This is a genomic window from Curtobacterium sp. MCBD17_030, assembly GCF_003224255.1.
Classification (GTDB): domain Bacteria; phylum Actinomycetota; class Actinomycetes; order Actinomycetales; family Microbacteriaceae; genus Curtobacterium.
Genome location: NZ_QKLI01000002.1, coordinates 110,397 through 167,501, shown reverse-complemented (window position 1 = coordinate 167,501; position 57,105 = coordinate 110,397). Strand labels below are relative to the sequence as shown.

Genomic DNA, 57,105 nt, shown 5'->3' with positions numbered 1-57,105 from the left:
AGGTCACGCGCATCGTCGACGCCGTTGTGGCTGGCGGCGTCGATCTCGATCACGTCGAGGGACCCGCTGCCGCCGCGGGCGAGTTCGACACAGCTGGGGCAGACGCCGCACGGGGTGTCGGTCGGGCCCTCGGCACAGTTCAGGCAGCGCGCGAGGATGCGTGCCGAGGTCGTCTTGCCGCAGCCGCGGGGGCCGCTGAACAGGTACGCGTGGTTGACGCGGTTGGTCCGGAGTGCGGTGCGGAGCGGGTCCGTCACCTGCGACTGCCCGATCAGCTCGGCGAAGTTCTCGGGCCGGTAACGGCGATACAGGGCGGTGACCACGCGACCAGGGTAGTCGGGACCGCCGACACCTCGACACCGCTCTCCACAGGGCATGAAGTCCGGGCCGGAAACGAAGAAGACCCCGCACGCACGCAACCAACACAGCCCCGGTTGCCCTGCGCTCATCTCACCCGAAAACGAAAGAAGACCCCGTACGCACGCAACCAACACAGCCCCGGTTGCCCTGCGCTCATCTCACCCGAAAACGAAAGAAGACCCCTCACGCACGCAACCAACACAGCCCCGGTTGCCCTGCGCTCATCTCACCCGAAAACGAAAGAAGACCCCTCACGCACGCAACCAACACAGCCCCGGTTGCCCTGCGCTCATCTCACCCGAAAACGAAAGAAGACCCCTCACGCACCCGCCAGAGCCCGGTTACCCTTGCTGCGTTTCCGCCCTGGGGGAGTTGGCCTGGATGGCGTCACGTGAGGAGCCGCTGAACACTCTACCGGACGGAAGGAGCAGCATCGAACCCATGAAGATCGCCATCGCAGGGGGACACGGCCAGATCGCCCTGATCCTCGAACGCCTGATCACCGACGCCGGTCACGACGCCATCGGCATCGTCCGGAACCCCGCGCACGTCTCCGACGTCGAGCAGACGGGTGCGCGAGCTCTCGTCGCCGACCTGGAGCAGCTCAGTGAGGAGGAACTGGCGCTCCGGCTCCGCGGGGTGGACGCGGTGGTGTTCGCCGCGGGCGCCGGGCCGAACAGCGGTGCCGAGCGGAAGCTCTCGGTGGATCGGGACGCCGCCGTGCTGCTCGCCGAGGCCGCGGTGCGTCTGGACATCGAGCGGTTCGTGATGATCTCGGCGATGGGTGCCGACGCCTACGATCCCGAACGTGCGAAGCTGCCCGCGCAGAACGAGGACGACGTGTTCCAGGTCTACCTCCGCGCGAAGGCCGAGGCGGACGCGAACGTCCGGATGCGCCGGTTCCAGTGGACGATCGTCCGCCCCGGCGCCCTCCTCGACACGCCACCGCAGGGCACGGTGACGGTCGGCAGCACGGTCCCCCGTGGGTCGATCCCCCGCGCGGACGTGGCGGCCGTGGTCCTGCACGCGCTGCTGGACGACTCGGCCGTGGGTCGGCAGTTCGAGGTCACCAGCGGCGACACGCCGATCCCGGCAGCGCTGCACGCGCTCGGCTGACGGACGGGCCCCGCTGTCGGGACTGGCCGGTGACGGACGGGAGGCCCACCACCGGACCGGTGGCGGGCCTCCCGTCCGTCAGGGCGTCACCCTGGACGCGACGCTGGTCAGAGCGCGGCGGCAGCCGACTGCCGTGCGATCTCGAGCTCCTCGTCGGTCGGGATCACGAGGACCGCGACGCGGGAGGCGTCCGTCGAGATGCGACGGGCTTCCTTCGAGTGCAGCTCGTTGCGGTCCGGGTCGATCTCGATGCCCAGGTGCTCGAGCCCGGCGAGCACGCGACGGCGGAGCAGCGCGTTGTTCTCCCCCACGCCCGCCGTGAACACGACGGCGTCGAGCCCGCCGAGCTGCGCGGTGTACGCGCCCACGTAGCGGCGGATCCGGTGGCGGTACACGGCGAGCGCCGCCTCTGCCGTCTCGTCGCCCTTCGTCGCGGCGTCCTGCACGTCCCGCATGTCGCCGCTGCCGGTGAGGCCGAGCAGGCCGGACTGCTTGTTGAGCATGGTGTCGAGGTCCTCGAAGGACAGGCCGGCCTCGCGGTGCAGGTGGATGAGGACGGCCGGGTCGAGGTCGCCGGAGCGGGTGCCCATCACGAGCCCCTCGAGCGGCGTGAGCCCCATCGACGTCTCGATCGACCTCCCGCCGTCGACGGCTGCGGCGGACGCGCCGTTGCCGAGGTGCAGGACGATCGTCTTCAGCTCGGACAGCGGCCGGTCGAGGAAGACCGCGGCCTGCTCGGACACGTACTTGTGGCTCGTGCCGTGCATGCCGTACCGGCGGATCTGGTACCGCTCGGCCAGGTCGGCGGGGATCGCGTAGGTGTACGCGTGCGGCGGCATCGTCTGGTGGAACGCGGTGTCGAAGACGGCGACGTTCGGGACGTCCGAGAACACCTGCTTCGCGGCCCGGATGCCCTCGAGGTTGGCCGGGTTGTGCAGCGGGGCCAGGCTGGACAGGTCGTCGATCTGCTGCTCGACCTCGTCGGTGACGACCGTGGCGGCGTCGAAGCGGGTGCCGCCGTGCACGACGCGGTGTCCGACGACCGCCGGGGGGTGCTCGTCGAAGGACGGCCCGACCTTGCCGAACGCGTCGATCATCGCCTGGAAACCCGCGGCGTGGTCCGGGACCTCGGCGCTGTCGTTCGACGACGTCTCCCCCGTCAGCACGTTCGTGTGCTTCCAGGACCCCTTGGACTCGCCGATCCGTTCGACGAGCCCGGACGCGAGGGTGCTCTCGTCGTCGAGTTCGATGAGCTGGTACTTGAACGAGCTCGAGCCGGAGTTGACGACGAGTGCTGCACTCACGAGGGGTCGCTTTCTGTTCGGGCGGTCGGGACGGCAGCGGTCGACGCTGCGGCGGTCGGCGCTGCGGCGGTCGGCGCTGCGGTGCCCGCCTGGATCGCGGTGATGGCGACGGTGTTCACGATGTCGCTGACCAGGGCACCGCGGGACAGGTCGTTGATCGGCTTGCGCAGCCCCTGCAGGACCGGCCCGATCGCGACCGCACCGGCCGAGCGCTGCACGGCCTTGTAGGTGTTGTTGCCGGTGTTGAGGTCGGGGAAGATGAACACGGTCGCCTGCCCCGCCACCGGGGACCCCGGCATCTTCGTGCTCGCGACCGTCGGGTCGGCGGCGGCGTCGTACTGGATCGGCCCCTCGACGGGTAGGTCGGGCCGGCGCTCGCGGACGAACGCGGTGCCGGCGCGGACCTTCTCGACGTCCGCCCCCGAACCGCTGTCGCCGGTCGAGTAGCTGAGCATCGCGACCCGCGGTTCGATGCCGAACTGGGTCGCGGTCTCGGCGGACGAGATCGCGATGTCGGCGAGCTGCTCGCTGGTGGGGTCCGGGATCACGGCGCAGTCGCCGTAGACCAGGACCCGGTCGGCCAGTGCCATCAGGAACACGCTCGACACGATGGAGGTGTCCGGCCGCGTCTTGATGATCTCGAACGACGGCCGGATGGTGTGCGCGGTGGTGTGCTTCGCGCCGGACACCATGCCGTCGGCCAAGCCGAGTTGCACCATGAGCGTGCCGAAGTACGACACGTCGGTGACGGTGTCGCGGGCGAGCTCGACGCTCATGCCCTTGTGGGCACGGAGGGCCGTGTACTCCTGCGCGAAGCGCTCCCGCAGGTCGGGGTCGAACGGGGAGAGCAGCTGCGCAGCGTCGAGGTCGAGCCCGAGCTCGGTCGCCCGTGCCCGGATGGCGGCCGGGTCGCCGAGGATCGTCAGGTCGCACACCTGCCGCTGCAGCAGTGTGGACGCTGCCCGGAGGATGCGGTCGTCGTCACCTTCGGGCAGGACGATGTGCTTCCGGTGCTCGCGCGCCCGGTCGATCAGGCCGTGCTCGAACATCAGCGGCGTCACCACTCCGGACGGCGTCAGCTGGAGTCGGGCGAGCAGCGCCTCGGCGTCCACGTGCCGTTCGAACAGTGCCAGCGCCAGCTCGGCCTTCCGGGGCGAGTCCGCGGCGAGGCGGCCGCGCGTCTGGGTGATGCGGAGCGCCGTGTCGTACGTGCCGAGGTCGCTCTGCGCGATCGGCAGGGAACTCGACAGCCCCTCGAGCAGGCGGGAGATCTGCGGCGCCGTCTCGAAGCCGCCGTTGAGGATGACACCAGCGATGCTCGGGAACGTCTCCGACTCGTTGGCGAGCAGCGTGGCGATGAGGACGTCGTTGCGGTCGCCGGGGACGACGACGATGCCGCCCTCGATGAGGCGCGGCAGGACGTTCTCCATGCTCATGCCGGCGACCACGGTGCCCAGGGCCTCCCGGTCCAACAGGGCGTCGTCACCGCGGACCAGGGTGGCCCCAGTCGCCGCCAGGAGCGCCCGGACGGTCGGGGCGACGAGGACAGCGTCCTCCGGGATCGCCCAGACCGGGGCGTCGGGGTGGTGGTCGTGCACCGCTGCGGTGACGCTCGCGACGATCGGGCCGAGGGCATCCGGGTCGGCACGGTTCACCACGACACCGAGGAGCTGGGCGTGCTCTGCGCGGAGTTCGCTCGTGGTGACGTCGGCGACCTGGGCCATGTCGTCCGCGGTGCGGGGCGCGCGCTCGGCCGAGTCACGACCGCCGAGCACCAGGAGCACCGGGGCCCCGAGGTTCGCGGCGACCTTCGCGTTGAAGGACAACTCGGTCGGGCTGCCGACGTCGGTGTAGTCCGAGCCGAGGACGACGACCGCGTCGCAGCGTCGCTCGACCTGGCCGAAGCGCGTGATGATGGTCGCCAGGGCCGCGTCCGGGTCGGCGTGCACGTCGTCGTAGGTCACCCCGACGGCGTCGTCGTACGGGATCTCGACGGCGGTGTGCTGGAGCAGGAGCTCGAGGACGTAGTCGGGTTCGGCGACGGACCGCGCGACCGGTCGGAAGACGCCGACGCGTCCGACGGTGCGGGCGAGCGTCTCGAGCACCCCGAGGGCGACGGTGCTCTTCCCGGTGTGTCCTTCTGCTGACGTGATGTAGATGCGGGTCGACACCCTCCCCAGGATAGACCTCGCGTCGACACGGACCTCCGGGGCACCCGTGAGCGGCGGCGGTCGCGGCCGGTGGTCGGACGGGTGGTCGGGCGCGTGGTCTCGACGGGCGGTCGGACGGGTGGTCGTGAGCACCCCTTCGGACCTGTACCATGGGGTGTCGTCACCGCGAGGTGGTGGCTCGGAGGATTCGCCTAGTGGCCTATGGCGCACGCTTGGAAAGCGTGTTGGGTGCAAGCCCTCGGGGGTTCGAATCCCCCATCCTCCGCAGAGCGAGACCGGAACCCCCGCAGCATCAGCTGCGGGGGTTCCGTCGTCTCGGCAGTGCCGTCGTCCGGTCAGTGCCGTGGTCCGGGCAGTGCCGTCGTCCAGGCCGCGGCACCGCTCCGCTCGCGCCGCTGATCCGGTCGCTTCCGTCCGGCCGGGAGGCCCGCCCACCGCTGGTCCCCCAGCCGACGGACCGCCACGCCCCCCGTCCGCTGGGCACCGTCCGCAAAGCGGCATCCGGCCTGTTCCGAGGGCCGTCTCTCCCCTATGCTGACCGGACCGAGCACGCCGGAGGGACCCGGTCGGCTCACCAGCATCGGACGGCACAGGCGCCGTCACGGGAACGGCGACGAGTCGTGCCCGGCGCGATCGTCGCTCGCGCAGTCGAGCCCCGGCATGCGGGGCCGGCTGTCGGGCGATCCGGCGCAGTTCGGGGACGAGGAGGCCTGCCGTGGGGGCAACGACGGCGCGAGCGACACCGCTCGACACCAGCACCGCAGACGTGGTCATCCGACCGCGCGCCGCCCTCGTGCGTTCGACGGCACTGAGCATGGGGTTCTCGGCCGTCCCGATCGCCGTCGCCGTCGTCTGGGTGGCCGTGCCGAACGGCCCCTGGCTCGTCGTCAGCGCGGTGGTCGGGATCTTCACCGTCGCCGTCCTCACCGTGTTCCTGCGCCTCCGGTCGTCGTTCGTGGCCGTCGACCCGGAGCGGGTCGCGATCCGAGGCGTCCTCAGCCCGCGGCGCTCCTGGTTCCGCTCGCAGGTGCACGAGGTGGTGCTGGCCGCCACCCACGGACCCGCGGTCGACCGCACCAGCCGGGAACTCGTGGCCTTCGACGCGAACGGCGACACCCTCTTCCGGATGCGCGGTGAGGTCTGGGGCGACGACGGCATCGACCGCCTGGTCGACACGCTCGACGTCCGCACCACCCAGCTCCCCCGACCGATGTCGACGCGGGAGTTCACCCGACGCTGGCCCGGCATCCGTGCCTGGTACGAGCAGCCCCGCGCGTACGTGTTCGTCGGGGGTGTGACCGCGCTCGCGGTCGCCGGTCTGCTGGTGGCCGAAGCCGTGGGCCTCGCGCGCCGCTGAACAGCACGGCGCCAGACGAACCGGTGTCGGACGAACCGGTGTCAGACGAACCGGTGTCAGACGAACCGGTGTCAGACGAACCGGTGTCAGACGAACCGGTGTCGGACGAACCGGTGTCGGATGAACCGGTGTCGGACGAACCGGTGTCAGATGAACCAGTCTCGGAGACCGCACGCGGCGTCGGAGGCAGGCGGAGCCTCCCGTCCAGGCGAAGCGCTGCCGCGAGCGCCCGCGCCGCCGTGCCACCCACCGTCGGACCCGGCGGACGCCCGGGTCAGTGCGTCAGCGCCGGCACGGTCCTCGGCCGCACCACGAACCACAGCACCAGGACCGCGACGGCCGCGGTGCACCCCATCACCAGCGCCATCGGCGTGGCGGTCGAGATGCCGAGCAGCCCCACGACCGGGGAGATGATCCCGGCCACGCCGAAGTTCAGGGCGCCGAGCAGCGAGGCGGCGGTCCCGGCTTCCTTGCCGTGGGACGCGAGTCCGATCACCTGCACGAGCGGGAACGAGAACCCGCAGGCGGCGATGTAGAACCACAGCGGGATGAGGACGCCGATGAGCCCGGCCCCGAGCTGGTCGAGGACGACGATGGCCACGGCCGCCAGGAACAGCGTCGCCGTAGAACAGGCCAGGATCCACTGCGGGCCGACCCGCTGCGCCAGCCGCGACGAGACCTGCACGCCCAGGACGACGCCGACCGAGTTCACCGCGAACAGCAGCCCGTACTGCTGCGGATCGAGCCCGAACACGCCCTGGAACAGGAACGGGGACGCGCTGAGGTACGAGAACAACCCGCTGAACACCATCGCACCGATCAGGGCGACGCCGACGAAGATCCGGTCCGAGAAGAGCGCCCGGTACCGCTGCCCGATGGTGGAGTGCCCGGCCTCCTGGCGACGCTCCTTCGGCAGGGTCTCGACGATGAGCAGGATCGACGCGATCACGACGGCGGTGCCGTAGCAGGCGAGGAACACGAAGATGCCGCGCCACGAGACGAACCGCAGCATCTGCGATCCGATGAGCGGCGCCAGGATCGGGGCCAGGCCGTTCACCATCGCCAGGCGCGAGAGCATCCGGACGAGCGGCTTGCCGCCGAACAGGTCGCGAACGGTCGCCATCGCGACGACACCGCCGGCCGCGGCCCCCATGCCCTGCAGCACGCGGAACACGGCGAGGACCTCGACGTTCGGCGCGAGGGCGGCGCAGATCGAGGCGGCGACGTGCACGCTGGTCGCGATGATGAGCGGCAGTCGACGGCCGACCTTGTCACTCCAGGGCCCGACGAGCAGCTGGCCGATCGCGAAGCCGATGGTCGTGGCCGTCAGGGTGAGCTGGACGGCTCCCTCGGAGATGCCGAGGTCACGCTCGAGCGACGGGAACGCCGGCAGGTACAGGTCGATGGTGAACGGCCCGAGCGCGGTGAGCGCGCCGAGCACGAAGACGTAGACCAGGCGCTGGGCACGGGTCAGGGAATCGCCGGGGTGCAGGATGGTCTTCTGGGAACCGGTGGTCGCGGGCGCGGACACGAGGGGATCCTCCGAGGGGGACGAGAGAGTGGGATCGGCCGCTCGAATCGATTCGGTCCGTTCCACCATGGTACGGGTTCGTCCGGACGGCGGACAAGCGTCGATCCGATGCTCCGCGCTCCTCGTACCGGCCCCGCGTGGTCCCACCGCGACGCCGCCGGGAGGCCCGCCCTCCGTCCTCGACGCCGGTGCGGCGGACGCGTGCTCGGGCCGGACGGTGCGGTACCGTCGGACTCCCGACCGCGCAACGTCGCGGGACAGATCGAGATGGGAGGAGCGTCATGGTCGACGCTCGGATCCTGCACACCACGGCCGCGCTCCGCGAAGCCGTCCTGCGCCTCGCCGCCGACCGTCCGGTCTCGCAGATCACGGTCGCCGACGTCACCCGTGCCGCCGGGATCAACCGCGCGACGTTCTACTCGCACGCCGTCTCCCCCGGCTCGTTGCTCGCCGACGTCCTGACCCCGGAACTCGACCGGATCCGCGAGGACGACGCCGTCGCCCGTCGGGTCGCCGTCGAGCACGGTGCCGGACCGGACGACCTCGCCGCCATCACCCGTCGCGGCATCGACGCCGTCGTCGACCACGTGACGGCACATCGCGCGATCTACGCGCTCGCGCTCCCCGACCCGGCGGACGCCTCGCTGCACCGCCTGCTCGTCGACCACTTCACGGTGTCGAGCACGATGCACATCCGAGAGCTCGACCCGCGTGCGAAGCCGGAGATCATCGACGAGGTCGCCGCGGGCTTCGTGGCGCAGGGCTTCGTCGGCGCCATCGAGGCGTGGCTCGGCGGCCCGCGGCGGTCGCGGAAGGCGCTGGTCGAGACGATCACCCGGTCGTTCCCGGCCTGGTGGAGCTGACGACCCCTACTCCGTCGACGGTTCCTCGCCACGCTGCAGCGACGTCACCATGTCCACAGCCCGGCTGACCAGCTGCGCGTCCGAGTCGCCGCCATCGACGCGGTAGTCCGAGGACACTCCGTCGTTGCCGCCGCCGGAGGACGGCAGCGCCCCGTCCAGCGCGACCACGACCACGCCCGCGTCGTGTGCGGTGCGGAGTTCGGTCCGGAGCGAGGACGGGTCCGCGGCGCGGACGAGCAGCGCCTTCGCCCCGGTCCGCACCAGGTCACGGACGGCCGAACGTTGGCGCGCGGCCTGATCGGCTCCCGCGACGCGGACGTCCGGCCGGAACCCGGCCTCGGTCAGTTCCTCGTGGAATCGGGTCGCGAGCGAGCGACCGTCCTCGGAGTCACCGGGTGTCGCCGCGTCGCCGGTCAGCACCACACCGATCACCGCGTTCTTCGCGAAACCGCCGTCGGAACTCGTCAGGTCGGTGCTCCGGACCGGGGTCGGTGCGGCCGTGGTCGTGCCCGTGCACCCGGCGAGCGCGACCGTCGTCGCCGTGAGTGCGACGGTCAGGACGGCAGCGGCGGTGCGGCGCACGGTTCCTCCTCGTTCCGGGTCTGCCACGCTACCCGCCCGGCCGCGGCGGCGGCGGGACCGCGCCGAGTCGTCGGACGGCGACGAGCCCCACGAGGGCGATCAGGGTCATCGCCACGAACACCAGTGTGAACGCGAGGGGCTCGTCCCGACCACCGGCGCCCGTGAACAGCAGCCCGGCCACCGCGAGCCCGACGACGCTCCCCGACGCATCCGCGATCGTCAGCGCTGAGCTCGCGAACCCGTCGTCGCCCTCGCGCGAGAACCGGAGCGTGAGCATCGAGGTCCGCGGGTAGGCGACTCCCATCCCCGCGCCGCCGACGAACCACCCGGCAACGAGCACCCAGGCGGGCAGGTCGAACAGCGCCACCGCGAGCGCCGACAGCAGGCTGACCAGGACCAGCCCGAGACCCGCGCCGAACGCACGGGCGGCGGGCAGCCGGCTCTCGCCGAGACGTCCGTGCGCCCAACTCGCCGACGCCCAGCTCAGTGCCGCCACGGTCAGGGCGAGTCCGGCAGCCGAGGCGCTCAGTCCGTGCTGCGCTTGGAGCAGGAACGGGACGTAGGCCTCGCTGCCGAAGAACCCGGCAGCCAGGACCCCGCGGAGCAGGACCACCGACGGCAGGCCGGGCCCGCCGGTGAAGGTGCCCCTGGGCAGCAGTGGGCGCAGCGCAGACCAGGCGCCGACGAGCCCGACCAGCACCGCGGCGACCCGGACCGGGACGGGCAGGTCCGGGGCCAGGTTGAGCAGCAGCACCGCGGCAGCGGCGGCGACCGACCACCCGATGCGCCCGCGGTGCCATGGCGGGCGGGCCTCCAGGACGGGTGGGTGCAGGCGGCGGAGCGTCGGAACCAGGCACGCGAACGCGACCACCGCGATGCCGAGGGCACCCGCGAAGACCCAGTGCCAACCGAACGCGTCGGTCACGATGCCCGCCAGCGCCGGACCGATCAGTGCCGGCACGACCCACGCGGCCGCGAACCCGGCGAACACCGCCCCGTGCAGTTCCGCGGGGAAGACCCGCGCGACCAGCACGTAGAGGACCACGTCGATCGCGCCCGCGCCGAAGCCCTCGACCAGACGCCCGGCGAGGAACACCGGCATCGTCGGGGCGAGCATCACGATGGCGGTGCCGAGCGCGAACAGCGCGGCGGACACCCATGCGACCACCCGGCCGCCCGCCCGGTCGGTCCAGTTGCCCGCCAGGACCATGCCCGGCACGCCGGCCGCGAGCGGTGCCGCGAAGCTCAGGGAGTACAGCGCCTCGCCGTCCAGGTCGGCGGCGATCACCGGCATGATCGTCGTCATCGCAAGGTTCTGGAACGCCGAGACCGCCACGATCGCGACCATGCCCACGGTGGCGACGAGGTGCCGGCGCTCGAAGAGGCTCGGCCGCGGCGCCGTCGTGGAGGTCACCCGTTCATCGTAGGACGGGGTCAGCGCTCGAGTGCCTGCTGCACGTCCGCGACGAGGTCACCGGCGTCCTCGATGCCGACCGACAGGCGGACGACGTTCTCCGGGACGGCGAGCTCGGTGCCCTTGACCGAGGCGTGCGTCATCTCGCTCGGGTACCCGATGAGCGACTCCACGCCGCCGAGCGACTCCGCCAGCGCGAACAACTCGGTCGACTCGGCGAACCGCTTCGCCGCCTCGGGGCCACCGGCGAGTGCCACCGACAGCATGCCGCCGAAGCCGCGCATCTGCTTGGCCGCGACGTCGTGTCCCGGGTGCTCCGGCAGGCCCGGGTAGTAGACGTGCTCGACGGCCGGGTGGGCGAGCAGCGCCTCGGCGACGGTCTGGGCGTTCGCGGAGTGCCGTTCCATGCGGACGCTGAGGGTCTTGATGCCCCGGATCGTCAGCCAGGCGTCGAACGGGGACGAGATCGCGCCGCCGCCGAACTGCACGAACTGCACCTTGTCCGCGAGCTCCTGGTCACGCAGCACGACAGCGCCGCCGACGACGTCCGAGTGCCCGCCGAGGTACTTCGTCGTCGAGTACACGACGACGTCGGCACCGAGCGACAGCGGCTGCTGCAGGGCCGGCGACGCGAAGGTGTTGTCGACGACGACGAGTGCACCGGCCTCGTGTCCGATGGCGGCGAGGGTCTCGATGTCCGCGATCTTCATGAGCGGGTTCGTCGGGGTCTCCACCCACAGCACGGTCTTCGCCGGGCTGTCGGCGAGCGCGGCACGGACACGGTCCGGCTCGCTCATCTCCACCGTGACGAGGTCGATGCCCCACGGCACGTGCAGGCGGTTCGCCAGGCGGTGGGTGCCGCCGTAGACGTCGTTGCCCATCACGATCCTGGCGCCCGGCTCCAGGTAGGCGCGGAGCAGGGCGTCCTCCCCCGCCAGGCCGGACGAGAACGAGTACGCCGCGACGCCGCCGTCCAGGTCGGCCAGCAGGGTCTGCAGCGAGTCCCGCGTCGGGTTGCCGGAGCGGGAGTACTCGTAGCCGCCCCGCAGCCCGCCGATGCCGTCCTGCACGTAGGTCGACGTCAGGTACAGGGGCGGGATGACGGCGCCGGTGGGGCCGTCGGGCTCCTGGCCGGCGTGGATGGCGCGGGTGCTGAACTCGGTCATGTCGTGGGTGCCCCTTCCTGGAGGCTCGGTGCGGTCTGGGTGGGGCGGTGCGGGTGGGCAGCGTGGTGCGGTGCTGCGGCCCTGCGGGCGGCTGTCGTGCGGGCTGCGGTCGTGCTTGCTGCTGTCGTGCGGGCTGCCGTCGTGCTTGCTGCCGTCATGCCGTCGCCGTCTGGGCGGCGTTCGCGGCGGCGGCCGTCACTCGGACAGGTAGGTGAGGAGGTCGTGGCGGGTGAGGACCGTGACCGGCTTGCCGTCGCCGACGACGAGCAGGGCGTCGGCCCCTTCGAGGGCGCGACGGGCTGCGGACACGGACTCGCCGATGCCGATCAGGGGCAGCGGGTCGCCGACGAACGGGGACAGAGCGTCGGCCATGGCCGCGGCTCCGGTGAAGACCTGCTCGAGCAGGGCCTTCTCCTCGATCGCGCCGACGACCTCGCCCATCACGACGGGAGGTTCGGCGCTGAGGACGGGCATCTGCGAGACGCCGTACTTCGTCATGATGTCGATCACGTCGCGGATGGTGTCTGACGGGTGCGCGTGCACGAGATCGGGCAGGCGGCCGTCCTTGCCGGCGATCAGGTCCCCCACGGAGCGCTCGTCGTCGGTCTCCGCGAAACCGTAGGACCGCATCCACCGGTCGTTGAAGATCTTGCCGAGGTAGCCGCGTCCCCCGTCGGGCAGCAGGACCACGACGACGTCGTCCTCGGACAGCGACTCGGCGGCACGGAGCGCGGCGACCACGGCCATGCCACTCGACCCGCCGACGAGCAGTCCCTCTTCACGGGCGAGGCGCCGCGTCATGGCGAACGAGTCGGCGTCCGAGACGGCGATGATCTCGTCCGGCACGCCGGCGTCGTACGCGGGCGGCCAGAAGTCCTCGCCGACGCCCTCGACGAGGTACGGACGGCCGGTGCCGCCGGAGTAGACGGAGCCCTCGGGGTCGGCGCCGACGATCCGGACGCGTCCGTCGGAGGCTTCCTTGAGGAACCGACCGGTGCCGGAGATCGTGCCACCGGTACCGACACCCGCGACGAAGTGGGTGAGCTGCCCTTCGGTGTCGCGCCAGATCTCGGGACCCGTGGTCTCGTAGTGGCTGCGGGGGCCGTTCGGGTTGGCGTACTGGTTCGGCTTGTAGGCGCCGGGGATCTCGCGCACCAGGCGATCGGACACGGAGTAGTAGGACTCCGGGTCCTCGGGAGCGACGGCGGTCGGGGTGACGACGATCTCGGCGCCGTAGGCGGTCAGGACGTTCCGCTTGTCCTCGCCGACCTTGTCGGGGAGCACGAACACGCAGCGGTACCCGCGCTGCTGGGCGACCAGGGCGAGGCCGACACCGGTGTTGCCCGAGGTCGGTTCGACGATCGTGCCGCCGGGGCGCAGGTCACCGGACGCTTCGGCAGCGTCGATGATCCGCGTCGCGATGCGGTCCTTCGCGGAGCCGCCCGGGTTGAAGTACTCGACCTTGACCAGGACGGTCGCCCGGAGCCCGGCGGTGACCCGGTTCAGCTTGACCAGCGGGGTGTCGCCGACGAGGTCGACGACGGAGTTCGCGTAACGCACCCGACGAGTCTAGGCGGGCGGTTCCGCTGTGCGTCCTCCGGCGACGGATGCTCAGCCAGGGCACACCTGGCGCCGCTCCGATCGGGCACCGGTGGTCGGCCGCGGTCTGCCGCCGGTCTGCACGCCAGGTGGGCCGCCGGTCAGCCGCCGCGTCAGCTCCGGGCGGTCACGACCGGGTCGCTCTGCTGCTCGTGCAGCGTCGAGTACGTGCCACCGAGCGCGAGGAGTTCGTCGTGCGTCCCCTGCTCGATGATCTGGCCGTGGTCGAGGACGAAGACGACGTCGGCATCACGGATGGTCGACAGCCGGTGCGCGATCGAGATGGTCGTCCGCCCGCGGGCCGCGGTGTCCAGCGCCGCCTGTACGACACGCTCCGAGATCGAGTCGAGCGCACTCGTCGCCTCGTCGAGCACGAGGACCGGCGGGTCCTTGAGCAGCACCCGGGCGATCGCGATCCGCTGCTTCTCGCCGCCGGAGAGCCGGTACCCCCGCTCCCCGACGATCGTGTCGTAGCCGTCCGGGAACGACGCGATCGTCTCGTGGATGTTCGCCGCCCGCGCCGCACGCTCCAGCTCGGCGTCCGTCGCGTCGGGCTTGGCGTACCGCAGGTTGTCGCCGATCGACGAGTGGAACAGGTAGGTCTCCTGGCTGACGATGCCGATGTGCGCCATGAGGTCCTCGTGCACGATGTCGCGGACGTCCTGCCCGGCGAACCGGACGGAGCCCGCCGTCGCCTCGTACAGCCGCGGGACCAGGTACGAGATCGTGGTCTTGCCCGCGCCCGAGGGTCCGACGAAGGCCGCGAACTGCCCCGGCTGCAACTCGAACGAGACGCCGCGCAGGGTCGGCTTGTCCGGCTCGCCGTCCGGGTAGGCGAACGAGACGTCGTCGAAGGCCACGTGCCCGACCCGACGCTCGTCGACGGGCTTCGCCGTGGGGGCGTCCGTGATCGCGGGCTCGAGGTCGAAGTACTCGAAGATGCGGGCGAACAGCGCGCCGGAGGTCTGCAGGTCGAGGACGACCCGGAGCAGGCCGACCGTCGGGAACAGCAGCCGGGACTGCACGGTCGTGAACGCCACGATCGTGCCGGCGGTGATCGGGATGCCGCCTTCGATGAGGTACGCGGCCACCAGGTAGATCACCGCGGGGATGATGGACAGGAAGATCTGCACGATCGCGAAGAACCACTGACCGGACATCTGCTGGCGGACCTGCAGCCCGATCTGGTTGCGGTTCTCGTCGCCGTAGCGGTGGATCTCGCTGCGCTGCTGGTTGAAGCTCTTCGCGAGCAGGATCCCCGACACGCTCAGGGTCTCCTGCGTGATCGTCGTCATGTCCGACAGCGACTCCTGGGTCTGCGCGGCGATGCGTGCGCGGACCTTGCCCACCTTGCGCTGCGCGATCACGAGCAGCGGGAGGAGCACAACGGCCACGAGGGTCATCTGCCAACTCAGCAGCAACATCGCGACGACGGCCGCGATGACCGTGACGGTGTTGCCGAGCACCGACGAGATCGTGTTGTTCAGCACGCTCGCGACGCCGCCGACGTCGTTCTGCAACCGGCTCTGGATCACGCCGGTCTTGGTCCGGGTGAAGAACGCCAGCTCCATGCGCTGCAGGTGCCCGAACAGCCGCATCCGCATGGCGCCCATGACCCTGTTGCCGACCGTCGCGGTCAGGTAGGTCTGCCAGACGCCGATGCCGGCGCTGAGGATCCACAGCCCGATCATGCCGCCGACCAGTTCGGCGAGGACCGGCACGTCCGGACGTCCGCCGGGCGGGAACAACCCGCGGTCGAAGGCCTGCTGGGTCAGGAGGGGCGGGATCACCGAGACCGCGGCCCCGACGAGGACGAGGACGACGGTCAGGCTGATCGAGCGACGGTGCGGGACGAAGAGCGCCGCGATGCGCCGGAGCAGGTGCGGGATCCGGGGCGCTTCCGCGTTCGCGGCACGCTGCGCGTCCGGGTCCCCACTGGAGATCCGGCTGCGGCCGTGCCCGCCGCCCGGCCCACCACCACGCATCCCGCCGCCACCGGCGACGGCGCCCATCTGACTCATCGACACCCTCTCCACGCCTCGCGGCGTCGTCCTCGCATGAATGTACGCCCGCCCACCGACCCGGCCCGACGCGTTCGCCGACGGCTGTGGACGGAGGTGATCCGGGCCTCCCGCGTGGAGGACCGGACGCGTCCGGTTTGGACCCCGTCCGGGGGCCGTGGGACGATGACCCGTCCCCCGCCAGCGCTCCCGTGAGGTCCCATGTCGTCCGCGCCGTCACTCGCCCGTCAGCTCCTCCGGCGGAAGCCCGTGGAGCAGCTCCGCGCAGAGGCGGCGGAGGGGGTCGACGGACAGCCGCTCCGCCGGACCCTGGGGGTGTGGCACCTGACCATGATCAGCGTCGGCGCGACCCTCGGCACCGGCATCCTGGTCGTCCTCGGCACCGCCGTGCCACTCGCCGGGCCCGCCGTCTGGATCTCCTTCGTCCTCGCCGGCGTCGCTGCGCTGCTCTCGGCACTGTCCTACGCGGAGATGGCCGGTGCCGTCCCCACCTCCGGGTCGAGCTACTCCTACACGTACGCGACGATGGGCGAGGGCATCGCCTGGGTCTGCGGGTGGTGCCTGGTCCTCGAGTACGCGGTGTCCGTCGCCGCCGTCGCCGTCGGTGCCAGCGAGTACGTCGACGAGACCCTGCGCGTCTTCGGACTGCACCTGCCGACCGCGCTGTCCGCGCCTCCGGGTGACGGCGGGGTGGTCAACCTGCCGGCGGCCGCGCTCGTCCTCGTCGCGATGCTGATCCTGCTGCCCGGGGCGAAGGAGAGCGCCTGGGTGAACACGCTGATGGTGCTCGTGAAGATCGCGCTGCTGGTGTTCTTCGTCATCGTGGCGTTCTCGGCGTTCCGGGTCGGGAACTTCGAACCGCTCGCCCCGATGGGCGCGGCGGGCGTCAGCGCGGCGGCCTCTCGGCTGTTCTTCTCGTACATCGGGTTCGACGCCGCATCAACCGCCGGCGAAGAGGCGAAGGACCCCCGCCGCGACCTGCCGCGCGCCATCATCGGGTCGATCGCGCTCATCACCGCGCTGTACATCCTGGTGGCCGTCGCGGCGATCGGCGCGCGGTCGTGGACGTCGTTCTCGGCCGACGAGGCCTCACTCGTCCGCATCGTCGTCGACGTCACCGGGCTGCCCGTCGTCGCGCTCGTGTTCTCGGTCGGTGCCGTCATCGCGATCGCCAGTGTCGTCCTCACCGTGCTCTACGGCCAGACCCGCATCCTGCTCACCATGGCGCGTGACGGTCTCGTGCCGAAGGTGTTCGGCCGGGTGTCCCCGCGCACCGGGACCCCGATCGCGAACACGCTCATCGTCGGCATCGTGGTCACGATCGTGTCGGCGCTCCTCCCCCTCGGGGAGCTCGCCGACGCGACCAGCATCGGCACCCTCATCGCGTTCGCCCTCGTGAACGTCTCGGTGATCGTGCTCCGTCGGACCCAGCCGGACCTGGAACGGTCGTACCGCGTGCCGTTCTTCCCCGTGGTGCCGGTGCTCGGAGTCCTGTTCTGCCTGTTCCTGGCGGTGACACTGGGCTCGGGGACGTGGATCGCGTTCGGCATCTGGATGGTCGCCGGCGCCGTGCTCTACGTGGCCTACGGCCGCCGCCACAGCACGCTCGCGTAGCGGCCCTGGCCCGCGGCCGCCCTGGCCCGAGTTTCGCGCCCAGCGACACCACTCGCGCTCAGGAGCCCGAACGGTGTCGCTGGGCGCGAAACGTACTCGTCCTCCACAGTGGCGCCACCACGGGCCGCCGTCCACAGCGCGAGCATGGCGAGACCGACGGAGCGATCCGGAACCACACGATGGGCCATGGAGCACCACCGGAAGCGACCGCACCTCCTCCGAACCGACATGGCCGATCGCAGTGCCGCGAGAGCAACGCAGCGAGCGCACCGGTCTGGCGACGTCGTCCTGATCCGGCAGGGCGTGTACATGCCCCGCGGAGAGTGGGAGGCGCTCGAGGAGACCGGACGGCACCTCGCCCGGGCTCGTGCGGTGGCTCCCGAGCTGGAGGAGGGAACGGGTTTCTCGCACGTCACGGCTGCCCTCGCTCTTGGCTGGCCGTTGATCGGGCCAGCGCCAGAACGCGTGCACGTCATCGATGACCGCCGCACCACGACCGTGCACCGAGCCGGCCTGGTGCGGCACGCGGGTCCGCTCCCCGCAGTGGACCCCGTGCGACTCGACGGCGTACCGGTGACGGCTCCGGTCCCCACGGCTGTCGCGCTCATCGTCAGTGCGCCGGTGCACGTCGCAGCAGTCGCCGTCGACGCCGCGGTCCGAGCACGGGTCATCGAGCCATCCCGTCTCGCCGAGGAGCTCCCCCTCGGTCCGGCCCGCGGCTCAGCCCGTGCTCAGCTCGTCCTGTCCGCGCTCGACGAGCGACACGAGTCACCCGGGGAGTCGTTCACGGCGATCCGTCTGGTCGAGATCGGAGCGCCGGCGACGATCCCGCAGCACGAGTTCGTCCTGCCTGACGGGCGACGTGATCGCCTCGACTTCTGGCTCCCGAGCCGGGGACTCGTGGTCGAGTTCGACGGGAAGCAGAAGTACCGCGATCCGACGATGATCGGCACGTCGGACCCGGCGGAGGTGCTCTGGCGCGAGAAAGTCCGGGAAGACCGGATCCGGTCTCGGCCGAAGGTCCGAGCGGTCATCCGCGTGACCTGGTGGCATCTCGTCGAGCCAGACCGCCTGCGAGCACTCTTCCGGGCGCACGGTGTCCGGCTGTGAGCGGTGGGACTTTTCGCGCTCAGCGACACGGTTCGCGGGTCCGGCCGCGAACCGTGTCGCTCAGCGCGAAAAGTCGCCGCCCCCGGCCCGCCCGCGGCCCGCACACGACGAAGGCCGCCGCCCCGAGGGGCAGCGGCCTTCGTGACCAGAAGGTCGGACTCAGACGAGCTCGACGGTGGCGCCGACGGCCTCGAGGGCAGCCTTCGCCTTGTCGGCAGCTTCCTTGTTCGCACCTTCGAGGATCTTCGCGTCAGCGGTCTCGACGAGCGCCTTGGCCTCGCCCAGGCCGAGCGACGTGAGGCCACGGACCTCCTTGATGACCTGGATCTTCTTGTCACCGGCCGACTTGAGCACGACGTCGAATTCGGTCTTCTCCTCGACCTCCTCGGCGGGGGCAGCAGCGCCACCGGCCGCGGCGACCGCGACGGGGGCAGCAGCGGTGACCTCGAAGACCTCTTCGAACTTCTTCACGAAGTCCGAGAGCTCGATGAGCGTGAGCTCCTTGAAGGCCTCGATGAGCTCGTCCTGCGAAAGCTTCGCCATGATTTTCTCCTACTACTCAGTACGTGATGTGGTTGTGGAACGCGTGCCTGGTCAGGCCGCGGACTCCTGCTTCTCGCGGAGGGCGTCCACCGTGCGGACGGCCTGCGAGAGGGGTGCGTTGAACAGGTACGCAGCACCGAACAGCGAGGCCTTGAAGGCGCCGGCGAGCTTGCCGAGCAGCACTTCGCGGGACTCGAGGTCGGCGAGCTTGTCCACCTCGGTCGCGGAGAGCGGGTTACCGTCGAAGTAACCACCCTTCACCACGAGCTCGGGGTTCGCCTTGGCGAATGCACGCAGCGACTTCGCGACGGCGACGGTGTCACCGTGGACGAAGGCGAGAGCGGACGGACCGGCGAGCTCGTCGTCGAACGACGTGATGCCTGCCTCGTTGGCCGCGATCTTGGTCAGCGTGTTCTTCACCACGGCGTACGTGGCGTGCTCACGGATCGAGTTGCGGAGCTCCTTGAGCTGCGCGACCGTGAGACCGCGGTACTCGGTGAGCAGAACGGCGTTCGAGCTACGGAAGGACTCCGTGAGCTCGGCGACCGCAGCTTCCTTGTTCGCCATGGTTCTCCTTGGGGTTCTTGCTGGCAGCCCCGGGTCCCATGGCTGTGGTGAACACAACCCGCACACGAAAAAAGCTCCGGCGCAGAGGCTCGGAGCTGCTCCCGCACGATGTGTGGGAGTGGTTCTGAACACCTGCGCGGGCTGCCTCGTGACGAGGACCTTCGGTCACTGTCCATGCGTGAGCACGGCAGCGACGACCAGCGGTCTTTGGCTGAACAGAACGGTACCACAGCCCGGGCGCGTTCCGGAACCTCGGGTCCAGCCTGGAGGCCCGCCCCACCTCCGCCCCGCCGGTCCGGTCAGGAACGCCCCGGCACCTCGGCCCACGCGTCCGACGCGCCCGATGCCGCGGAGTCCGACGCGTCCGATGCCGCGGAGTCCGACGCGTCCGATGCCGCGGAGCCGACCGCTGCACCGGCCGTACCCGCATCGGTCACACCTGCGCCAGCAGCAGCACCACCAGCACCAGCCGTCTCCGCGCCGCGCTCCGGCAGGTGCACCGTGAACACCGTGTCCCCCGGCTCGCTCGCCACGCTGACCCGCCCGCCGTGCGCCTGCACGACGGCGTCGACGATCGCGAGTCCGAGTCCCGTCGACCCCGCGGTCCGCGACCGCGAGCTGTCGGCGCGGGCGAACCGCTCGAAGAGCTTCGGCAGGAACTCGGGGTCGATCCCCTGCCCGTCGTCGCGGACGGTGAGGTCGACACCGCCGTCCGACGCCGGCGCGATGCCGACCGTGATCCGCGTGCCGTCGGGCGTGTGGGTCCGGGCGTTGGTGACGAGGTTGACGATCACCTGGTGCAGGCGTGCGGCGTCGCCGACGACCTCGACGGGTTCGGACGGCAGGTCGACCTCGATCGGGTGGTCCGGCGAGGCAGCGTGGGCGTCGTTCACGGCGTCGAGCACGAGACCGGTCAGGTCGACGTCGGCGAACTGGATCTCGCGGCCCTCGTCGAGGCGGGCGAGCAGCAGCAGGTCCTCGACCATCGAGGTCATCCGGACGGACTCCGACTCGACCCGGCTCATCGCGTAGACGACGTCCGGCGGCAGGTCGGCACCCATCCGTCGGGTGAGTTCGGCGTACCCGCGGATCGATGCCAGGGGCGTCCGGAGCTCGTGGGAGGCATCCGCGACGAACTGCCGGACCTTCTGCTCGGACCGCTCCCGGGCCTGCATGGCGTTGCCGATGTGCCCGAGCATCCGGTTGAACGCGGTGCCGACCCGGCCGACCTCGGTCGCGGGGTCGGCGTCGGGGACACGGACGCCGTCGAGGGCGTTGCTGCGGTCGAGCGGCATCCGGGCGACGGTGGAAGCGGTCTCGGCGACGCGGTCGAGTGGCCGGAGCGCTCGTCGGACCGCGGCGGCCGCGACCAGGGAAGCGGCGAGGAGGGCGAGCCCGGTGACCACGAGCACCACCCCGAACAGCTTCCACACACTCTCGTACACCGGGGCGAGGGGCAGGCCGACGACGAGGACCGCGGGCCCGACAGCGGCCGCCGTGACCCGGTAGCGCCCGACGTCGGAACCGAGGGCGATCGTGTGCGGGCGCCCGTCGACACGGAGCCCGCTCAGTGGCCGGACGACCGCGCTCGACAGCTGGTCGACCTTGCCGGAGTTGTCGAGCAGGCTCCCCGCGACCACGTTGCCGTCGACGACGTAGACCGTGAGCGTCCCGGCCGCCTGGCCCGACGGACGACCGAACTCCGACCCCGGCCCGTTCGGCCCCTGCTGCTCGACCGACCGCTGCGCTCGGTTCGTCGCGTACTGCAACTGCTCGTCGATCGCCGAGCGTTGGATGGAGAACAGCGCGACGATGCTGCCGCCCCCGATCACCGCGCTGACGGCGACGACGAGGGCGACGATGCTCAGGACGAGCCGGCGACGGAGGGTCATGAGGGCGCCCGGCGTCAGGCGGTGGGCTTGATGACGTAGCCGACGCCACGCACGGTGTGGATCATCGGCTCCTCGCCGACGTCGATCTTCTTGCGCAGGTACGAGATGTAGATCTCGACGACGGAGGACTTGCCACCGAAGTCGTACGACCACACCCGGTCGAGGATCTGCGCCTTCGACAGGACGCGGCGCGGGTTGCGCATGAGGAAGCGGAGCAGCTCGAACTCGGTGGCGGTCAACTCGACGGCGCGGCCGGCGCGGGTCACCTCGTACGACTCCTCGTCGAGCACCAGGTCCCCGACGACGATGCGGGAGTCCCCGGCCTCGCTGACGGAGATCTGCGAGCGACGGATGAGCCCTCGGAGGCGCGCGACGACCTCTTCGAGGGAGAACGGCTTGGTGACGTAGTCGTCGCCGCCGGCGGTGAGCCCGGTGACGCGGTCCTCGACGGAGTCCTTGGCGGTGAGGAACAGCACCGGGGTGTCGTCGTTGTTCTGCCGCAGTCGGCTGAGGACCTGCAGTCCGTCGAGGTCCGGCATCATCACGTCGAGCACCATCGCGTCGGGGCGGAACTCGCGGGCCTTGGTGAGGGCGTCCTGGCCGCCGTTCGCGCTGCGGACGTCCCAGCCCTCGTAGCGGAGCGCCATCGAGAGCAGGTCGGTGAGGCTGGCTTCGTCGTCGACGACCAGGATGCGCAACGGGGAACCGTCGGCACGTGTGAGACGCGGGGGTGCGGAGGGCTGGGAGATGGTCACGTCTTCGAGTATCGAGAGATTCCTATGAGCCGTCTGTGGCCCGTCCCAGTGCGCCCTGTGCATCGAACTCGCAGTGAGAGGGGTCGTGATCAGCCAGGCGCACGGCGCGAGCACGAGCGGCCGGTTCCACGGCCGGACGCCCGGCGGGTACGCGGAGCACCTCCGGCGGACCCACGGCGACGCGTCCTGACCTCCATGGCGTCCTCATAGCGGACCGAAGGGGTGCCCTTGGCGGCGCTTCCTAGGTTCTCCTCGTCGGCCCCCGCCGCGCGATCCGCGCGACCGGTGCTCCCCGAGCCGGCCCCCACCGAGGAGAACCATGTTCCTGACCTACCTCAGGCGCGAACTGACGAACCGCAAGAAGCAGACGGTGATCATCGCCGTCGGGATGGCACTGGCCATCGCGCTCGTCGTCATCGTGTCGTCGATCGCGAGCGGCGTGCAGTCCGCCCAGTCCAGCGTCCTGCAGTCCGTGTACGGCGTCGGCACCGACATCACGGTCACGAAGACCGAGACCCCGTCGTCGAGCAGCACCGGGCGTCCGTCGTTCGACTTCGGCGACCAGGGCTCGTCGGACAGCAGCAGCGGGTCGACGGACCTGTCCCAGTCCCGCCTCGCGGTGTCCCGCGGGTCGAGCACCCTGAGCGCGGCGAACGTGGCGACGGTCACCGGCACGGACGGGGTCGAGGCCGCGACCGGGGTCCTGACGCTCGAGAACAGCACGTTCTCGGGGCAGGTCGAGCAGAGCGACGGCAGCAGCAGCAGCAGTGACAGCGCAGCACAGGGCGGGCCGCCGAGCGGCACCGACCAGGGCGGCGGCGGCTTCGGCGGCGGCTCGTTCAGCGTCGACTCGTTCACCGTGACCGGCATCCCGGTGTCCGGCGACACGGTCGGCCCGCTCACCAGCACCGAGACCACGAAGGGCCGGACCTTCACCACGGCGGACGCCGGCAAGGACGTCGCCGTGCTCGACTCCGCGTACGCGAAGAGCGAGTCGAAGGCCGTCGGCGACACCGTCTCGATCGGCGGGAAGACGTTCGACGTCATCGGGATCGTCGCCTCGACCGGGTCCGCGTCCACCACCGGATCGAACACGTACATCCCGCTCGACACCGCGCAGACGCTCGCCGACCTGACCGGGAAGGTGACCTCGATCTACGTGTCCGCGGAGTCGTCCTCGGACGTCGCGACGATCAAGACCACGCTGCAGAAGGCGTTGGCGAGCGCGACCGTCTCCACCGAGTCCGACCTCGCCTCGAGCGTGTCCGGCTCCCTCGCGACGGCCTCGACGCTCGTGTCGAACCTCGGCCGGTGGCTGTCGATCGTCGTCCTGGCGGCGGCGTTCCTCATCGCGATCCTGTTCACCATCTCGGGCGTCACCCGACGGACCCGAGAGTTCGGCACGCTGAAGGCCATCGGCTGGTCGAACGGCCGCATCACCCGGCAGGTCGCGGGCGAGTCACTCGTGCAGGGCCTGATCGGCGGCGTGATCGGCGCCGCGGCCGGACTCGTCGGCATCCTCGTGGTGAACGTGATCGCCCCCACGGTCTCGGCGAGCGCCGCCACCAGCACCCGGACGGGGCCCGGCGCGGGCGGTGCCGCGCCCGGAGCGGCCGCGACGGCAGCGGCCGGCAGCGGCACGACCGGCGGCGCCCCCGCGGGCGGCTTCGGCGGCGGCGGGCAGACGGCGGCGACCACGGACGTCGTCCTGCACGCCCCGGTCACCGTCGAGGTGATCCTGCTCGCGATCGGGCTCGCGGTCCTCGGCGGACTGCTCGCCGGCGCGCTCGGCGGGTGGCGGGCCTCCCGTCTCCGCCCCGCGGAAGCGCTGCGGAGCGTGGCGTGATGCGGTCGACGAACCGCGAACACCCGGCAGCACCCACCATCCAGACGACCGATCCAGGAGCCATCGTGACCACCACCGAGACCGCAGCCGCCACGGGTGGCGTGCCCATCGCCTCCCGACCCGCGTACCGCTTGTCGGGCGTGACGAAGACGTACCGGCAGAAGAACCGCACCGTCACCGCGCTGGCCGGGGTGGACCTCGAGATCCCGCAGGGGCAGCTCGTCGCCGTCCAGGGGCCGACCGGCGGCGGCAAGTCGACGCTGCTGCAGATGCTCGGTGCGCTCGACCGGCCGAGCAGTGGCTCGGTGCACCTGGGCGACCGGGACGTCGCCTCCCTCGGCGACCGTGCCCTCACCGACGTCCGGGCCACCGAGATCGGCTTCGTGTTCCAGAGCTTCAACCTCATCCCGACCCTGACCGCGCTGGAGAACGTCGAGACCGCGTTCGCGGGCAGCCTGGCCAACCGGTCCCGTGCCGAGGTCCGCGGACGTGCCACGACCGCACTGCGTGAGGTCGGCCTCGAGGAACGTCTCGACCACCTGCCCGCCGAGCTCTCCGGCGGCCAGCAGCAGCGCGTCGCGATCGCCCGCGCGCTGGTGAAGGACCCGACCGTCCTGCTGGCGGACGAGCCGACCGGTGCGCTGGACGAGGGCACCCGTGACGAGATCATGGGCCTCATCGAACGGCAGTGGAAGGACCGCGGGCTGACGGTCGTCATCGTGACACACGACTCGTGGGTGGCGCGGCGGGCGGAGCGCCGGCTCCACATCAAGCAGGGACAGGTGCGCGACGTCTAGTCGCGGCTGATCCGCCGGGCGGGAGGACCGGTCAGTGGCGGGACACCGGTGTTCGTGCGTCGCACCGCGGATCGCCGCGGCGCGGCGCACCGACACCGGTGTTCCCGAGTCAGCCCGCCGTCGTGACCGGGTAGTCGCAGTACGCGAACCACGACGAGTCCGGCGCCCACGGTGGGACGTTCACGGTCCCCTGACCGCCGTCGAGGGTGACCAGGGTCTCGGGCACCACCGCGATCCGCGCACCCCGTGCCAGGACCCCGGGCAGCAGCCGGAGCTCCACGCGGTGGTCGGCGGGGTGCCCCTGCACGCCCGGCTCGTACGACAGGTACAGCAGGTGTGTGCCGTCCGGGGAGACGTGCGGGAACCAGTTCACCCGCTCGTCGCCGGTGATCTGCACGGGCTCGGTCGACCCGTCCCGCAGCGCGGCGAGCTGTGCGGTGCCGGGGGTGAACCGCTCGGTGTTGAACAGCAGGACGTCTCCGGCGTACGAGCAACCGTCCGTCGGGTGTTCGTCCCGGGTGAGGAAGGTCGGCTCTCCCGTCACGGGGTCGACGAGCGCGACGTCGGTCGTCCAGACGCCGTCCTCGGACAGGTCGCCGACGATGGCGGCCAGCGTCGACCCGTCCGGGGCGATGCCGTGCAGGTAGTACTTCCGCACCACGGGCAGGGCGCGTGCGGTGTCCGTGATCCGGACGCCCGCTCCCCCGGCGGGCAGCGGCACGCGGTACAGCTCGCCGTCGCGGGCGCTCACGACGACGGACTCCCCCGACGGGTCGAGCACGTGGTCGTTGTTGATCTCGGGCACGCCGTCCATCGGCACCGGCACCAGGGCGGTCTCGTCGAGGACGGTCCCGGCCTCCGGCAGCGGCAGCAGCCAGAGGTCCCCGTCGCCGTTTAGGACGAGCGTGTCGGCGTCCAGGACGTTCGGGGCCTCGACGAGCACCGTGTCCGAGGCGAACACCAGCCGCGCGGTCCGCGTCTCGACGTCGTACACGTGCACGCGGCTGGTCTGGCCGGGCAGCAGCTGCCGCCCACGGGTCTCGGTCATGTGTCCATCCTGTCGTGCGTGGTCGGTCGAGCGGCGGCTGGGGCCGCATGACGGACGGGAGGCGCGGTGCGGGACGGACCCGCGCCGCGCCTCCCGTCAGTGGGGTACGGCTACTTCACCGCACCGGCGGTCAGACCGGCGACGAACTGGCGCTGCACCACGAGGAACGCGATGACGACCGGGATCGACACGACCAGCGACGCGGCCATGATCTGGTTCCAGTACACGTTCGTCTGCGTCGAGTACTGCTGCAGACCGACCGCGAGCGTGGAGCCGAGACCGTTCGTCATGACGGAGGCGAAGAGCACCTCACCCCAGGCCGTCATGAACGAGTAGATGCCGACGGCCACGAGACCCGGGCGGGCCGACGGCAGGATGATGCGGAACAGCGCGCCCATCGGGCCGGACCCGTCGACCATCGCGGCCTCGTCGAGCTCCCGCGGGATCGTCTCGAAGTAGCCCGCGAGCATCCAGATCGAGAACGGCAGCGTGAACGTCAGGTACGTGATGATCAGGCCGAGCCAGCTGCCGACGAGCTGGATGCCGAGTGAGTTGCCGAGGTTCGTGAAGATCAGGAACAGCGGCAGCAGGAACAGCACGCCGGGGAACATCTGGGTCGAGAGCACCGTCGTGGTGAAGGCGCTCTTGCCCTTGAAGTTCCACCGCGACACCGCGTAGGCGGCGAACGTGGCGATGATCAGCGAGAACACCGTCGCGACCGTGCAGACCACGAGCGAGTTGACGAAGTACCGCGCCAGCGGGACGGTCGACCACATGTCGATGAACGGCTGGAAGGTGATGTTCGACGGGATCCACGTGAAGTCGTTCTGCACGTCACCGAGCGGCTTGATCGCCGTGGTGACCATCACGTAGAGCGGCACCACCGTGAAGACGGTGAGCAGGACGAGGACGATGACCTTGAAGGACTTTGCGCCCACTGTTTCACGCACGGACGGACCTCCGGTTGGTGACGGCCAGGTAGATGCCGGTGACGACGAGCAGGAAGAGGAGGAGCAGCACGCTCATCGCGGCCCCGGAGCCGAAGTTCCAGGTGATGAACGACGCGTTGTAGATGTGGAAGCTCAGCAGGTCGGCGGCCGGGGGCTGTGCGGTCGAACCGAACAACACGAACGGTGTGTTGAAGTCGTTGAACGTCCAGAGGAACATCACGAGCACGAGGGTGACGTTCACCGGGCGGACCATCGGCAGGGTGATGGAGCGCCACTGGCGGAAGGGCTTGGCACCGTCGACCGACGCGGCCTCGTACACGTCGGCCGGCACGGACTGCAGACCCGCCATGAGCATGAGGAACGCGAACGGCCAGGTCTTCCAGATGGCGACGACCACGACGGCCACGAAGGCGTTGTTGCCGATCAGCCAGAACGGCGGGTTGGCTCCGAACAGGTGCAACTGGTCCACGAGGATGTGGTTCAGGGCTCCGGAGTCACGCTGGAACATGAACTTCCAGGTGATCACACCGGCGTACATCGGCAGCGCGTAGGGGATCAGGAAGAGCGTGCGGAACAGGCCTCGGCCGAGGAACGGCTTCTGCAGCGCGACGGCGGCGGCCATGCCGAAGCCCCAGGAGAGCCCGACCACGAGGATCGTGAACGCGCAGGTGATGAGGAACGAGTTGAGCAGCCCACGACCGATGGCCTGATCGAAGTCAACCGCGACGGAGTAGTTGCGCAGCCCGGCGAACGGGGCGGCGCCCCAGTTCGCGATGAAGTACTTGGTGAGCTGGACGAAGCTGATCCAGATGCCGACGAGCATCGGCACGATGTGGATGAGCAGTTCGAAGAGGATCGCGGGACCGACGAGCGCGTACGGGAGCCACGGGACGCGGCGCTTCCCACGGGGCGGACCCGACAGGGTCGGCGCCTTCGTGTGCGTCAGGTCGATGGCCTCGGAGTCTGGCAGGACCGTCGTGGACATGGGCAGGCCTTCCGGCTGGGGTGGAGGTGGTTCGAGCGGTGGGGCGGGAGGCCCGGACGGCGCCCTCGCGGACGCGATCCGGGCCTCCCGTCAGATCAACCTGCGGCCTGGGAGACCTGGTCCTGGGCCGTCTGCAGCGCGTCCTTGATGTCCTTGTCGGACACCTTCGAACCCGTTGCGATCTTGGCGAACATGTCGTTCATCGCCTTGCCGACCGTGGACTCGAACTGGTCCTCGGCGGGCACCAGCGGGAGCGGCTTCGCCTTGTTGTTGTAGATGTCGAGGAACGTCTTCGTCTGCTCGTCCGTGACGGAGTCGGCCGCGGCAGCGAGCACCGGCAGCGCCGCGTACGGCTTGTCGAGCGTGGTCTGCGTGTCGGGGCTCGTCATGTACTTGACGAACTTCAGCGCGCCCTCCTTGTTCTTCGTGTTCTTGAAGATCGAGAGGTTGATGCCGGCCGGGAAGCTGGCGATCTGCTCGCCGCCACTCGGTGCCGGCAGCGGCACCACACCGAACTCGTCGGACTTCATGCCGAGCGATTCGATGGTGGTGTTCGCGTTGTTCTGGTTGAGGATCATCGCGGCCTTCTTGTTCGCGAAGTCCGCGACCGACTGGTTCGCGTTGTCGTACTGCGCGTTCGAGGGGTTCGCCGCCTTGGTGTCCTGCATCAGGTCGATGTAGCGCTTGATGCCGTCGACGTTCTCGTCCGACGCGAAGGTCGGCTTGCCGTCCTTGTCGAACCACTCGCCGCCGTTCTGCGCCGAGTTGATGAACGCGAAGTGCGCGTTCTCGGTGTACGAGCCACCGGCGAGGCTGAAGCCGTACTTGCCACCGGTGGTGAGCTTCTTCGCCGCGGCGGTCAGCTCCTCCCAGGTGGTGGGGGCTTCGACGCCGGCGTCGGCGAGCATCTGCTTGTTGTAGAACAGGCCGTAGGCGAGGCCGTAGAGCGGGACGCTCGTGACGGTCTTGCCGGGGGCACCACCGGTGGAGAGCGCGACCTTGCCGAACTTGTCGGCACCGCCGATCGCCTTCATCTCCGGGTCACCGAACTCCTGGAAGGCGCCGGTGGCCTGGAGCGAGGTCGCCCAGGTGTTGCCGATGTTCACCACGTCCGGGCCCTGGCCCGACGTGACGGCGGTCTGGATCTTCGTCTGGAGGTCGTTCCAGCCGATGACCTGGAGGTCGACCTTGATCCCGGTCTCCTTGGTGAACTTCTTCAGGACGGGGGTCAGCACCTCCTTGTCGTTCTGCAGGGAGGTGCCCTGGTTCGACGCCCAGTAGGTGAGCGTCTTCGAGTCGCCGGCGGAACCGGACGACCCGGAGGAGCAGGCTGCGAGGCCGGACACGGTGAGTGCCGCGGCCGCGGTGATGGCCAGTGCGCGGATGGCAGTGCGCATGACTCTCTACTTTCTCGTCGTTGAGATGGTGCAGGAGGGTGGTGCTCGGTGGTGGTGCTGGGTGCTGCTGTGTGGGACGGGGCAGGGTCGGGTCGGACCAGGGTCCGGCCGGCTGGACCTGGTCAGGCCAGGGTCTGCTCCGCGGGGTCCCAACCCTCGGGGAGGGTCGGGGAGGGTGCGACGGTGCTCTCGACGAGCACGGTCTCACCACGTTCGGCGGCCTCGGCGATGGAGACCATCACGTCGAGGACGTGGAAGGCGAGGGCACCGGGGACCCGGTTCTCCTCACCAGCGCGGAGGGAGCGAGCCAGGTCGACCACGCCCGTCCCCCGCGAGTAGGTGGACCCGACAGCGGGGATCGTCTCGGGCTCGTCGGCGCCGAGCGCGTACAGCTCGGTGTCGCCGTCGAAGTTGTTCGGGTCGGGGAACACGACCGTACCGGTCTCGCCCGCGATCTCGACGAAGCCGGTGCGGCCGCGGTCGGACTCGAACGAGAAGACGCTCTGGGCGCTGCCGCCGTTCTCGAACTGGATCAGTGCCGAGTGGTTCGTCGGGACGTCGACCGGGAACTCGGTGCCGGCCTTCGGGCCCGAGCCGATCGTGCGGGTCGCGCGGGACTTCGATGCGGTGGCGGTGACCTTCGCGACGGGTCCGAACGCCTGCACGAGGGTCGTGATGTAGTACGGGCCGATGTCGAACAGCGGGCCGGCGCCGTAGGCGAAGAGGAACTCGGGGCTCGGGTGCCAGGACTCCGGGCCGGGGCTCTGGAACAGGGTGAGCCCGTTCAGCGGCTTCCCGATGCGACCGTCCCGGATGGTCCGGAGCGCGGTCTGCAGTCCGGCACCGAGGAACGTGTCGGGGGCAACGCTGACCGTCTTGCCTGCGGCGACCGCGGCGTCGCGCAGCTGCGCCGCACTCTGTCGGTCGAGCGCGTAGGGCTTCTCGCCCCACACGTGCTTGCCGGCGGCCAGGGCCTGCAGGGCGACCTCGACGTGCGCGGCCGGGATCGTGAGGTTCACGACGATCTCGATGTCGTCGATCGCCAGCAGCTCGTCGACCGTGCCGGAGCCCGCCACGCCCCACTTCTCGGCCTGCGACGCTGCGCGGGGCAGGTCGATGTCAGCGATGAAGAGGACCTCGACGTCGGGGAAGACGGTCAGGTTGGACAGGTACTGGTCCGAGATGACGCCGGCGCCGATCACGCCGACGCCGACGCGTCCCGCGGCGCTCATGCGTGTGCTCCGGCGAGGAAGGCGTACGAGTCGCGCACAGCCTGCACGACGTCGCCGTCGTGGTCGTCGAGCTCGATGACCTGCTGGGCGTCGGGTGCGGCGGCGACGATGTCGCGCACCGGCATGATCCCCTTGCCGACCGCAACCTGCTGCTTGTCGTCGTGCGAGCCGTCGCCGTCCTTGACGTGCAGGAAGCGGACCTGGTCACCGAGCCGGCCGAGGACGGCCACGGGGTCGTCACCGCCGACCTTCGCCCAGTAGGTGTCGAGCTCGAGGACGACGGCGTCGGAGAGTGCCCCGGCGAAGACCTCGAAGGCGCTCGTGCCGTCGATGCGGTTCGAGAACTCGAACGCGTGGTTGTGGTACCCGAGCGCCAGGCCGTGATCGGCGGCGCGCGGGGCGAGGTCGTTGAACTGTCGGGCGATGGCCTCGACGTCCTCGCGGGTGGTCCAGCGGGCTTCGTCGACGTGCGGGTCGATCAGGGTGCCGAGCCCGACGGTGACACTCGCGCCGAGGATGCGCTCGAGTTCCTGCTGGTCTGCGTCCACCAGACGTGCGTGCCCGCTGGGCGCGGTCAGATTGGCCTGCTGCAGAGCAGCCGCGTACTCGTCGGCACGCTCCACGAAGCCGAAGAGTTCGACGTTCGTGAAACCGATGTCGGCGATCGTCGCCAGGGTTCCGGGGAGGTCCGTCGTCAGTGCGTCACGCACCGTGTAGAGCTGGACCGAGAGCGGTTGGGGCACCAGGTGTTCTCCTCATCGAGATGTGGTCTTCGCTGACCGCTCGTCACACTATGGGCCCTTTTGTCGGCGGTCAAGCAAAAGTTCGGAGAAGTTCGACGACCTTCGTTGCGTGGCTCGGAGGATGTGTGGTTCACTCCGAGCATGGTCGACTTGACTCGGACGGCAACGACGCCGCCGGTCGGGGCCAGTGAGCTCTTCCAGATCCTGCGAGACGGCGTCCCGCGGACCCGTGGTGAACTCGCTGCCCTCACCGGGATGGCGCGCTCGACCATCGGCGTGCGCATCGACGCACTCGTCGACGTCGGACTCGTCGGTGCCGTCGACACCGCCGCCTCCACCGGAGGACGTCCCCCCGCACAGATCGCCCTGCGCCCCGCCGCCCGGCTCGTCGTCGCCGCGGACCTCGGCGCCTCGCACGGTCGCGTGGCCGTGACCGACCTCGTCGGCACGCAGCTCGCCAGCCGTGACGCTCGGATCGACATCGCCGCCGGCCCCGTCCCCACCCTCGAGTGGCTGGTCGGCGTCGTGGACGAGCTCCTCGACTCGGTCGGCCGCGTCCGCGACGACGTCATCGCGTTCGGCATCGGCCTGCCCGGCCCCGTCGAGTTCTCCACCGGACGTCCCGCGAACCCGCCGATCATGCCCGGCTGGGACGGCTTCGACGTCCCCGGATGGCTCCGCCAGCACGTCCGTGCCCACGTGCTCGTCGACAACGACGTGAACATCGCCGCGCTCGGGGAACGCGCGCACGGCTGGCCGGACCTCGACCACCTGCTCTTCGTCAAGGTCGCCACCGGCATCGGGTCCGGCATCGTGTCGGAGGGCCGGCTCCAGCGTGGCGCGCAGGGCACCGCAGGTGACATCGGGCACGTCCGTGTCTCCCGTGCGGGCGACGTCCCGTGCCACTGCGGCAACACCGGTTGCCTGGAGGCCGTCGCCTCCGGCCCGGCGATCGCCCGGTCGCTCCGCGCGAAGGGGCACGACGTCCACACCAGCGCGGACGTCGTCGACCTCGTCGCACGGTCCGACCTCGACGCGATCGGGGCGGTTCGCCAGGCGGGCCGCGACATCGGCGAGGTCCTCGCCACCTGCGTCTCGTTGATCAACCCGTCCGTCATCGCCCTCGGCGGCTCGATCACCCAGGCCGGGGAGCACCTGCTCGCCGGCGTCCGGGAGGTCGTCTACTCCCGCTCGATGCCGCTCGCCACCGAACACCTCGTGATCGCACAGTCCCGCGCCGGGTCGATCGCCGCGCTGCAGGGTGCCGCAGCCCTCGCCATCGCGTACGCACTCTCCCCCGCGGGCGTCGACGAGTTGGTCACCCTGGCCGAGGGGCGGCAACTGACCGAGGGCCGGCACCTCGCCGAGGGGCGGCAGCTGGTCTCCTGACCGGCACCGTCCGACCGCGTGCCGGTTTCGCCCCTGCCGGTGGTCGGGTGGACAATCGTGGGGTGACGATCGTGCAGCCCACTCTCTGGGGCGACCTGGATGACGGGTGGGAGGCCCAGCCCGGCTCCGGCACGTCGGCAGGCTCCGACACGTCGGCAGGCTCCGACACGTCGGCAGGCTCCGGCACGTCGGCAGGCTCCGGCACGTCGTCCGGCGGGCGGTCCGCCGGCACTGCTCGACCCGCCCGCGCGCACGACACCTTCACGGCTCTCCGCGGACACACCGAGCGGATCGTCGCACACTCCTCGGACCGCGTCGCCTGGCTCCGCGCCCGCGCCATGGGCATCACGGCGACCGACGTCGCCCGCCTCGCCTCGCTGCGTGCCGTCGATGCGGTCGTCGCCGACAAGCGGTACGGCTCCCGGTTCGCCGGGAACGTCTACACCGAGCACGGCAAGGAACGCGAACCCGTGATCGCCTCGTGGGTCGCCGCGACGCACGGCATCCAGCCTTCCGCACACCTGTTCCACGCGGCGACGAACCGGGCACACCTGGCGACGCCGGACGGCGTCGGCCTGGACCGCGACGGACGCCTGCTCCTCGCCGAGATCAAGACGACCGCGAACGGGTTCACCCGGGTCCCCCGACACTACATGCGGCAGGTCTGGTGGCAGCAGTACGTGCTCGGCGCGGACCGGACGCTGTTCGTGTGGGAGAAGCACGACGACTTCGTGCCGGTCGCCGACGAGCCCGAGTGCCGGTGGATCGACCGCGACGACGACGCGATCCGGGGTCTCATCGCCCTCGCGGACCTGGTGCTCGACCGACTGCGGGACGCTCGCTGACCGGGATCAGCCGCAGTCTGGACAGCGCGACGACGATCAGCCCCATCAGGCCGATGAACACCGCGACGCCCAGGCAGTACAGCGCGACGACGCCGTAGCCGGACTCCGGGTCGAGGAACGGGTACGGCACCCAGCCGTCGGTCGCACCGCGGCTGACGACCACGACCAGCCAGACCGCCGGGTAGACCAGGAAGCACCAGACGTCGCGGAAGGCCAGGCGGCTGCGGTCGGAGAACAGCAGCCAGTCCAGCACGACGTACAGCGGGATCCACCGGTGCAGGACGTCGTTCGACCAGGACGCCCCCACGGCCTGTCCGACCTGGGCGAGCAGGGTGTTGTAGACCAGGCCAGTCGTCGCGATGTACACCGTGGCCGCACCACGGAAGAGGTCCAGGCGGCGGCCTGCCTCGCGGCGGCGGATCACTGCCACCACGGTGAGGACCAAGACGACGGCGACCAGGATGTTCGACTGGTTCGTGAAGTACCCGAAGAAGTTCCAGAACACGAACCCGTTCTGGAGCGCCCGCTGCAGGTCGTCCACGATGGCGGCGACGATGGCGATCACGGCAGCGAGCCGCAGGGGGTTCACGAGGATCCGCACGGGCCCACGGTACTGGTCCGTCGACTCGTCCGGAAACGACGAACGGCCCGCACCGGAGTGCGGGCCGTTCGTGTGGTGCTGTGGTGCTGTTCTGCTGTTCTGCTGCGGGTCAGGACGATCCGCCGCTGACCAGGATCAGAAGACGTTGACGTCCAGCGGGATGCCCGGGCCGAAGGTCGTCGAGACGGCGCCCTTCATGATGTAGCGGCCCTTGGCGGCGCTCGGCTTGAGACGGACGATCTCGTCCAGCGCGGTGGTGATGTTCTCGTCGAGCTGCTCCGGCGTGAACGAGGCCTTGCCGACGACGAAGTGCACGTTGGAGTGCTTGTCGACGCGGAACTCGATCTTGCCGCCCTTGATGTCGTTCACGGCCTGGGCCACGTTCGGCGTCACGGTGCCGGTCTTCGGGTTCGGCATGAGGCCGCGCGGGCCGAGCACCTTGCCGAGACGACCGACCTTGCCCATCAGCTCCGGGGTGGAGACCGCGGAGTCGAACGAGGTGTAGCCCTCGGCGACCTTCGCGATGAGCTCGTCGCCACCGACCTCGTCGGCGCCGGCGGCGATGGCGGCCTCAGCGGCTGCACCCGTCGCGAAGACGATGACGCGGGCGGTCTTGCCGGTGCCGTGCGGGAGGATGACGGTGCCGCGCACCATCTGGTCCGCCTTGCGCGGGTCCACGCCGAGCTTCAGTGCGACCTCGACGGTGGAGTCGGTCTTCGCAGAGCCGGTCTCCTTCGCCAGGGCGACTGCCTCGGTCGGGGTGTAGAACTTGTCGGCCTCGATCTTCGCGGCCGCGGCGCGGTACGCCTTGGACTTCTTCGCCATGGTGGTCTCCTTGCGAGATACGTGGTTGGCGAGCCGGCGCGGCTCTCCCACGGTGAGTACTGGGGTGTGGAGGGTGAGGCTCAGGCCTCGACCGTGATGCCCATCGAACGAGCGGTACCGGCGATGATCTTCGTCGCCTGCTCGATGTCGTTGGCGTTCAGGTCTGCCTGCTTGGTCTCGGCGATCTGACGGATCTGGTCCGCCGTGATGCGTCCGGCCTTCACCGTGTGCGGCGTCGCGGAACCCTTGTTCACACCCGCGGCCTTCTTGATGAGTTCGGCGGCCGGCGGGGTCTTGAGGATGAACGTGAACGAACGGTCCTCGTAGACGGTGATCTCCACCGGGATGACGTTGCCGCGCTGCGACTCGGTCTGGGCGTTGTACGCCTTGCAGAACTCCATGATGTTCACGCCGTGCTGACCGAGCGCCGGACCGATCGGCGGTGCCGGGTTGGCGGCGCCCGCGTTGATCTGCAGCTTGATCAGGCCCGTGACCTTCTTCTTCGGTGCCATGTTTCGCTTTCCTCCTGGGATCGAACGCACGGGGATCCGTGCACTCTCCCGCGTCTCCGGCGGTTCCGGATCGCGGTGACGGACCCGCAGCGCACCAGGCGCGCGGACCCAAACTCGAACAGTCTAGTGGATGGTGTCCAGCTCTAGAGCTTGGTCACCTGGTCGAAGCTGAGCTCGACCGGCGTCTCGCGCTCGAAGAGCGAGACGAGCACGGTGAGCTTGCCGCTCTCCGGCTTGATCTCGGAGATCGACCCCGGCAGACCCGCGAACGAGCCTTCCTTGATGGTGATCGTCTCGCCGACCTCGAAGTCGACCTCAGCCTGGGGCTGCGCCTGTGCGGCACCGCCACCCTTCGCGCCACCCTTGGTCGGGGCGGTCTCGGCGACCTGGACGAGGGACTTCAGCATGCCGAAGGCCTCGTCGAAGCGGAGCGGGGTCGGGTTGTGGGCGTTGCCGACGAAGCCGGTCACACCGGGGGTGTGACGGACGACCGACCACGAGTCCTCGTCGAGGTCCATGCGGACGAGCACGTAGCCGGGGATCCGGACGCGGGTGACCAGCTTGCGCTGCCCGTTCTTGATCTCGACGACGTCCTCCATCGGGACCTCAGCCTGGTAGATGTAGTCCTCCATCGACATCGAGACCATGCGGTTCTCGATGTTCGCCTTCACGCGGCGCTCGAAGCCCGCGTAGGAGTGGATGACGTACCACTTGCCCGGCTTCATCCGCAGTTCGGCCTTGAACGCCTCGTACGGGTCGACCTCGGACTCTTCTTCGTCGTCCTCGGCCGTGATCGTGACCTCGGCGTCAGGGGCGACGTCGACCTCGGACTCCGGGGCGATCGCTCCGAGGGCGTCCGCGGACTCCTCGGCAGCGATGGTCTCGTTCGCCTCGGCGGCGGTCTCGTCCTCGAGTTCGGACTCTTCTTCGTCCTCGACGGCCTCGACGGCGGCTTCGGCCTCGTCAGCGGTGTCGATCTCGAGCGCGTCGTCGACGACCGCGTCGGCCTCGGGGTCACGCGACTCGGCGAGGGCGGCGAGCGTCTCGTCGAGCTCGGCGGCGACCGTGCCGTCGTCCGGCTCGTCACTCAGACCGAGGGACTCGTCGTCCTCGTCCTCGACCGAGATCGCGCGCTCCTCGGCGGAGTCGATCGAACGGAGTTCGCTCGTCTCGACGTCGCCTTCCTGGTTCTCCTCGACCTCGGAAGACTGCTCGGCAGCGGTCGCGAGGTCGATGTCGTCGCGGGAGTAGTCAGACACAGTCGGTTCTTTCCGTTCGATGGTGCGGATCGGGTTGGCGCTCGCGTCCCGGGCGGGGAACGGGTCGCCGTCTCCGGGAGACCGTACCCCGAGGAGGACCGGAGCGGTCGGACCTGCGGACAGGCCGGGCGCGCCAGGAGTGCAACGCGCCGGGGTTCATGCCGGCTGGGTCAGGCCGTGGGGCCGTTGCCGAACACGTAACCGACGCCGAGACCGAACACGAAGTCGAGGACCGACACGAGGATCATCATCACGACGACGAACACGAGCACGACACCCGTGTAGCTGAAGAGTTCCTTGCGGGTCGGTGTGACGACCTTGCGCAGTTCGCCGAAGACCTGGCGGATGAACAGTGCGATCGCGGCGAACGGGCCGCGGCGCTGTGCGCGGTCGACCTTTGCCTGGGCGACGACGTCGTCGGCCGTCTCCACGTCTTTGCTCGCCACTTCAACCCTTCCCGATGTGCAGGGCGGACAGGACTTGAACCTGCAACCTGCGGTTTTGGAGACCGCTGCTCTACCAATTGAGCCACCGCCCTTCGGAACGTCCACCCGTGCGGGATCCGGTCGTTCCAGGGAGAAGAAGTCCGATTTCCACAGACTTCAACCGCCGCAGAACAGTGTACGGGAGTCGCGACGGCGGTGTCCACTTGACGGATGCTCCGGCGCGGCGCGTCGGTAGGCTGAACCCGTGAGCACCGACGCCGCCAGCCCTCAGCCCACCGACAGCCCCGACACCAGCACACGGCCCCGTATCGCCTCCCGGATCGCCGCCATCGCCGAGTCCGCCACCCTCAAGGTCGATGCCAAGGCCAAGGCGCTGAAGGCCTCCGGTCGCCCGGTGATCTCCTTCGCCGCCGGCGAGCCGGACTTCGCCACTCCGGCACACGTCGTCGACGCGGCCGTCGCGGCGGCGCAGGACCCGGCGAACCACCGGTACACGCCGGCCACGGGCCTCCCGGACCTCAAGCGCGCCGTCGCCGACAAGACCGCGCGGGAGTCCGGCATCGCCGTCGACCCGTCGCAGGTCGTCGTGACGAACGGCGGCAAGCAGGCCGTCTACCAGGCGTTCCAGACCGTGGTCGACGCCGGCGACGAGGTCCTGCTGCCGGCGCCGTACTGGACCACCTACCCCGAGGCCGTGCGGCTCGCCGGCGGTGTCCCGGTCGACGTCTTCGCCGGCAGCGACCAGGGCTACCTGGTCACCGTCGAGCAGCTCGAGGCGGCGCGGACCCCGCGCACGAAGGCGCTGCTCTTCTGCTCCCCCTCGAACCCGACCGGCGCCGTCTACTCGGCTGAGCAGACCCGCGCCATCGGCGAGTGGGCGCTGGAGCACGGCATCTGGGTGATCAGCGACGAGATCTACCAGGACCTCGTCTACGACGGCATCACGTTCTCCGGGGTGCTCGAGCAGGTCCCGGCCCTCGCGGACACGACCATCCTGGTCAACGGCGTCGCCAAGACGTACGCCATGACCGGCTGGCGGGTCGGGTGGATGATCGGCCCGTCCGACGCGATCAAGGCCGCGTCGAACCTCCAGTCCCACCTGTCGTCGAACGTCTCGAACATCTCGCAGCGGGCCGCGATCGCGGCGTTGAACGGCCCGCAGGAGCCCGTCATCGCGATGCGCGAGGCCTTCGACCGCCGTCGGAAGGCGATCGTCGCGGGCCTCAACGCGATCCCGGGCTTCGTGACGCCGGAGCCGCAGGGCGCCTTCTACGTCTACCCGGACGTCACCGCGCTCCTCGGTCGCGAGTGGGCCGGCAGCACGCCGACCACGACCCTCGAACTCGCCGACCTGATCCTCGAGCACGCCGAGGTCGCGGTCGTCCCCGGTGAGGCGTTCGGTCCCTCCGGCTACCTGCGGCTGTCGTACGCACTGGGCGACGACGACATCGCCGAGGGCGTCGCGCGGCTGGCTCGCTTCTTCGGCTGACCTCAGCGCGATCACACCCCGCCCGTCGCGCCCCGCTTCGCACATCGCGCCCCGTCGAGACGGGGCGCGATGTCGTTCACGGGGCGCGATGTCGTTCACGGGGCGAGACCACCGAGCACGGGGCGCAGTGGCCGGGCACGACGGGGCGGGATCACCGGGCGCGGTGCGGCGTCGGCGCGCCGGATGTCAGGCGAACAGGTCGCCGACCACGACCGGCTCCGGGACGAGCGTCACCCCGAAGCGGTTCGCCACGGTCAGCTGCACGTACCGCGCGAGCTCGGCGACCTGGGCCGCCGTCGCTCCCCCACGGTTCGTCAGCGCCAGGGTGTGCTTCGAGGAGATCGCCGCTCGGGACCCCGGCACGCCGTACCCACGGTGGATCCCGGCGTGCTCGATGAGCCACGCTGCGCTGAGCTTCACGTCGTCGCCGGCCGGCCAGCGCGGTGCGTCGGCGGGCATCGTCTCGGCGAACCCGGCCGAAACGATCGGGTTGGTGAAGAAGGACCCGGCGCTCCAGGTGTCCGGGTCGGCGTCGTCGAGCACCATGCCCTTCGACCCGCGGAGCCGCAACACCTCGGCGCGGACGTCGGCGGGGGCGACGCGGCTGCCGAGCTCGACGCCCAGGGACCCGGCGAGCTGGGCGTACCGCACGGGCACGCCGTCGTCGGTGGCCGTGCCGAGCCGGAACTCGACCGTCAGGACGACGCCGCGGCGCCCGTGCTTCAGCGTGCTCGTGCGGTAGCCGAGCGCCAGCTCGGACGCGGGGACCCAGGACCGCTCCCCGGTCTCGGCGTCCAGGAAGTCGACCGCGGTGAGCACGTCGGACAGCTCGACCCCGTAGGCGCCGATGTTCTGCACGGGGGCGGCGCCGACCGTGCCCGGGATGCCGCTGAGGGCCTCCAGGCCGGTCCACCCGCGCTCGACGGTCGTCGCGATGAACGCGTCCCACGGCTCCCCCGCCGCGACGCGGACGGTGACCCCGTCGTCGTCGGACTCGGCGCTGACCCCGCGGGTGCGGACCACGACGACGGTGCCGGGGAAGCCCTGGTCGGCGACCAGCAGGTTGCTGCCGCCACCGAGGACCAGCCAGTCGTCCTCGTCCGACCACGCCTCGACGACGTGGGCGACGAGGTCGTCGGTCGTGTCCGCGACCAGGAGGCGGCCGGCCGGGCCGCCGACGCGGAGGGTGGTCAGCTCGGCGAGCGTCGTGTCCGTCACGGTCGGCGGAACGCCACCGTGACCTGAGCCTTGCCGAGCACGGTCTGCCCGGCGGCGGTCACGGTGAGGTCGATGCGCAGCGGTCGGCCCTGCTCGTCGAGTGTGCCGACCTTGGCGACGACACCGACGTCGGCCCCGTCGGTCGGGTCCACGACGACGGGACGGGTGAAGCGGACGCCGTACGAGGCGACCCAGCCGCGGTCGCCGAGCCACTCGGCGACCGGCTGGACAGCCGAGCCCATCGTGAGCATGCCGTGCGCCAGGACACCGGGCAGGCCGACCGACGCGGCGACGTCGTCACGGTAGTGGATCGGGTTGAAGTCGCCGGAGGCGCCGGCGTACCGGACGAGCGAGTCGCGCGTGAGGTGCACCTGTCGCTCCGCGACGACGGTGCCGACCTGCAGGTCGGAGGCGGTGTCGGTCATGCGTCATCTCCTCGGACGACGAGGGTGGACGTGGCGGTGACGACGTGCTCGCCGTCGGCGTCGACGACCGTCGACTCGGCGGTGACCATCGCGTTGCCGCCGAGGGTCTTGACGCTCGTCACGGCCAAGGTGGCGGTCAGCTCGTCACCGGCGACGATCGGGCGTGCGTAGGCGAACCGCTGCTCACCGTGCACGACGCGGGAGAAGTCGATGCCGGCGTCCGGCTCGGCGAGGAGCTGAGCGAGCGTGGCTTCCTGCACGACGACCGCGAAGGTCGCCGGTGCGACGACGTCGGCGTGCCCGGCGGCTCGGGCAGCTGCGGGGTCGGAGTGGATCGGGTTCGTCGCGAACACGGCGCGGGAGAACTCGCGCACCTTCTCGCGACCGACCAGGTACGGCGGGGCCGGCGGGAACGTCCTGCCGACGAGCTCGGGGTTCACTGACACCGCAGCAGTCTACCGAGGCCCTCGCACGCCCGGACATACATGAGTTTGCATCGGTTAAGCTGCCGAGGCGTTGGTCGGGGGACGACCGAGCGGACCCGCGGGGAGTGGCGATGGAGACGACGACCGAGTACACGGTGCTCGAACACCACCGGTGCACCGCGGTGGAACTCGTCGACGCCGCCCTGCGCGCGCACGGGCACCACGTCGTCACCGAGAGCGGACGCCTCGTCGTCGTCGCCGGAGACCGGATCGCGACGGCGTTGTTCGGCGCGTTCGTCCGTCCCGCACGGCAGTACCGGCGGTACGAGGTCGCCCTGTCCGCGACGCCGGGCCACGCGGTGCTCACCCTGCGCCACGCGGGCCACGGAGCGGCCGTCGCGGGCGGCATGATCGGCGCGAAGCGGCGTCGGGAGGCCTGGCACCACGTCACGGCCCTCGTCGAGACCACCCTGCACGGCGGTGGGGTCCTGCTGCACCGGACCGACCGCGTCGACGTGTCGGGCACCTCGCTGCGCTGAGGCAGCGGCTGGCGGCGGCGCGCCCCGACGCAGACGCGAAAGCGACAGATGTGCGCGGTGAGACGGCGGAGATCTGTCCGTTTCGCGCCCCGATCCCACCAGACCGTGACGGGGCACCCCCACCGCTGGCCGGTGGCGGCGGGCCCCGACGCGGACGCCAGAGCGACAGATGCGCGGGGTCGGACGGCGCAGGTCTGCCGGTTTCGCGCCCGGTGCCGGTCGCGCCCCGGCGCCGGTCCCGGCCGCGCCGCGGTTCGGCCCCGGTCCCGCCAGACAGCGGCCGGACGGGAGGCGCGGGACGGGTCCTCGGGGAGCGGCCGACCGCGCAGGACGGGGCGGGAACGACGAAGGCCCGGCGCTGCTGCGCCGGGCCTTGCCGTCTTCACGTCGTTCCCGCTGGCGACACATGTTCGACCAGCGCGGTAGCGAGGGCGGGACTTGAACCCGCGACACCACGATTATGAGCCGTGTGCTCTAACCAACTGAGCTACCCCGCCATGGATCCGCAGTGATCACCGCGAAGTGACGACACTGCGAGTCAGAGCCCCGAGTCAGGATTGAACTGACGACCCCTTCCTTACCATGGAAGTGCTCTACCACTGAGCTATCGGGGCGAGTACCGCGAGCGGCACCACACGAGGATAGCAGACCCGCGACGGTGGTCCGGAACCGACCGTGACGCCCGGGCGTGCCGTCCCTGAGGGCTAGTTCGCGTTCGCCCGGAGCCAGGCCAGCGGGTCCACCGGGACACCGTCGATGCGGATCTCGAGGTGCAGGTGCGGCCCGGTCGAGTTGCCCGAGCTGCCGACCAGGCCGACGGTCTGGCCGACCTTCACCTGCTCGCCCTGCACGACCTGGAACGAGTTGTCGAGCATGTGCCCGTAGACGCTGACGAACTGCTTGCCGTCGACGTCGTGCTCGACCCAGACGTCGTTGCCGAAGCCGCCGTCGTTCGCCTGCACCTTGATGACGGTCCCGTCGGCCACGGCTCCGATCGCGGTGCCGGCACCGGGGGCGAAGTCGACGCCCTGGTGGAACGTCGAGCAGAACGAGCACCCGGCGACCTGCCGGCCACCGAAACCCGAGGAGATCGGCACACCGACCGGGAACGGCCACTGGATCGTGCCGTTCGCGTCGTTCGTGAACGTCGAGGAGTCGGTCGCCGTGCCGGCCGCCGGGGTGACGCTCCGCTGCGCTTCGGACACGGTGTACGCGTCACGGTCCACCGGACCTTCGACGGCGTCACCGACGGACAGCGACTGTGCGTCCTGCACTGAGGCGCGGACGGTCGCGGCGCCCGGCTGCGGGACGTAGAGGGCCTGTGCCGGCAGCGAAGTCGAGACCACGAGACCAGCGGTGAAGAGCAACGCGCCGACGACCGTCACGCGGGACGCCGTCCGACGGAAGGACACCCCGGAGGCCCGGGTCGCACGACCGGTAGCGGGAACGGTGCGGGCGATGTGCCGCGTGGCACGGTCCACCCGAGGGCCGTCGGCGATCACCGGGACGGTCGGGGCGGCGGAGCGGGCCGCCTTCGGGGTCGCGCTGCGTGTGGCCTGCTTCGTCACCGGGGCCCGACGGGCAGAGGCGCGACGAGTGGCACGCGGCACCGGAGCGCGCTCGGCGAGCGGCGCGACGACCGGCGAGGACGGCGCCGGCGGCGTCAGCGGTGCGGCGCTCGAGGCGGGGAGGACCGGCGACGAGGGGGCCGGCGGCGTCGCGGGGCCGGAGCTGACGGGCGCCGGACGAGCCGCGTCACGGGAGGTTCCGGGAGCCGAACGGTCGACGTCCGACCGACGGCGGGACGTCTTCGCGGCGGCACGTTCGGCTTCGATCCGAGCTCGTCTCGTCAGGTGCACGGACGGGACCGCCCCGGGGGCGGTGCGGTCGATGGTCGTGGGCGTCTGCGAGGAGTCGAGCATGCGTTCGGTGATGATCCTGAGTTCGAGGCACGGGCGCTCGTCGGTAACGAGCAGGTAACGGGACTCATGAACGCTAGCAAAGGACCCCGGTCCTCGCCAGTCGCCTGCACGCCTGTGCATGCCCCCCAGAGCGGGTGTCGAGCACGGGGACGTCAGCCGGTGCGTCAGCGCGTGGCCGGACTCAGGACCCCAGGACGTCGTCCTCGAGCGTGCGGACCAGGGTGGCGAGGTCCTCGACGATGCTCGGCGCGGCGAAGAGGAAGGACCGCGTGTCGCCGACCTCCCACGTCCGGACGTCCGCTCCGGCAGCGGCGGCCACGATCGAACCGGCTGCCATGTCCCACGGGTTGATGCCCCGCTCGTAGTAGGCGTCGACCGTGCCGACCGCCACGGCGCAGCAGTCCAGCGCGGCTGCTCCGGCGCGGCGGACGTCGCGCACCTCGGTGATGAGTCCGGCGAGGACGGCCGCCTGCTCCCACCGACGCTCGGCCGTGTACCCGAAGCCCGTGGCGACGAGCGTCTCGGCCAGGGACTCCGGCGTGGCGACCGCGATCGGCCGTCCGTCCAGGCTCGCCGCTCCCCCGGCGACCGCGCGGTACACCTGCCCGGTGGCCGGGGCGATGACGACACCGGCGACGGGCTCCCACATCGCCGGGTCGGGCACGCCGCGGACGACGCCGATGCTCACGGCGTAGACGGGGCTGCCGTAGAGGTAGTTGACGGTGCCGTCGATGGGGTCGACCACCCAGGTGAGGCCGGAGGTGCCGGAGGCGGCGCCGGACTCCTCGCCGAAGAAGGCGTCGTCGGGGCGTGCTTCGGCGATGCGTCGGCGGATCAGCGCCTCGACCTCGCGGTCGGCAGCGGTCACGACGTCCGCGATGCTCGACTTGCGGTCCGCGACCTCGACCCCTTCGGCGCGGCGCTGCGCGGCGAGCGCGGCGGCTTCGCGGGCGATCGCCTCCGCCAGGTCGGCGAGGGCATCAGGAGCAGCGGACACGACCGAGGGGTTCGACATACCCCGATCCTGCCCCACCGCAGCTCTGCCGCGGCCCCGGCTCCGCGAGAGCACCGGCAGCAACGCGAATGGCCCCGTCCGGAGACGGGGCCATTCCGACGAGCCGACAGAGGACTGCGGCTGACACGTGGCGAGTGAGGGATTCGAACCCCCGGAGGCATACGCCGGCTGATTTACAGTCAGATCCCTTTGGCCGCTTGGGTAACTCGCCATGTGCGCACCCGGCCCGTGTCGTCACCGACCGAAGGCGCGGTGAAGAGCATAGCCGATGTTCGGAGGTGGTCGCGACCACGGCCGGGCGGAAGACACTCGCACCGGGCCGGGTCGGGCCTCCGGCACGGGGCGGCGTGGCGCCCGATAGGCTGGACGGTATGGCAGACAGCTCCTTCGACGTGGTCAGCAAGGTCGACAAGATGGAGGCGGAGAACGCCCTCAACCAGGCGGCGAAGGAGATCGAGCAGCGGTACGACTTCAAGGGTGTCGGTGCATCCGTCGCGTTCAGCGGCGAGGACGTCCTCATCAAGGCCTCGACCGAGGAGCGCGCCCTGGCCGTCCTCGACGTGCTGCAGACGAAGGCGATCAAGCGCGGCATCAGCCTGAAGAGCCTGGACGCCGGCGAGCCGTTCCCCTCGGGCAAGGAGTTCCGCATCGAGGTGAAGTTCAAGAACGGCATCGAGCAGGACATCGCGAAGAAGATCGGTGCGGTCATCCGTGCCGAGGCGCCGAAGACCGTGAAGAGCCAGGTGCAGGGCGACGAGCTGCGGGTCTCCTCGAAGAGCCGTGACGACCTGCAACAGACCATCCAGCTGCTCAAGGGCCAGGAGTTCGACGTCCCCCTGCAGTTCATCAACTTCCGCTGACCGCGCTCCCCCGCGCAGAGACAGGCCCGACACCGTGGAGCACTGGCTCGTCGTTGCGCTGATCATCGTCCTGGTCCTGTTGGACCTGGCGATCCGCGCCTTCTCACTCGTCATCGTCCCGATCAACCGGAAGCCGCAGACGGCGACGGGCTGGTTGCTGGCGATCTTCCTCATCCCCTACATCGGGTTCGTCGTGTTCCTCCTGCTCGGGTCCTCGAAGCTCCCCCGGGCCCGCCGCGAGAAGCAGACCGAGATCAACCGCTACATCCTCGAGCAGACCGAGGGCATCGAGCGGGTGCGCCGCGACCACCCGTGGCCGACGTGGCTCGAGAGCATCACGAAGTTGAACCGGCAGCTCGGGTCCATGCCGCTGGTCGGCGGCAACCAGGCCGAGCTGTACCCGCACTACGACGACGCGTTCGCGGAGATGACGCACGCCGTCGACGCCGCGCGACGATTCGTGCACGTGGAGTTCTACATCGCGTCCCTCGACGACACCACCCGGCCGTTCTTCGAGTCGCTGGCACGTGCACAGGCACGTGGCGTGACGGTCCGGTTCCTCATGGACCACTGGGCGAGCAAGAGCTACCCGTACTTCAAGGACACCCTGGCGTTCCTCGACGCGGCGGGCATCGAGTGGCACCTGATGCTGCCGCTGCTGCCGCTGGAAGGGAAGTTCCAGCGTCCCGACCTCCGCAACCACCGGAAGATCCTGGTCGTCGACGGGTCTGTGGCGTTCACGGGGTCGCAGAACCTCATCGACCGTTCGTACGACACCAAGGCCAACATCGAGCGCGGGCTGCGGTGGCGCGACCTGTTCGCCCGGTTCGAGGGCCCCGTCGTCGCGGGCATCAACGCCCTGTTCGTCACCGACTGGTACAGCGAGACCGACGAGCTGCTGCTCCGCGAGAGCGACCCCGTGCACCGGGCGGACCGGCAGGACTCCCTGGACTGCCAGGTCGTGCCGTCCGGGCCGGGCTTCGACGGTGAGAACAACCTGCGCCTGTTCAACGCCCTGCTGTACTCGGCGCAGAAGCGGGTGTCGATCACGTCGCCGTACTTCGTCCCGGACGACTCGATGCTCTACGCGATCACGACGACCGCGCAGCGCGGGGTCGAGGTCGAGCTGTTCGTCGGTGAGATCGGCGACCACGCGATGACGTGGCACGCCCAGCGCTCCTACTACGAGGGGCTGCTCCGGGCGGGCGTGCGGATCTGGCTGTACCGTGCGCCGACCGTGCTGCACGCCAAGCACTTCACGATCGACGACGACGTCGCGGTGATCGGGTCGAGCAACATGGACATGCGCTCGTTCACCCTGAACCTCGAGATCTCGGTGATGGTGCGCGGGAAGTCCTTCGTGGACGCGCTGCGGGACGTCCAGGACGACTACCGCGCCGCCAGCCGCGAGCTGACGCTCGACGAGTGGCTCACCCGACCGCGTCGGTCGCGGGTGTTCGACAACGTGGCGCGGTTGACGGCAGCGTTGCAGTAGCGGTCGGCCGGGAGGCCCGCCCCACGCCCGCCCCGTCGCCACCGGTCAGCTGGTGGGCGCGGGCACCGCCGAGGCGATCCTCGCGGTCAGGCGTTCGAGCGGCCCCCGTCCGAGGAACCGTCGCCACACCATCGCGAACAGCACCGCGCCGACCACGAACCCCCACCAGGTCGAGGGTCCCTGCGGCATGTCGGGCCACAGGGCGATGACGACGAGGTGCAGCGCGTAGACGGTCAGCGGCATCGACCCCACCGCCGCCAGGGGGAACGCGATCCGGGTGACGAACGGCCCGTGCCCGTCGACGAGCAGCCGGCACAGGGCGATCACGGCGACGGCGACGGCAGCGGTGCCGGCCACGTCCACGATCGACGACGAATGGTCAAGTGGTGAGAGGAACACCTGCGCGAACGTCTGACCGGCGTCGGAGCCGGACGGCACGAAGGGCACGCCGGGGAAGGCGTACGTCGTGTCGGACGGGATCGGTGCAGTGGCGTTCCCGATGAGGTACGCCGCGGCCGCGACCACGATGCCGGACACGAGGAGCAGGACCTGCCGCATCGAGTCTCCCCCCACCAGCACGGCCCAGGCGCCGCTGGCGTGTCGCCCGGGAGTCGGCGGTGCGGACCCGGGTCGGGACCGCGCGACGGCGAGCCCGACCAGCACGTACGTGGCGAAGGTGACGACGGGGTAGACCAGCCCGAGCTGGACGCCGAACATGCCCGCCTCGGCGTAGAGCGGCAGGATCGCCAGCGCGACCGGTGCGGCTGCGACCGCGCAGGCCACGGCGAGCAGGAGCAGTGCCCACGGCCGCCAGCGGAGCACGGGCAGGGCCAGCAGGAACAGGGCGCCGTAGGTGGGCAGCACCACGTACACCGGCGTCTGCAGTGTCATCAGCAGCAGCCCGACGACGACCACCACGACCGCGCGGAGTGCCAGGCGTGCCCGGACCCGACCGATGTCGGGCGGCCCGGGCGGTCGGTCACGGCCGCTGACGAGTCCGATCGACACCCCGGCGAGCACCGCGAAGAGCGCGGCGGACCGGCCGTTCACCACGGCGCTGAAGCTCGTCGGGTCCGCCCAGTCGACGTTCTCGGCGACGTCACCGACGTGCGCGGCCATCATCCCGAAGAGGGCGAGGGACCGGGCCACGTCGACCCCGACGAGCCGGCCGGACGATGCAACGCCCGGCACCCCGCGTCGGGGTACCGGGCGCAGCGTGGTCATGCTCGGACCTGCGAGGCGTTCAGGCCTGCGAGTCGGCGCGGGAGCGGCGCAGCGAGACGTCGATCATCTCGTCGCGGGGCACGACCTTGACGCGCGCACGGCCCTCGGCCTCGCCGAGTGCGATCTCGTGCTGGTCGAGGGCGTGCCACCCGTCGAGGTCGGTGAATTCGACGCCGCGTTCGCGGAGCAGTGCCGGGATCGCCTCTTCCGAGGGGTCCTCCGGGCTCCACCAGGTGCCCTGGTCGGTGACGACGTGCTGCACGGTCTCCATCGCGTCGGACTTGGTGTGCCCGATCAAGCCGACGGGTCCGCGCTTGATCCACCCGGTGGCGTAGACGCCCGGGATGCGGTTGCCGTCGGTGTCGAGGACCTGACCCTCGTGGTTCGGGATGATCCCGTAGCGCTCGTCGAACGGCACGCCGGGCAGGGGTGACCCGACGTAGCCGACCGCGCGGTAGAGGGCCTGGATCGGGATCTCGCGGATCTCACCCGTGCCCTCGACGCCGCCCTGGCCGTCCGGACGGGTGCGCTCGTACCGGATGGCGCGGAGCGCACCGTCGTCGTCACCGAGCAGTTCGAGCGGCTTGGCGTAGAAGTGCAGGTGCAGGCGACGGCTGGCGGTGCCGACCTCGCGCGTGCGCCACTGCTGCAGCACGCGGTCGATGACGGTGACCTGCTTGTTCGTGGCGATCGCGAGCTTCGAGGCCTCGTCGTGGTCGAAGTCCTCGTCGTACACGACCATGTCGACGTCGCGCAGTTCGCCGAGTTCACGCAGCTCCAGCGGCGTGAACTTCACCTGCGCCGGTCCACGGCGTCCGAAGACGTGGACGTCGGTGACCGGCGAGGCCTTGAGGCCCTCGTACACGTTCGCCGGGATCTCGGTCGGCAGCAGGTCGTCGGCGTGCTTCGCCAGGATGCGGGACACGTCGAGCGCGACGTTGCCGTTGCCGATGACCGCGACGCTCTCGGCCGTGAGCGGCCAGGTGCGGGGGACGTCGGGGTGCCCGTCGAACCAGCTGACGAAGTCGGCGGCGCCGTAGGAGCCGTCGAGGTCGATGCCGGGGATGTCCAGGTCGGCGTCCTTGATCGCGCCGGTCGAGAACACGACCGCGTTGTAGTGACGCTTCAGGTCCTCGAGCGTGATGTCCTCGCCGAAGCGGACGTTGCCGAAGATCCGGATGTCACCGCGGTCCAGGACGTCGCGGAGGGCGTTGATGATCCCCTTGATGCGGGGGTGGTCGGGCGCGACGCCGTAGCGCACCAGACCGTACGGGGCCGGGAGCTGCTCGAACAGGTCGATCGAGACGTCGAAGCCGCGTGCCTCCCGCAGGAGGATGTCCGCGGCGTAGATGCCGGCCGGACCGGCGCCGACGATGGCGAGTCGGAGGGTGGGCACTGATCGGTCTCCAGTTTCGTTCGGGTCAGCGGCTGCGGTCGACGACCGTCTCCGCGAACCGGGTGAGGGCTCGTTTGACGGTGCCGTCCGGCAGGGGCGCCAGGGCGGCGACCGCTTCGTCAGCCCAGTTCGCGGCCAAGGAACGGGTCGCCAGGGTCGCGTCGTGCGCGCGGAGCTCGGCGACGGCGCTCTGGTACGCGTCCGAGTGGACAGCGTCGTCGGGTGCGTCGCGGACGTCCCGCTCGATGCGGGCGAGGAGGGCCGCAGCACCCTCGTCGGTGGCGGCACGACGACGGAGCTGCAGCAGGGGCAACGTGTCCACGCCGGCACGGAGGTCGTTCCCGGCGATCTTGCCGGTCTTGTCCTTCGCCGGTGCCAGGTCGATGACGTCGTCGACGAGCTGGAAGGCGACGCCGACCTTCTCGCCGAAGGTGCCGACGGCCTCGAGCAGGGATCGGTCGGCACCGGAGAACATCACGCCGGCACGGGCGGCGGTGGCGATGAGGGACCCCGTCTTGTCGCTGAGCACCTGGATGTAGTGCTCGACCGGGTCGTCCTCCGGCTGCGGGCCGGTCGTCTCGTGGAGCTGACCCATGCAGAGGCGCTGGAAGGTCTCCGCCTGCATCCGGATGCCCTCCGGCCCCAGGTCCGCGGTGATGAGCGAGGCGCGGGCGAAGAGCAGGTCCCCCGTGAGGATCGCGATGTTGTTGCCGTAGGTGACGTGGGCGGCCGGGACACCGCGGCGCACCGGTGCCTCGTCCATCACGTCGTCGTGGTAAAGCGAGGCCAGGTGCGTCATCTCGACGCTGACCGCGGCCTTCACCACGTGGTCGGTCACACCGTCGCCGAGTTGCGCGATGAGCAGCGTCAGGGTCGGACGGATGCGCTTGCCGCCCGCGGCGAGCAGGTACCGGCTGGTGGTGTCGGCCAGGGTGTCGGCGGAGCGCATGGCGTCCTCGAGCCCCTGCTCGACGTGTTCGAGCCCGTCGTCGACCGCGGCGATGAAACGACGGTCGGCCGGGGTGGCGAACAGACGCTCGCCGATGCCCAGGGACGCTCGGAGACTCTGTGCGCGTCGGGCGACCGGGACACTCGGGTTCAACTGCTGCTCCGTACTCGCGGGGTGGCGGTGGGGACCTGGGCCGCGGGCCTAGGCCTCGGGCTCCACGCGGGGCTGCTCACCCGTGGGCTGGTGCTCGCGACGTGCCTTCGCACGGCGGGCGGCGGACTCGCGCACGCTGCCCTCGACTGGCTTGCGGCCACGGTGCAGGGCGACGATGCCGGCGGTCAGGTTGCGGTGCGCGACCATCGTGAAGCCGACACCGCGGAGCCACTGGCTGAGGACCTGCTGGTCCGGCCAGGCCTCGATCGACTCGGCGAGGTAGCGGTAGGCGGCCGGGTTGCTGCTCGAGAGCCTGGCGATGCCCGGCAGGACGCGCTTGAGGTACGTGTTGTAGCCGAAGCGCAGTGCGGCGAACGGCGGCGTGGAGAACTCGCAGATGACGAGACGGCCGCCGGGCTTGAGGACCCGCAGCATCTCGGTCAGGGCCTGCATCGGGTCGTTCACGTTGCGCAGCCCGAACGAGATCGTGACCGCGTCGAACGACTCGTCCGAGAAGGGCAGGTGCTCGGCGTCGCCCTCGACGAAGGTGATCTCGGGGTGGCGTTCGCGGCCGACCGCGATCATGCCGGACGACAGGTCGAGGGCGGTGACCTCCGCGCCCTTCTTCGCCAGGGCCGCGGAACTGGTCCCGGTGCCGGCGGCGAGGTCGAGCACACGCTCGCCCGGCTGGGGGTCGACGGCCTTGACCGTCGCGACGCGCCACAGCGGTGCGTTGCCCGCCGACAGGATGTCGTTGGTCAGGTCGTACTTCGCTGCGACGTCGTCGAACATGGCCGCCACTTCGTCCGGCCGCTTGTGCATGTCCGCTCTGCTCACCCGGTCATCCTAGAGGCCGCGGCCCGACGCTTCCCGGTAGGCGTGCAGGAGCGGGACAGCCCGGGCGCGCCCTGACGCGTAGCATCGGTCCGTGACCCGTCCCACCACAGCGGTCCAGCCGCTCACGGTCTCGACCCGCATCCTCGACGACCCGGGAGCCGTGCTCCGCCACACCCTCGCCGGAGCGCCGTTGGCCTTCGTGCGGGGCGGTGACGGGATCGTCGGGATCGGCGAGGCCATGCGCTTCGAGTTCTCCGGCCCGACCCGGATGCGCGACGCCTCCGCCCGGTGGCGGCAGATCGTCGCCGCCGCGGTGGTCGACGACCCGGTGCGGCTCCGCGGCAGCGGACTGGTGGCGTTCGGGACGTTCGCGTTCGCTGATGACTCGAGCGCGACGAGTGTCCTCATCGTGCCGCGGGTCGTGGTCGGCCGGCGGCGGGGTCGGGCGTGGATCACCGCGGTCGACACCACCGACGCCCCGGCTCCCCTGCCGTTCACGAGCACCTCGGTCCCGGTCCCCCGCGTCGGCCCGCACGTCTCCGTCGCACTCCGGCCCGGCGCGGTCGACGAGGACGCCTACGCCGCCTCGGTCGCCGCCGCGGTCACCGCGATCACGGCCGGGCGCGCGCAGAAGGTGGTCCTGGCCCGCGACCTGGTCGGCAGCCTGCCGCCCGGCGCCGACCGCCGTGCCGTGCTGCTCGACCTGGCCGCCGCCTACCCGACTTGCGTGACCTTCGCCGTCGACGGGCTCATCGGGGCCACTCCCGAGACGCTCGCCCGGACCGAGGGGCGCACCCTCACCGCCCGGGTCCTGGCCGGCAGCGCTGCACGGGGTGTGGACGCCGAGAGCGACCGGGTCGCCGCCGAGACCCTCGCCGCGAGCACGAAGGACCTCGAGGAGCACGCGTTCGCGATCTCGAGCCTGGTCGCCTCGCTGCGGCCGATCGCAGCCGACCTCCGGGTGGACCCCGAGCCGTTCCGCCTGCAGCTGCCGAACGTGTGGCACCTCGCCAGCGACGTCGAGGCCGTCCTGCCCGCCGGTGTGACCGCACTCGACGTCGCCGACGTGCTGCACCCGACCGCGGCCGTCGCCGGGACCCCCACCGACGTCGCGGTGCGGCTCGTCGCCGAGCTGGAGGGTGTGGACCGCGGACGCTACGCCGGTCCCGTCGGCTGGCTCGGCGCCTCCGGGGACGGTGAGTGGATGCTCGCACTCCGCAGCGCACAGATCGAGGACGACGGCACCGTCCGCGCGTGGGCCGGGGCCGGGATCGTCGCGGGCTCCGAGCCGGCTCGGGAGGTCGCGGAGACGCGGCTGAAGTTCCGACCGATCGTCGACGCCCTGGCCTGACAGCGGCACCGGCACCGGCACCGGCCGGAGCCCTCGCCGGTCAGTCGGCCAGCGGCACCTCGATGACCACGCGCTCGGCGGGGTCGGTGAGGACCCGTTCCAGGTCGCCCCAGGTCTCGGCGCGGCGGTACTCCCAGCCGAGGCCCGTCACGACGCGTTCGACGTCGACGTGCTGCGGCGTCGTCATCATCCGCCGCATGTCCTCGGGTGCGGTCGTCGCCGCCACCTCGAGTCCGCGGAAGATCGCACCACCGCCGTCGTTGCCGACGACGACCTGCAGCCGCGGGCGCGCCTCCTCGGTCCCGGTGACGAGTCCGCCGAGGTCGTGCAGGAACGTGAGGTCCCCCACCACGACCCGGGTGGTGCCGACGGCGCCGGACTCGGCCTCGAGCGCCGTCGCGATGCCGAGGGCCGTCGAGATCGTGCCGTCGATGCCCGCCAGCCCGCGGTTGGCGTGCACGCGGATCTTCTTGCCCGCGACGGTCGTGTCCGCGACCCGGATGATCTGCGAGGCGCCGAACACCAGACGGTCGTGCGGCCAGGTGGCACCCCACACCGCCTCGGCGAGCATCGCGCGGTCGACGGGCCGACGGCGGAGCGCGACCTCGTCCTTCAGGAACCGGTTCCGCTCGGCGCGGTCCTCGGACCGCTTCGCGTCGAGGTCCGGTCCGGCGTCGCCCTCGCCGAGCAGCGAGCGGCTCGCCGCGACCCAGCGGCCGACCCACGCACGGTGCGCCGGCCCGGTCCGCCCGGTGACGCGGACGTCCGAGACGACCTGCGTGGCGGCATCCGGCCGGGAGGCGCGCGCCGGGTCGTACACGTCGGCTCCGGCACCGCGGACCACGACCGTCTCGACGTCGGCGCGCTGCAGGAGCGCCGGGACCTCGCGACTGAGGGTCGGGTGGCCGAGGACGACCGCACGCCGCACCCGGCCGCCGAAGTCGTCGTCCCGGAGCAGCTCGCGGTAGGCGGCCGCCAGGTTCCGGCCGAACCGGGCACCGCTCGACACCTCGGCCAGGAGCGGCGCCCCGAGTTCCCACGCGATCCGCTCGGCGTCTGCGCCGGCGTCGTGTCCGGCGATCACCACCGTCGCGGGGTCGTCGTCGGGGGCGAGCTCCGCGACCGGCAGCGGGCTGGTCGTCCGCCGGGTCGCGTACGCGCGGTCCACCTGGTCGTCGGGCACGCCGTCGACCCGGTCGAGACCGGCGCTGAGGGGTTCGCGGAAGGCGAGGTCGAGCTGCACCGGACCGGCTTGCCCGGAGTGCCCCGCAGCGGCAGCGACGGCCTCGCGCACCAGACCGCGGACGGTCGCGCGGACGTCGTCGTCGACACCGTGCGCACTCGGTGCCTGGACGTCGCGGACGAACGACACGGCCGGCCCGAAGACCCCGGGCTGCACCGTGGTCTGGTTGCTGCCGATGCCGCGCAGTTCGGCCGGGCGGTCGGCGGAGACGACGATCATCGGCACACCCGAGTGGTGCGCCTCGAGCACGGCGGGGTGGAGGTTCACGACCGCTGTCCCCGAGGTCGTGACGACCGCGGCGGGCCGCCCGGACTCGACGGCCAGGCCGAGTGCGAAGAACCCGGCGGTCCGCTCGTCGAGGCGGACGTGCACCGTGATGCCACCGGCGCGTTCGAGGGCGGCCGCAGCGAGGGCCAGGGCCTGCGACCGCGACCCCGGACTGACCACGACGTCGGTCACACCGGCGCGGGCCAGTTCCTGCAGGAAGGCGAGGGCGAAGTCCGTCGCGGGACTGCCGGAACTGCCGGAGCCCGGCCGCCCATCAGCGACTGCGCCGTCAGCGGCCGCGCCGTCAGCGATCGCGCCGTCAGCGATCGGGGCGGCCGTCGTCGTCGCCGTCGTGGAACTGTTCTTCGAGGGATCGGAGGGTCGCGTCGTCCTGGTCCTTGTCATCGCTCTTCCGCCCGGGAGGCTTCGTGCCACCGAGGAAGTCGGGGTCGTCTTCGGGACCACGGTACCCGGCACCACCGCCGCCGTTGCCTCGCTGAGCCACGGCCGGGGTCCGGCCGAGCAGGAACCACAGCACGCCGCCGAGGACGGGCAGCACGACGACCAACAGGACCCAGATGCCCTTGCGCAGGGACCGGACGCGGGTCCGCGGCATGGTGGCGCAGTCGATCAGGGCGAACACCGTGAACGCCACGGCGGCGACGACGATGACGAGCCACAACCTGACCATCTTCGAAGTCTAGGTCGGGAGGCTGTGACCGTCCTGGCCTTCGTCCGGCCGCCGTGGAGACCGGCGTCCGTACACTTGCAGGGTGAAAGCGTGGCTCGTCTACTCCCTGGCTCGGCTCGGCATCTTCGTCGTGGCACTCGTCGTGCTGCTCGTGATCGGGCTGCCCTGGTACTGGGCGGCGATCGGGGGGGCGCTCATCGGCCTGCTCGTCTCGTACATCGCGCTCCCGGGGTTGCGCGGGGACGTGACGACCACCATCGCCGAGCGCCGTGCCCGTCCCGAGCGCGATGCGGACAGCGACTTCGAGGACGACTTCGTCGACACCGCCGACGCGACCGACACCGACGTCACGCTCCGGAAGCACCCCGACGAGGCCTGACCGACAGCGCCCGGCCGACGGTGGCCGGCCGACAGCGCTCGCGCGCAGCTACGGCTGGACGGCGAGCGTGATGCCGAGCACCACGCCGTACGCCAGCGCCGAGAACGACGACAGCTGCAGGGCCGTGATGAGTTCGCGCGGCTTCCGCGACGTCACCCCGATCACCAGCGCCGGTAACGCGAGCAGCAGCGAGAAGTACGTGAAGCCGGACCGGAAGTACAGCAGCACGAACCAGACCAGCACGACGTAGGGCAGCAGCAGGAAGAGCGCGAAGAGCACCCGCGCCACCGGCCCGCCGACCACGACGGCGAGCGTGCGCTTGCCGGCCGCGGTGTCCTCGTCGATGTCGCGGATGTTGTTCACCATGAGCACCGCGCACGCGAACAGGCCGGCAGCCACGGCCGCTGCCCAGCCGCTGAGGGTCGCCTGCCCGATCAACACGTACTGGGTGCCGAGGACCGCGACGAGTCCGAAGAACACGAAGACGAAGACCTCGCCCAGGGCGTTGTACCCGTAGGGCTTCTTGCCGCCGGTGTAGAACCAGGCGGCGACGATCGCGGCCGCGCCCACGAGCAGGAGCCACCAGAGCTGGGTGAGCGCCACGATGACGATGCCGGCGACCGCGGCGAGCCCGAAGAACGCCAGCGCGACGGCGAGCACGGTGTGGGGCTTCGCCAGGCCCGCTCCGGTCAGCCGGGCGGGGCCGACGCGGAACTCGTCCGTGCCGCGCACCCCGTCGGAGTAGTCGTTGCTGTAGTTCACGCCGATCTGCAGGAACAGCGCGACGGCGAGCGCGAGCAGGGCGATCGCCAGGTGTGCGTCCGTACCGAGGAAGGCGCCGAAGTCACCGGTCGCCTTGCTGTCGACGTAGGCCACTGCGGTGCCGAGCACCACGGGCACGACGCCGAGGGTCAGGGTCCGCAGACGCGCCCCGCCGATCCAGTCGCGCGCCGTCGCCCGCCGGGCAGTGCGCTGCGGGGCAGCGGCCTTCGCCGGGTTGCCGGACCGGCCCTTCGGACGTGTCGTGTTCTTCGCTCGTGCCACGACCGCCAATCGTACCGGCGTGTGACGTGCCGCCCGCGCGGGCCGGCCGCCGGGTGGGTGTCAGGGCCGGGAGTCCCGTTTCACCCCTGCGGGTCGGCCAGCGTCCGCACCGCGCGCCGGTCGGGTTTGCCGGACGCCAGCATCGGCATCCGGTCCACGACGATCACCTCGCCCGGTCGGGCCGCCCGTCCGAGGGCGTCCCCGACGCGGGAGCGGACGAGCTGGAGGTCGACGGGCTGCTCGGTCACGACGACCGGCACCTCGCCCCACTCCCCCGACGTCCGCCGGGTGACGACGGCACCGTGCTGTCCGGGGAGCTCCCGCACGATGCGCTCGACCGCGCCGAGCGGCACCTTCTCACCCCCGGAGATGACGACGTCGTCGAGACGACCGGTGACCCGTATCCGACCGTCGACGATCGTCGCGGCGTCACCGGTGCGGTACCAGCGGTGCCCGTCGCGTTCGGTGAAGGTCGCTGCCGTCCGCGCCGGGTCGTCGAGGTACCCCTCGGCGAGCATCGGCCCGGTCAGCTGCAGTTCCCCGTCGACGAGCTCGGCGTGGACCGTGCCCAGCGGCGCGCCGTCGTACACGCAGCCGCCGCTGGTCTCGCTCGCGCCGTAGGTCGTCACCACGCGGATGCCGGCGGCACGGGCACGCTCCCGCAGGGCCGTCGGCGTCGCCTGACCGCCCACCAGGACCGCGTCGAACCGGCCGAGCGCCGCCGTCGCCCGCGGGTCGTCGAGGACCCGGGCGAGCTGCACCGGCACCAGCGACGTGTACCGCCGAGGTGCCGCGGGTCCGACGACGAGCCGGTCGGCCGCGTCGGCGAACACCCCCGCGTCGAAGTGCCCGGACGGCAGCACGACGGGGGTCGTCCCCGCGGCGATCGACCGCGTCAGGACGTTGAGCCCGGCGATGTAGTGCGTCGGCAGCGCGAGGACCCAGACGCCCGGGCCGCCGAGGGCGGCGTCCGCGGCAGCAGCGCCCGCGAGCAGCGCGTCCGAGGAGAGGGCGACGCGCTTGCCGGTCCCGGTGGAGCCGCTCGTCTCGACGACCAGGGCGACCCGCTGCGGGACGGCGGCCGGTGGCGGTGTCGGCGGCGCCGGAGCCCCCTCGGCGACCGGGAGCAGTGCGGGGCCGCCGGCGAGTGCCGCCTCCAGTCCGCGCAGCACCGCCGTCGGGTCGGACGCACCCAGCGCGACGAGCGGACGGGCCATCAGTAGTGCCAGGGGAACGCGGTCCAGTCGGGCGAGCGCTTCTCGAGGAACGAGTCGCGGCCCTCGACGGCCTCGTCGGTGCCGTAGGCGAGGCGCGTGGCCTCACCGGCGAACACCTGCTGACCG

Annotated in this window: 53 protein-coding genes, 5 tRNA genes and 1 other RNA gene (2 of these 59 running past the window's edge); 16 read left to right on the top strand and 43 right to left on the bottom strand. The window is 70.9% G+C overall.

Translation table 11 applies throughout. The features are described 5' to 3' along the window. Both DEI89_RS03580 and ffs read right to left on the bottom strand, forming a co-directional pair. A protein-coding gene (locus tag DEI89_RS03580; protein ID WP_375537763.1) for a DNA polymerase III subunit gamma and tau crosses the window boundary here: on the bottom strand, positions 1–323 show its beginning. Its footprint begins 2,605 nt before the window's first position; 323 of the gene's 2,928 nt are visible here — the first part of the coding sequence; the start codon lies at positions 321–323; its stop codon lies beyond the left edge, outside the window. A gap of 344 nt (positions 324–667) precedes the next feature. Continuing rightward, an RNA gene (ffs, locus tag DEI89_RS03575) (signal recognition particle sRNA small type) lies at positions 668–764 on the bottom strand. Positions 765–801: 37 nt separating this feature from the next. On the opposite strand from ffs, the gene DEI89_RS03570 reads away from it, so the two are divergent. Continuing rightward, positions 802–1,476, top strand: a complete 675-nt coding sequence (locus DEI89_RS03570; protein WP_110902663.1) for an SDR family oxidoreductase — start codon at positions 802–804, stop codon at positions 1,474–1,476. 107 nt (positions 1,477–1,583) lie between these two features. Here DEI89_RS03570 and DEI89_RS03565 read toward each other — a convergent pair whose 3' ends face one another. Then, positions 1,584–2,780 (bottom strand): acetate/propionate family kinase, encoded by a 1,197-nt coding sequence (locus tag DEI89_RS03565; protein WP_110902662.1) that lies wholly within the window; start codon positions 2,778–2,780, stop codon positions 1,584–1,586. Continuing rightward, positions 2,777–4,951, bottom strand: coding sequence for a phosphate acetyltransferase (pta, locus tag DEI89_RS03560; RefSeq protein ID WP_110902763.1), 2,175 nt, complete (start codon positions 4,949–4,951; stop codon positions 2,777–2,779). The genes DEI89_RS03565 and pta overlap by 4 nt, the downstream gene beginning before the upstream one ends. Before the next feature lie 180 nt (positions 4,952–5,131). Here pta and DEI89_RS03555 point away from each other — a divergent pair. Next, positions 5,132–5,216, top strand: a tRNA-Ser gene (locus DEI89_RS03555). Between the two features lie 450 nt (positions 5,217–5,666). Then, complete coding sequence (locus tag DEI89_RS03550) at positions 5,667–6,308, top strand: hypothetical protein (RefSeq protein ID WP_110902661.1); 642 nt, start codon at positions 5,667–5,669, stop codon at positions 6,306–6,308. Positions 6,309–6,582: 274 nt separating this feature from the next. Here the strand turns inward: DEI89_RS03550 and DEI89_RS03540 are convergent, their stop codons facing one another. Next, positions 6,583–7,839, bottom strand: coding sequence for a multidrug effflux MFS transporter (locus tag DEI89_RS03540; RefSeq protein WP_258366449.1), 1,257 nt, complete (start codon positions 7,837–7,839; stop codon positions 6,583–6,585). 281 nt (positions 7,840–8,120) lie between these two features. Here DEI89_RS03540 and DEI89_RS03535 point away from each other — a divergent pair, with 281 nt between their 5' ends. Continuing rightward, positions 8,121–8,702 carry a TetR/AcrR family transcriptional regulator gene (locus DEI89_RS03535; RefSeq protein WP_110902659.1) on the top strand — a complete coding sequence of 194 codons (582 nt, stop codon included), beginning with the start codon at positions 8,121–8,123 and terminating at the stop codon, positions 8,700–8,702. A gap of 6 nt (positions 8,703–8,708) precedes the next feature. On the opposite strand, the gene DEI89_RS03530 is transcribed toward DEI89_RS03535, so the two are convergent. The 5 genes from DEI89_RS03530 to DEI89_RS03510 all read right to left on the bottom strand — a co-directional run bounded on the left by DEI89_RS03530 (position 8,709) and on the right by DEI89_RS03510 (position 15,475). Further along, a complete protein-coding gene (locus DEI89_RS03530; RefSeq protein ID WP_181421473.1) occupies positions 8,709–9,284 on the bottom strand; it encodes a substrate-binding domain-containing protein in 576 nt (191 codons plus the stop codon). A gap of 28 nt (positions 9,285–9,312) precedes the next feature. Further along, positions 9,313–10,698: an MFS transporter gene (locus DEI89_RS03525; protein ID WP_110902657.1), complete on the bottom strand. Its 1,386-nt coding sequence runs from the start codon at positions 10,696–10,698 to the stop codon at positions 9,313–9,315. A 20-nt stretch (positions 10,699–10,718) separates the two neighbouring features. Next, complete coding sequence (locus DEI89_RS03520; RefSeq protein ID WP_110902656.1) at positions 10,719–11,864, bottom strand: cystathionine gamma-synthase; 1,146 nt, start codon at positions 11,862–11,864, stop codon at positions 10,719–10,721. A 195-nt stretch (positions 11,865–12,059) separates the two neighbouring features. Further along, positions 12,060–13,424 (bottom strand): cystathionine beta-synthase, encoded by a 1,365-nt coding sequence (locus DEI89_RS03515; protein ID WP_110902655.1) that lies wholly within the window; start codon positions 13,422–13,424, stop codon positions 12,060–12,062. A gap of 152 nt (positions 13,425–13,576) precedes the next feature. After that, complete coding sequence (locus tag DEI89_RS03510; RefSeq protein WP_110902654.1) at positions 13,577–15,475, bottom strand: ABC transporter ATP-binding protein; 1,899 nt, start codon at positions 15,473–15,475, stop codon at positions 13,577–13,579. Between the two features lie 210 nt (positions 15,476–15,685). Here DEI89_RS03510 and DEI89_RS03505 point away from each other — a divergent pair, with 210 nt between their 5' ends. Both DEI89_RS03505 and DEI89_RS03500 read left to right on the top strand, forming a co-directional pair. Further along, positions 15,686–17,098, top strand: a complete 1,413-nt coding sequence (locus tag DEI89_RS03505; RefSeq protein ID WP_110902653.1) for an APC family permease — start codon at positions 15,686–15,688, stop codon at positions 17,096–17,098. 309 nt (positions 17,099–17,407) lie between these two features. Further along, complete coding sequence (locus DEI89_RS03500) at positions 17,408–18,208, top strand: hypothetical protein (RefSeq protein ID WP_146236664.1); 801 nt, start codon at positions 17,408–17,410, stop codon at positions 18,206–18,208. A 159-nt stretch (positions 18,209–18,367) separates the two neighbouring features. Here DEI89_RS03500 and rplL read toward each other — a convergent pair whose 3' ends face one another. The 4 genes from rplL to DEI89_RS03480 form a co-directional block, all read right to left on the bottom strand. Beyond that, entirely contained in the window at positions 18,368–18,751 is a 384-nt protein-coding gene (gene rplL, locus DEI89_RS03495; protein ID WP_110902651.1) for a 50S ribosomal protein L7/L12, read from the bottom strand. Between the two features lie 51 nt (positions 18,752–18,802). Further along, positions 18,803–19,318: a 50S ribosomal protein L10 gene (gene rplJ / locus DEI89_RS03490; protein ID WP_110902650.1), complete on the bottom strand. Its 516-nt coding sequence runs from the start codon at positions 19,316–19,318 to the stop codon at positions 18,803–18,805. 299 nt (positions 19,319–19,617) lie between these two features. After that, on the bottom strand, positions 19,618–21,210 hold the full coding sequence (locus DEI89_RS03485; RefSeq protein ID WP_110902649.1) for a cell wall metabolism sensor histidine kinase WalK: 1,593 nt from the start codon (positions 21,208–21,210) through the stop codon (positions 19,618–19,620). Between the two features lie 14 nt (positions 21,211–21,224). After that, a complete protein-coding gene (locus DEI89_RS03480; protein ID WP_181421472.1) occupies positions 21,225–21,965 on the bottom strand; it encodes a response regulator transcription factor in 741 nt (246 codons plus the stop codon). A gap of 319 nt (positions 21,966–22,284) precedes the next feature. On the opposite strand from DEI89_RS03480, the gene DEI89_RS03475 reads away from it, so the two are divergent. Further along, on the top strand, positions 22,285–23,811 hold the full coding sequence (locus DEI89_RS03475) for an ABC transporter permease (protein ID WP_110902648.1): 1,527 nt from the start codon (positions 22,285–22,287) through the stop codon (positions 23,809–23,811). Between the two features lie 65 nt (positions 23,812–23,876). After that, positions 23,877–24,608: an ABC transporter ATP-binding protein gene (locus DEI89_RS03470; RefSeq protein ID WP_258366257.1), complete on the top strand. Its 732-nt coding sequence runs from the start codon at positions 23,877–23,879 to the stop codon at positions 24,606–24,608. A gap of 109 nt (positions 24,609–24,717) precedes the next feature. Here the strand turns inward: DEI89_RS03470 and DEI89_RS03465 are convergent, their stop codons facing one another. The 6 genes from DEI89_RS03465 to DEI89_RS03440 form a co-directional block, all read right to left on the bottom strand. Next, positions 24,718–25,656 carry a hypothetical protein gene (locus DEI89_RS03465; RefSeq protein WP_110902646.1) on the bottom strand — a complete coding sequence of 313 codons (939 nt, stop codon included), beginning with the start codon at positions 25,654–25,656 and terminating at the stop codon, positions 24,718–24,720. A 110-nt stretch (positions 25,657–25,766) separates the two neighbouring features. Beyond that, positions 25,767–26,606: a carbohydrate ABC transporter permease gene (locus DEI89_RS03460; protein WP_110902645.1), complete on the bottom strand. Its 840-nt coding sequence runs from the start codon at positions 26,604–26,606 to the stop codon at positions 25,767–25,769. Further along, positions 26,599–27,591 (bottom strand): carbohydrate ABC transporter permease, encoded by a 993-nt coding sequence (locus DEI89_RS03455; protein ID WP_181421471.1) that lies wholly within the window; start codon positions 27,589–27,591, stop codon positions 26,599–26,601. The genes DEI89_RS03460 and DEI89_RS03455 overlap by 8 nt, the downstream gene beginning before the upstream one ends. A 95-nt stretch (positions 27,592–27,686) precedes the next feature. After that, positions 27,687–28,988 carry an ABC transporter substrate-binding protein gene (locus DEI89_RS03450; RefSeq protein ID WP_110902644.1) on the bottom strand — a complete coding sequence of 434 codons (1,302 nt, stop codon included), beginning with the start codon at positions 28,986–28,988 and terminating at the stop codon, positions 27,687–27,689. A gap of 122 nt (positions 28,989–29,110) precedes the next feature. Next, on the bottom strand, positions 29,111–30,220 hold the full coding sequence (locus DEI89_RS03445; RefSeq protein ID WP_110902643.1) for a Gfo/Idh/MocA family protein: 1,110 nt from the start codon (positions 30,218–30,220) through the stop codon (positions 29,111–29,113). After that, complete coding sequence (locus tag DEI89_RS03440) at positions 30,217–30,963, bottom strand: sugar phosphate isomerase/epimerase (RefSeq protein ID WP_110902642.1); 747 nt, start codon at positions 30,961–30,963, stop codon at positions 30,217–30,219. The genes DEI89_RS03445 and DEI89_RS03440 overlap by 4 nt, the downstream gene beginning before the upstream one ends. 141 nt (positions 30,964–31,104) lie before the next feature. On the opposite strand from DEI89_RS03440, the gene DEI89_RS03435 reads away from it, so the two are divergent. Next, entirely contained in the window at positions 31,105–32,352 is a 1,248-nt protein-coding gene (locus DEI89_RS03435; protein ID WP_110902641.1) for an ROK family transcriptional regulator, read from the top strand. A 290-nt stretch (positions 32,353–32,642) separates the two neighbouring features. Beyond that, positions 32,643–33,197: a YqaJ viral recombinase family protein gene (locus DEI89_RS03430; RefSeq protein ID WP_110902760.1), complete on the top strand. Its 555-nt coding sequence runs from the start codon at positions 32,643–32,645 to the stop codon at positions 33,195–33,197. Here DEI89_RS03430 and DEI89_RS03425 read toward each other — a convergent pair. From DEI89_RS03425 to DEI89_RS03400, 6 genes are all read right to left on the bottom strand, one after another. Further along, complete coding sequence (locus DEI89_RS03425; protein ID WP_110902640.1) at positions 33,148–33,798, bottom strand: Pr6Pr family membrane protein; 651 nt, start codon at positions 33,796–33,798, stop codon at positions 33,148–33,150. The genes DEI89_RS03430 and DEI89_RS03425 overlap by 50 nt on opposite strands. Before the next feature lie 135 nt (positions 33,799–33,933). Further along, a complete protein-coding gene (gene rplA / locus DEI89_RS03420) occupies positions 33,934–34,623 on the bottom strand; it encodes a 50S ribosomal protein L1 (RefSeq protein WP_110902639.1) in 690 nt (229 codons plus the stop codon). A gap of 80 nt (positions 34,624–34,703) precedes the next feature. Further along, positions 34,704–35,135: a 50S ribosomal protein L11 gene (gene rplK / locus DEI89_RS03415; protein WP_110824626.1), complete on the bottom strand. Its 432-nt coding sequence runs from the start codon at positions 35,133–35,135 to the stop codon at positions 34,704–34,706. A 143-nt stretch (positions 35,136–35,278) separates the two neighbouring features. Next, a complete protein-coding gene (nusG, locus tag DEI89_RS03410; RefSeq protein WP_110902638.1) occupies positions 35,279–36,394 on the bottom strand; it encodes a transcription termination/antitermination protein NusG in 1,116 nt (371 codons plus the stop codon). Between the two features lie 170 nt (positions 36,395–36,564). Continuing rightward, positions 36,565–36,840 (bottom strand): preprotein translocase subunit SecE, encoded by a 276-nt coding sequence (secE, locus tag DEI89_RS03405; protein WP_110902637.1) that lies wholly within the window; start codon positions 36,838–36,840, stop codon positions 36,565–36,567. A gap of 19 nt (positions 36,841–36,859) precedes the next feature. Further along, positions 36,860–36,932 (bottom strand) — tRNA-Trp (locus tag DEI89_RS03400). Positions 36,933–37,084: 152 nt separating this feature from the next. Here DEI89_RS03400 and DEI89_RS03395 point away from each other — a divergent pair. Then, positions 37,085–38,329 (top strand): pyridoxal phosphate-dependent aminotransferase, encoded by a 1,245-nt coding sequence (locus DEI89_RS03395; RefSeq protein WP_110902636.1) that lies wholly within the window; start codon positions 37,085–37,087, stop codon positions 38,327–38,329. Positions 38,330–38,515: 186 nt separating this feature from the next. Here the strand turns inward: DEI89_RS03395 and DEI89_RS03390 are convergent, their stop codons facing one another. From DEI89_RS03390 to DEI89_RS03380, 3 genes are read right to left on the bottom strand one after another with little or no spacing between them, the layout of a single operon-like run. After that, positions 38,516–39,547: a UDP-N-acetylmuramate dehydrogenase gene (locus DEI89_RS03390; RefSeq protein WP_110902635.1), complete on the bottom strand. Its 1,032-nt coding sequence runs from the start codon at positions 39,545–39,547 to the stop codon at positions 38,516–38,518. Next, complete coding sequence (locus tag DEI89_RS03385) at positions 39,544–39,972, bottom strand: MaoC/PaaZ C-terminal domain-containing protein (protein ID WP_110902634.1); 429 nt, start codon at positions 39,970–39,972, stop codon at positions 39,544–39,546. Before DEI89_RS03385 ends, DEI89_RS03390 begins: the two co-directional genes overlap by 4 nt. Continuing rightward, positions 39,969–40,418 carry a MaoC family dehydratase N-terminal domain-containing protein gene (locus tag DEI89_RS03380; protein ID WP_110902633.1) on the bottom strand — a complete coding sequence of 150 codons (450 nt, stop codon included), beginning with the start codon at positions 40,416–40,418 and terminating at the stop codon, positions 39,969–39,971. Before DEI89_RS03380 ends, DEI89_RS03385 begins: the two co-directional genes overlap by 4 nt. A 110-nt stretch (positions 40,419–40,528) precedes the next feature. Here DEI89_RS03380 and DEI89_RS03375 point away from each other — a divergent pair, with 110 nt between their 5' ends. Continuing rightward, entirely contained in the window at positions 40,529–40,936 is a 408-nt protein-coding gene (locus tag DEI89_RS03375; RefSeq protein ID WP_110902632.1) for a hypothetical protein, read from the top strand. Between the two features lie 423 nt (positions 40,937–41,359). On the opposite strand, the gene DEI89_RS03370 is transcribed toward DEI89_RS03375, so the two are convergent. The 5 genes from DEI89_RS03370 to DEI89_RS03350 form a co-directional block, all read right to left on the bottom strand. After that, positions 41,360–41,433: transfer RNA gene (locus DEI89_RS03370), tRNA-Met, on the bottom strand. Between the two features lie 45 nt (positions 41,434–41,478). After that, a tRNA-Thr gene (locus DEI89_RS03365) sits at positions 41,479–41,550 on the bottom strand. A 90-nt stretch (positions 41,551–41,640) separates the two neighbouring features. Beyond that, positions 41,641–42,858 (bottom strand): M23 family metallopeptidase, encoded by a 1,218-nt coding sequence (locus DEI89_RS18215; RefSeq protein ID WP_110902631.1) that lies wholly within the window; start codon positions 42,856–42,858, stop codon positions 41,641–41,643. Positions 42,859–43,039: 181 nt separating this feature from the next. Next, entirely contained in the window at positions 43,040–43,873 is an 834-nt protein-coding gene (locus DEI89_RS03355; RefSeq protein WP_110902630.1) for an inositol monophosphatase family protein, read from the bottom strand. A gap of 128 nt (positions 43,874–44,001) precedes the next feature. Then, a tRNA-Tyr gene (locus DEI89_RS03350) sits at positions 44,002–44,084 on the bottom strand. Positions 44,085–44,244: 160 nt separating this feature from the next. Here DEI89_RS03350 and DEI89_RS03345 point away from each other — a divergent pair. Then, positions 44,245–44,733, top strand: a complete 489-nt coding sequence (locus DEI89_RS03345) for a YajQ family cyclic di-GMP-binding protein (protein ID WP_110902629.1) — start codon at positions 44,245–44,247, stop codon at positions 44,731–44,733. 34 nt (positions 44,734–44,767) lie between these two features. Beyond that, on the top strand, positions 44,768–46,228 hold the full coding sequence (gene cls, locus DEI89_RS03340; RefSeq protein WP_110902628.1) for a cardiolipin synthase: 1,461 nt from the start codon (positions 44,768–44,770) through the stop codon (positions 46,226–46,228). Positions 46,229–46,273: 45 nt separating this feature from the next. On the opposite strand, the gene DEI89_RS03335 is transcribed toward cls, so the two are convergent. The 4 genes from DEI89_RS03335 to DEI89_RS03320 are packed head-to-tail and all read right to left on the bottom strand — an operon-like array spanning position 46,274 to position 50,787. Then, positions 46,274–47,452 carry a heparan-alpha-glucosaminide N-acetyltransferase domain-containing protein gene (locus DEI89_RS03335; RefSeq protein WP_110902627.1) on the bottom strand — a complete coding sequence of 393 codons (1,179 nt, stop codon included), beginning with the start codon at positions 47,450–47,452 and terminating at the stop codon, positions 46,274–46,276. Positions 47,453–47,471: 19 nt separating this feature from the next. After that, positions 47,472–48,848 (bottom strand): FAD-dependent oxidoreductase, encoded by a 1,377-nt coding sequence (locus DEI89_RS03330; RefSeq protein ID WP_110902626.1) that lies wholly within the window; start codon positions 48,846–48,848, stop codon positions 47,472–47,474. 25 nt (positions 48,849–48,873) lie between these two features. Then, positions 48,874–49,950, bottom strand: a complete 1,077-nt coding sequence (locus tag DEI89_RS03325; protein WP_110902625.1) for a polyprenyl synthetase family protein — start codon at positions 49,948–49,950, stop codon at positions 48,874–48,876. A gap of 48 nt (positions 49,951–49,998) precedes the next feature. Continuing rightward, complete coding sequence (locus DEI89_RS03320) at positions 49,999–50,787, bottom strand: demethylmenaquinone methyltransferase (RefSeq protein ID WP_110902624.1); 789 nt, start codon at positions 50,785–50,787, stop codon at positions 49,999–50,001. A 91-nt stretch (positions 50,788–50,878) separates the two neighbouring features. On the opposite strand from DEI89_RS03320, the gene DEI89_RS03315 reads away from it, so the two are divergent. Continuing rightward, entirely contained in the window at positions 50,879–52,138 is a 1,260-nt protein-coding gene (locus tag DEI89_RS03315; protein ID WP_110902623.1) for an isochorismate synthase MenF, read from the top strand. A 40-nt stretch (positions 52,139–52,178) separates the two neighbouring features. Here DEI89_RS03315 and menD read toward each other — a convergent pair whose 3' ends face one another. After that, positions 52,179–54,053, bottom strand: a complete 1,875-nt coding sequence (menD, locus tag DEI89_RS03310) for a 2-succinyl-5-enolpyruvyl-6-hydroxy-3-cyclohexene-1-carboxylic-acid synthase (RefSeq protein WP_110902622.1) — start codon at positions 54,051–54,053, stop codon at positions 52,179–52,181. Beyond that, positions 53,968–54,339: a PLDc N-terminal domain-containing protein gene (locus tag DEI89_RS03305; RefSeq protein WP_110902621.1), complete on the bottom strand. Its 372-nt coding sequence runs from the start codon at positions 54,337–54,339 to the stop codon at positions 53,968–53,970. The genes menD and DEI89_RS03305 overlap by 86 nt, the downstream gene beginning before the upstream one ends. Positions 54,340–54,421: 82 nt before the next feature. Between DEI89_RS03305 and DEI89_RS03300 the strand changes: the two genes are divergently transcribed. Further along, positions 54,422–54,718: a DUF4229 domain-containing protein gene (locus DEI89_RS03300; protein WP_110902620.1), complete on the top strand. Its 297-nt coding sequence runs from the start codon at positions 54,422–54,424 to the stop codon at positions 54,716–54,718. Positions 54,719–54,766: 48 nt separating this feature from the next. On the opposite strand, the gene DEI89_RS03295 is transcribed toward DEI89_RS03300, so the two are convergent. From DEI89_RS03295 to DEI89_RS03285, 3 genes are all read right to left on the bottom strand, one after another. Beyond that, positions 54,767–55,771, bottom strand: a complete 1,005-nt coding sequence (locus DEI89_RS03295; protein WP_110902619.1) for a 1,4-dihydroxy-2-naphthoate polyprenyltransferase — start codon at positions 55,769–55,771, stop codon at positions 54,767–54,769. Positions 55,772–55,842: 71 nt separating this feature from the next. After that, the gene (locus tag DEI89_RS03290; RefSeq protein ID WP_110902618.1) at positions 55,843–56,979 is read right to left on the bottom strand and encodes an AMP-binding protein; all 1,137 of its coding nucleotides are present in this window, start codon (positions 56,977–56,979) and stop codon (positions 55,843–55,845) included. Further along, positions 56,979–57,105: the 3' portion of a 1,4-dihydroxy-2-naphthoyl-CoA synthase gene (locus tag DEI89_RS03285; protein ID WP_110902617.1), read on the bottom strand. Its footprint extends 803 nt past the window's final position; 127 of the gene's 930 nt are visible here — the last part of the coding sequence; its start codon lies beyond the right edge, outside the window; its stop codon occupies positions 56,979–56,981. The genes DEI89_RS03290 and DEI89_RS03285 overlap by 1 nt, the downstream gene beginning before the upstream one ends.

Coding starts and splice junctions, on each gene's coding strand:
- DEI89_RS03570 (WP_110902663.1), top strand. CDS start 802: ATGAAGATCGCCATCGCAGGGGGACACGGCCAGATCGCCCTGATCCTC.
- DEI89_RS03535 (WP_110902659.1), top strand. CDS start 8,121: ATGGTCGACGCTCGGATCCTGCACACCACGGCCGCGCTCCGCGAAGCC.
- DEI89_RS03520 (WP_110902656.1), bottom strand. CDS start 11,864: ATGACCGAGTTCAGCACCCGCGCCATCCACGCCGGCCAGGAGCCCGAC.
- DEI89_RS03510 (WP_110902654.1), bottom strand. CDS start 15,475: ATGGGCGCCGTCGCCGGTGGCGGCGGGATGCGTGGTGGTGGGCCGGGC.
- DEI89_RS03505 (WP_110902653.1), top strand. CDS start 15,686: ATGTCGTCCGCGCCGTCACTCGCCCGTCAGCTCCTCCGGCGGAAGCCC.
- DEI89_RS03500 (WP_146236664.1), top strand. CDS start 17,408: ATGCCCCGCGGAGAGTGGGAGGCGCTCGAGGAGACCGGACGGCACCTC.
- rplL (WP_110902651.1), bottom strand. CDS start 18,751: ATGGCGAAGCTTTCGCAGGACGAGCTCATCGAGGCCTTCAAGGAGCTC.
- rplJ (WP_110902650.1), bottom strand. CDS start 19,318: ATGGCGAACAAGGAAGCTGCGGTCGCCGAGCTCACGGAGTCCTTCCGT.
- DEI89_RS03485 (WP_110902649.1), bottom strand. CDS start 21,210: ATGACCCTCCGTCGCCGGCTCGTCCTGAGCATCGTCGCCCTCGTCGTC.
- DEI89_RS03475 (WP_110902648.1), top strand. CDS start 22,285: ATGTTCCTGACCTACCTCAGGCGCGAACTGACGAACCGCAAGAAGCAG.
- DEI89_RS03465 (WP_110902646.1), bottom strand. CDS start 25,656: ATGACCGAGACCCGTGGGCGGCAGCTGCTGCCCGGCCAGACCAGCCGC.
- DEI89_RS03455 (WP_181421471.1), bottom strand. CDS start 27,591: ATGTCCACGACGGTCCTGCCAGACTCCGAGGCCATCGACCTGACGCAC.
- DEI89_RS03450 (WP_110902644.1), bottom strand. CDS start 28,988: ATGCGCACTGCCATCCGCGCACTGGCCATCACCGCGGCCGCGGCACTC.
- DEI89_RS03445 (WP_110902643.1), bottom strand. CDS start 30,220: ATGAGCGCCGCGGGACGCGTCGGCGTCGGCGTGATCGGCGCCGGCGTC.
- DEI89_RS03435 (WP_110902641.1), top strand. CDS start 31,105: ATGGTCGACTTGACTCGGACGGCAACGACGCCGCCGGTCGGGGCCAGT.
- rplA (WP_110902639.1), bottom strand. CDS start 34,623: ATGGCGAAGAAGTCCAAGGCGTACCGCGCCGCGGCCGCGAAGATCGAG.
- rplK (WP_110824626.1), bottom strand. CDS start 35,135: ATGGCACCGAAGAAGAAGGTCACGGGCCTGATCAAGCTGCAGATCAAC.
- DEI89_RS03385 (WP_110902634.1), bottom strand. CDS start 39,972: ATGACCGACACCGCCTCCGACCTGCAGGTCGGCACCGTCGTCGCGGAG.
- DEI89_RS03375 (WP_110902632.1), top strand. CDS start 40,529: ATGGAGACGACGACCGAGTACACGGTGCTCGAACACCACCGGTGCACC.
- DEI89_RS18215 (WP_110902631.1), bottom strand. CDS start 42,858: ATGCTCGACTCCTCGCAGACGCCCACGACCATCGACCGCACCGCCCCC.
- DEI89_RS03355 (WP_110902630.1), bottom strand. CDS start 43,873: ATGTCGAACCCCTCGGTCGTGTCCGCTGCTCCTGATGCCCTCGCCGAC.
- DEI89_RS03345 (WP_110902629.1), top strand. CDS start 44,245: ATGGCAGACAGCTCCTTCGACGTGGTCAGCAAGGTCGACAAGATGGAG.
- DEI89_RS03335 (WP_110902627.1), bottom strand. CDS start 47,452: ATGACCACGCTGCGCCCGGTACCCCGACGCGGGGTGCCGGGCGTTGCA.
- menD (WP_110902622.1), bottom strand. CDS start 54,053: ATGACAAGGACCAGGACGACGCGACCCTCCGATCCCTCGAAGAACAGT.
- DEI89_RS03305 (WP_110902621.1), bottom strand. CDS start 54,339: ATGGTCAGGTTGTGGCTCGTCATCGTCGTCGCCGCCGTGGCGTTCACG.
- DEI89_RS03290 (WP_110902618.1), bottom strand. CDS start 56,979: ATGGCCCGTCCGCTCGTCGCGCTGGGTGCGTCCGACCCGACGGCGGTG.